A 57,671-nucleotide genomic window follows, 5' to 3' on the forward strand; every position below is an offset into this window, starting at 1 on the left:
TTTTGAGAATGTGGTTTTGTATCGGCAACTGATCCATAGCCTTTCCAGAGATCATCTAGAGCCCAAGGACGGCTATCTGTTCATTGCGCCCATGGTCGGGAAGTTGGGCATCCGCGACGCGGTGAAGAAGCTGCGAAATAACGTCAGTGATGAGGTGGTGAAGGACACGAACGTTGATCCAAGCCACGGCGCGGTTCAAGACAGTGGCCAGGTGCGTTGAGCCGCGCGTTCTGGATGCCATTCAGGGGCACGCGCCGCGCAAGGTCTCGGAGGGTTATGGCGACGTAACCATCAAGGCAAAGGCGAACGCCATGGCGAAGTGTCCCAGCATCACGGCAACATAGCAATAACCGTTGGCCGACAAAATTCTTACGGCCTGGGAGTTATGTAAGGGTCGAGACCAGATATTTGCATGAAAGGACCTGCGCTACACTTGATGGGAATCAATCGCTGCGGCCTTAAAATTCAGCTGAATCAGTGCATCCATCACCTTGCCGAAGAACGCGTCAAACGCGTTTAGCTCTTTGCCCATCAATTTCTCAATGTGAACATAGCCATCTCGCGGAGAGATTTCGACAGTGCGCTCAATTTCTTTGATCTTGCCGTCCGGGTACCGTGAGCAGCGCGTAACGGAACGCGGCAGAGCGAGCTCCTGCAGCAATCAGCTTCTTGAGCTTAGGGAGGAGAACGCGCCCGATCGTCCAAAGACGCAGACCAGGCTCACTCGCCGCGGCGTGCAGATAGGCCTCCAGCGCCGCATCTAGCTCGACGCGCCGCTCCGGGGGACACCAGCCGCCGCCGCTCAGCGACCGCGTACACGACATCGTGGACGGATGAAGAAGACCCCAAGACCGCGGATCGGCGGCGGCATCCGGAATTGGATCGCGATACCGCGGAAAAGAAGGAACCGCTCGACAGCGAGTTCGCGGCCGACCTCGCCGACGAGTTCGATGAAGATGCCTCGCGGATGAGGCGCATGAACGACGTGATGCAGGGTGTCGCGCGCCAAGCCTCGCTCGATCCTGGCGATGATCTCGGATTGTGAGGCAGGCATGAAACGGCGAAGAAAAAAGCCCAGATGTCGGTCTATCTCGATCCAGACGTCATGAAGGCGCTGTCGGCCTATGCCGCCCGCCGCGAGCAGTCGCCGTCGCTCATCGCCGAAGCCGCCATTGCGTCCTTCCTGTCGCCGGACGCCGATGAACGACGTGAAGCCGCCATCGCTAATCGCTTCGATCAGATTGATCGCCGGATCGCGCGGCTTGAGATGTCGGGATTGCGGTTGAGACGATTGCACTCTTCATCCGCTTCTGGCTCACGACGACACCGCCACTCCCCGAACCGGCCGCCAAGGCCGCGCGGGCCCAGGCCGGAGCGCGCTATGATAACTTCGTCGCAGCATTGGGCCGGCGACTAAGCCATGGGCCCAAGCTGAGGCAGGAAATCCTGGATGACGTAGATGGCATTCAATCTTCCGTCCGCCTAGACCAAGCGGGCCCCGAGGGCAATTAGTCGTCCATTCTTTACAGCTCTGAGCACCGCAGCTCGGGGGAGCGCACAGGACAATCACCGTTCGGCTGTCGCTGCCGCTAGCATCTCGGATGCCGCGGAAATCAAATCCGCAACGCCCGAAAGCATCTAGTTTGCAATGACAGCGGTCAATAGGGGAGCCGCAGTCCAGAACGAGAGTCGCTCGACGGGCGCCCGCGCGGAGTCGCAGTGAGCTCGCGAATGCCCGACCACGTATGCCAATTGCAGTCCGTACGCGAGTCCCTTGGTCGCGCTCATGACGTACGCACGACATCAGGCGCGATCTTGGCAATTGGTGGGCGGCGTCTGGATGCAAGCGTCCAAGGGCGTCATCCTCGATGATCGGCACTCCGTAACGGCGGGAACATCTCCAAGCGCCAGTCGACGGAACCAAAGCATTATTGGTGTTGTCGGACTCTGCACCGTGGGGCTGCAGTAAAGGGTACGCGCGTCCCCGCGAGCAAGCGCGAGGGCTTCGAACAGCCTCGGGACGTGATGATAGAGGACGGAGCGATTGTCGCGGCAGGCCTTGTGGCCGAGGGCACAGGCTAACCAACTATTGCCCAGGCCAGTGGCGCCGGTGACGAGCAAGTTCTCGTGGCGATCGATCCAGCGACCTTCAACGAGCTTGGCGAAAACGGCGAGATCGATGCCATGCGGGTACGCAGATCAACGTCTTCGACGCAAGCATTCTGGCGCAACGCGGCGAACTTGAGGCGCATGGTGTGCCGCCTGGTGTCGCGTTCGGCGGCTTCGCGGTCGACCAACAGGCCGATCCGATCTTCGAACGGCATGACTTCGAGATCGGGTAATCCGCGCTGCTCCTCGAAGACCTTGGCCATTCCGCTAAGGCCGAGCTCGATCAGCCGTTTCGTGGGTTGGGCATTCATGGTCTCCTTTGCATCAGTGGAAGTAAGGCAGCAGGCGGAGCGCGGGGGGCGCTCGCTGCTGGACTACGGCGCGCGCACCTCATCCTGCTTGAGCTCGATCAGGAATTCGCGCCAACATTGGTGCGAGTATGCGAGCATGTCCATTCGGCTCGCATAGGCGGACCGCTGATTGAGTAGTGGTTCGACCGGCTGAAGCCGGCGAATCTCGCGCGATTTCCGAGTGATCGGCATCCCGTGAGAATACGCACCTTGGGCCGATTTGACGAATCGCATTGACGATGCACAATAAGGTACCCTGTCCGTTTGCTATCCTCGGATATGGCCACGACGGTCCCAGCGTCGGCCTCCATGGCCCCCAGAAGGTGCTGGGACCTGTTCGTTCTTCACCCTCAATCGGGTGAACAGTTCGCTTCTCGCTTGCCGGAGTTTCAGGTAGGCCGCGCTCTCGTTTGTTCTTTGTCGCGCCGGCCGGGCTATCCCGTTCATTCGGGTTGGCAACCCGAGCCGAGCGTAGGCTCGAGGGGTAAGGCAGAACTACTGGTCGCGGGCTGAGATCCAGATGCACATATGCGGTGCAAGACTGTGCCCGGCGTCCGCCCGCATCGCCTAGACCTCCGAACCAGCTCCCACCGGTGGAACGCGATGCACCACTCAGACCCGCGCACCGATTGCGAAGGTCAGGCGGAATGAGACCTCGGAGATGGTCGCGTCAGACGTGGCGAATGCGGCCGCGGTTTTATCTCCGTTCTTCGAACTTCGTCAGCTTCTCGAAAGCCAGGTTTTCTAGCATCCGAACTTGGCCTCTCGATGACGAAGCCGCACATGTCTGAATTCGTGGTTAATTCCAGCACACTCTCCGGCAAGATTCTTCAAGAGGCCGTTGTTCCCATAACAGATAGGAGAGCTGAATGGATCCGAATCCGATCGATAATGCCCGCTCACCAGGATCACCGACGTCGCACGTCTGGACACAGGAAGATCATGACTTGTTCAGTCAGATCATGAATGAGGCCGGACCATCATCATCTGCCGCGCCTGAAGAAGCGGTAGATGTCTCATTCGCCGGTCCCCAAAGATTTTCCCATGGTTCGCAATTCGCTCCTGACTCAATGGTCGAGCGGCTGTTCCATCGTGGTCTCTTGCCGGATGCGGACCAGCCGACGATGACCTATGAAATCCAAGGTCACCGCTACACGGCCGGTTTGGATGATTCCGATCGCGTTCGTCTTGTTCATAACCCTGCGGAGGACCAAGTGGTTGGGGTAGGCCGGGCGGGGATATCGGACTTCGGAGCCTTCTTCACGGAGACGCGGCGCTTCGGAACGCCGCTACCAGTGCAATGGGCCACACCTGCCCTCATGGATAAGTTGCGCGAGGAGGATCTCATGCCGACCGCAAACACCCCCAAAACAATCCAGCTCAACGGAAGGGCCTACCAAGCCGAGTTGGCCGAAGGAGGGTTCGTTAAGCTTACGCGGGTCTGAGGCGCAACCCGACTGTGACCGATCGCGCCCGCCCGGAACCCCGCGATCGCTTCGGTTGCTACCGACCCAGGCAATTCATCGCTCAGTAGTGAATTGTTCGCGCCGCCAGTGGGTACGCATCGTCGGACCCACTGGCAGGCACCGGGAGTCTCGGTCGCTGCGCGGTTGCGGTAAGCTGCGTCGTTTCGCGAGGCCGGCGTCGAGCATCATCTCGACAAGCTTTCGAAATTGCCATCCGCCGACGGCATGGCAGCCGCTTCGACCGAAGCGACGTGCCAGTGACCAGCGCTATCGTGAAGCGAGCGGAGTGCAGCCGCCGCGAAAGGGCTGTCGCGTCCTAGAAAAAGACCGAAGGCGTCAACCGGACTGCATCGCTAAGCGCTGCTTCTTGGAAATTATTGAGTGTGTACTTCTCGAAGAGCATTTGGCGCGGTGATTGATGCACTCTATAGCTTCGTCCCTAAACAAGCGGCCGAGCCGGCGCGTGGCTATCGCGCTCGTGAGGGCAGGCAGCACATTTTCCGCTACATTGGAGATGGATTATGAGGCGCATTGACGAGCGCGGCAAGTCGCCCATTTCAGAATTTGGTGCCAACGAAAGTCGAAGCGCTGAAGGTTCTAGCGCTGGATCGGCTTATGCTCCGGCTGAAGAGGGCCGATCATTCAGTTCTGTTGTGGGGCGGATGCGTTCTGAGCCTCAGGATTCAGATGCATCATACTCTCGCATTGCGCCGCGCGCCAGCGGCGCGGGACGGCTTGCCGGTCCTCCCGCCGGCCCACATCGACTCCTCGGGGCTGCGCTGCAGGGCGCAATCGGCGGGAGGAAGCGACCTTCTGATCCTTACAGTGGCGGACCAAGTCGAGACGCCGGCCCCTTGCCTGCGCGTGGCGAAGAGTCCTGGCGCCCCGATCGAGAGGCTGAAAGCTCACACGCGGACAGACGCGCGCCAGATACGCAATCCGTGTCTGAGAGGAGTGGCAGACCAGGAAGGTGGAGCACCTCCAATGCGCCGACGCAGTCAATCCAGCGTGAAGGTTCGGAATGTACTTATGATGGCGCAGCAAATCGGGAAGCACGCCTGGCGCGTTCTGATTGCGGTCGGTGGCGTGCCCACCAGCCGGCTGAAAGCTCGCAAAGAGGCGAGCTTTCAGCGAATACGCAACCAGTGTCCGAGCGGGGTGGCAGGCCAGGAGGCTGGCGCATCGGCGGTGTTCCTGTGCAGCCAATCCAGTCTGAGAGCTCGGGGCGATCCCATCGAACTCACGGTGACGCAGCCAATCTGGAAATTGACCCGTCGCATTCGGATGGCGGCCGGCGGCGAGCCGATCGAGCGGTCGAACGTTCGCAAGCAGGCGGGCTGGTGCCGCATAGCCAATCCGTCTCTGACTTAAGTGGCGGACCAGGAAGGCCGCACGTCGACAATTCGGCCGTGCAGAAAGTCCAAGCTGGAATGCCGGAAAGGCCTTCTAGACGATCGGATGAACTAAATGCTGCGCTAAGAGAAATCGCCAGCGCTCGCGACATCGGCCCATTCTCACGTGCAGTGGTACGTTACAGCAAGCAGCTGCGGAAGCAGGATGATCTTTCAGAGTTTCTGCAAACCGCGGCTGCCCGTTTCGATGCTCGATTTGTTGCGCATTTGGAAGAAAATATCCGCTCCTCGTGGGGGTACGCCACGACATGCAACGCGGTGAGCCGGGAAGCTGGAGGTGAGGCCGGCATACAAGCTTGCCGGTCCTTAGCGGTCCGGGTGTCGCGTCTTGACAAGACGCTTATGAAGCAAATGAATCCCAGCGCCCTTTCTCTCTTCGCATCATCGTTCGGTCGGCACCCCACGGCGGCGGAATGCCGCGAGGCAGTCGTCAACATCGCCGAATTCTGTTGCGACGAGAGCTTTGCGTTTCAGGAACTGCAAAGTCAAAGTCTGGCATTGCTGGTCAACGGCTTCGCTAAATGGCCAGCCGAGGAGAGCTGTGGCCAAGCCACTGCGGCGATCGCCCGAGAGGTTTGTAGCGCTCGCCTGTCTGAATACACTCCGCAGAACCTGGGGAATCTGGCGAACGGCTTCAGCAAGTGGCCGGATCGGCCACACTGCGCCCAAGCCGCAGGCCTGCTTGCTGGCGAAATCTGCCGCCGCGCCGCTTGCAACAACGGTCTATGCGATTTCAATCAGCAGGGACTATCCAACCTGGTGAACGGATTCGGCAAGTGGCCGGACGATCGCTGCGGCCGGGCTATTGTCGCTATCGCCAGGGAGATCGTCGCACGCGCCGACCAACTCCCTGATTTTACTTCACAGGCACTGGCTAACCTGGTGAATGGTTTTAGAAAGTGGCCGGAAGAGGACGACTGCCGCCGAGCCACAGCCGCGATCGCCGACGAGGTGATTCGCCGCGCGCAAAACAACGAGCTCGGTGGTTTGGTTGCGCAGGACTTGGCGAACCTGGGGAACGGGTTCAGCAAGTGGCCAAACGAGGCGGCATGCCGCAAGGCTACGGTCGAAATCGGAATCGAACTCTGCCGCCGCGCCGCACTCGATGCTTCGCTCTCTGATTTTTGGCCGCAACACTTGTCGAACCTGGTAAACGGCTTCAGCAAGTGGCCGGAAGAGTCCATTCTCGCTCGAGCCGCAAGCGTCATCGGCGCCGTACTCTGTCGCCGCGCCAGCCGCGCCGACGGGCTTTCTGATTTTACTCCGCAGCACTTGGCGAACCTCGTGAACGGGTTCGTCAAATGGCCGGAAGAGACGCGTTGCAACGAAGCTATCCTTGCGATTGCCGACGAGGTTGTTCGCGCCGATGCAAGCCGGCTCTCGAGTCTTGCTCCACAGCTACTGGAGAACCTGGTAAGCGGTTTCAGTAGCAGGCCCGAAGAAACCTGTCGCCGAGCTACCGTCAAAATGGCGGATGAGATCCTGTCCCGCGCGGACCGTGAGGGCCAGTTCCCCGCTTTTGGTCTGCGAAGCCTAGCAAACTTGGTGAATGGTTTCGGCAAATGGCCGGAACAATGTCGCGACGTTGCGGTCGCGATCGCAAAAGAAGTCCTCGCGCGCAAAGAAGAGCTGCCTGCCTGTGATCCGCAGGCATTTGCGCTTCTGGTGAGCGGTTTCAGCAACTGGCCGAAAGAGACGATCTGTCGCGACGTCACTGTCGCGATTGCCAACGAGATCGCCGCGCGCGAAGAAGGGCTTTCTGATTTTGATTCGCAGGGCCTGGCAACTCTGGCCAACGGGTTGATCAAGTGGGCAGACGAGGTCGATTCTAGTTCGGCAAAAATCGCGATCGCCAGGGAGGTCATTGCACGCGCCTACCTACTCCCAACTTTTACTGCATCGGAAGTGACGAGCCTGCTCAATGCGTTCTGTGATTGGCCAGAGACGGAGGACTGCCTCAAAGCGGCAGACTTGATCGCAACCGAACTCTGCCGGCGCGTCAGCCGCGACGACAAACTGGTCGGTTTTGCTCCACGGCACCTGGCACTCCTGGCCAATGCTTTCGGCAAGCGGCCAATGGGAGAGCTGAATTCTCGCCAAGCCGTGGTCGCAATTGCCGAGGCGTTCTATAGCCGCGCGGACGACCTTTCGATACTTACTTACCGGCACGTGACGGCGGCGGTGAATGGTTTTAGCAAATGGCCCAAGGAGAATGCCTGTCTGCGAGCCACGGGTTTGATCGCTGCTGAACTGCGCCGCCGCGCCGTCAGCGATGGCGGACTCCCTGATCTTACCCCGCCGCAATTAGCCAGCCTGGTAAACGGTTTCAGCAAGTGGCCCGAAGATGAGGACACAAGCCAAGCCATATTTGCCGTCGCAAGCGAGCTCGTCCGTCGCGGCGCCGCAGGGCTCTCCCATTTCAATGACTGGCAGTTGGCAGTCCTGATCAATGGCTTGAGCAAATGGCCAACAGCAGAGGTCTGTCTGCAAGCTGCACGCCTGATCGCCAACGAACTCTGCCACCGCGCCGCTCGGCTCCCGAATTTTACGGAACAGTATCTGGGAATGCTGATGAACGGATTCAGCAAGTGGCCGGAAGAGGCGGCGTGCCACCGGGCGGTAGTGGACATCGCGCGTGGACTCGGCCGGGGAGGCCACTGGTTCGGTGCCTTCACGACGCCTCAGTTGCGCATGATCGCAAATGCCCTAGGGCGAAGTATCACGAGAGGGGAAGACGCGGGGGAGATCATCGAGACCGCTTTGCTGAAGGATCGCTTACATCAGCTGGCCCATCACCTGCACTATGCCAATGATCGGCTAGAGCACAGCGATGTGCTGACCATCGCCGCCATTTTCAAGGCCTTGGCGAAGGGCGGCCTGATCGAGGATCTTGGTTTACTCGCACCGATCGGGTTAGATCGGCTCAACCAATTGCTTCGTGCCCCTGAATTTGCCGCTGAGAATAACCTCGAAACCATGGGCAATCTCTGTGCCGCTCTGGTGCCGCTGGCGCGCAGCCCGCACCTGCGGTGGCACAGGAGACAGGCTCTCTACTTGCTGAACGACGTCCAACCCATCTTGGAGCAAAAGATCGAGGCACATTTCAACGCAAGCAAGGCCGAGCGAATCCGTGGGCCGCTCGCCAGTCGCGGTCCCGCCCTTTCGGTTTATCAGGTGCTCAAGGCTCGTGCGGTCTTGGCGACAATGTTCAAGCGACCCGATGTCGAGGGCAAGAGCTCCGATTTGCGGATGAGGCAGCAAGAGCTGCAGCGCGGGACCAGAAAGATCCTGGCCAGCACGCGTGACCTCATCCAAGGCGATCTTTCCAATATGAGCTGGAACATGATCGCGCAGATCGAGGCGGATAGTCCGATCGATGCGCTGGACACATTCGTCGAACAGAACGCGGCAACGATCCGAGACAAATATCCTGCGGCCATATTCGATGTCCACAAGGTCTTGCGAGCCATGGACCACGACCCCAGGCCCCCACAGGGCGAAGCGGGCCTGATGCGCTTGCCGGTGGTGGACATGCAGGGGCGGCCACTGCCCACGGAGCCCGAGACACGATATTCGATTTTTCATCGGCTGACGTCGGGAACGATAGAGGTGGTCGCAGTGCAGCTGCCAGCAAAGCCGAGCGCCTTCATGTTGGCGCGTACGTTCACGTACAAAGGTGTGCCATACCGTATGGACCTGTTCGGCGGCAGCAAGTTGAAGGCATCAAAACGGACCTTGTCGGAAATCGCCGCCCATGCTCCAGGCGCACCGGCAGCAGCGTCTTCGGGGGGGAAGTTGCTCGCCGTTCCCTATGCCGAAACCGCTCCGGGCACGTCATTCGAGAAGCTACTGCGTGCCTGGGCGCCGTTCAAAGAGGCCTATTGGTACACTCAGCGCAGGGGGTTTGCGGCGCCACCAGCGATCAAGGATCTAGGCCCTCATGACAACGTGCTGGAGGGCGCCTTCAGGCTGTTGCTGACGCCGGATCGCCCGACCAGCGAGGCGCATCCCTTCAAACTGACTGGACCGGAAGGCCCGATTGCTTTGCGGCCGCATGACGGCTGTGGCTTCATCAAGGCCTCGCTCGCCGAGCGTATGCTAGCTGTTCGCCGGGCCGGCCCCCAGGAGGGCCCCGATCGGATGCCGGCCTATGGTGAGGGAAGGAGATCGTCCGTGCCAGCCGCGGCGCTGCAACACTATCCACGCAGTGAGCGTGTGGCGGAAGAGGCGCGCGAGATGGCCAAGACCTGGCTTGAGAGCAGAGGAGGGGAAAGCCTGATAGGCGAGCAGCTGTTTCGCACGGTGACGGCAGGCCACATCGATGGTCCCGGTGCGGTTGCGGTCCCGTCCAGTGATAATGACCTCCATGTGCCGAAGCGCAAGAGCGAGACGTTGACGCAAACGGGGGGCGTGCTGATCGGGCGATCTCCCTATGACAAGCCCAACCTGCGCCCGCTCGCCGCCGAACGAGTCAAGTTGGCCGCTGATGGGGATCCGACTGCGGCGTTCCTCGATCGATGCGTGGCCATGCAATACAGTTTCAGTGTCGCCCAAAAGTCGCGGGAGGAGCTGGCGTCCGACGATCCGAGCTTCTTCGCCAAAGGTATTCTGATCGTGGTGCCGGATGAGATGTGGCCGGCCAACTACGCCGATCGAGGGCTCGTGATGTCGGCGGAGGACGTCAAGTGCCATTCGAGCTGGACCGAGCGCAAGGACCGCGCAAAGGTAGACACGGCGGTCGACTGCGTCGGTATCCTGCAGGCGACTGAGGTGTTCGCTCCGGGCTCGTTGGTCGCCGTGCCGACTGGCGAGCAGAAAAAGCTCGACGGCGACTTCGACGGGGATACCGTCGTTATCATCGGCGACCGACCGCAGCTGTATGAGCATGTTCGCCAGTTCGATGAGAAGGAGCAAGCTCGCGGAGTTCGCTCCCTCAAGCCGCCAAAGTCGTATACCCCCGCGATCGAGGGCAATAATTACCAATTCAGTCGTGCCAGCCAGATCCTCGCGGCGACGCGGGATGCCTTGGAAATTTATACCGGCCTGCAGCGGAGCTTTCTGGCGCAGTCCCATGAGGCACGACGCTGGTTTGCCGAGCGTGCCATCTTTGGAACTTACGAGGGCGTTCACCACGAGCTTCGGCGCGACATCCGTCAGCTACTGAACCAGGAACTGGTGACTGGCCAGGAAATAGAGGAAAAGCTCGACAGAGCGAGGCGCGAGATCAAGGCTGCATATCATCCGGTCGCCCACGAGCTTGCCGAGTTGCTCGCCACCGACCTCGAGGCGTGGGCAGAAAGCGCGGAGGAGCAGGTGCTGCCCGAAACAGCCGAAAGCGTGAGCGACACCAAAATGACGGTGAGCCCAGCAATTGCGGAGCTTTTCCCAAACCTGCCGGAGGCCTATCAGGCAGCCACTCACCCACGCGACCGTATCCGGGTTTTGCTCGACAACTATCCCGCGCGCATCGATCCGCGTCCGGATGGATACATTGCGGATGACTTCGTGCAAAGCGCAAGCAACCTCCTGAGCCTCGGTATCAAGGTCGGAACGGACGCCTTTAAATCCGACACGAGCGTCGAACTGTTTATAAAAAAAAGCCAAGGGCTCCAGCGGCTCCTACAACAGACGCCGGGCGTGAAGCCTGTGCCCTATGTTAAGAGCATGGCGGCCACTCTCAACCACGGAAGGTTCAATGTCGATACGACCTTGGAGGACCTGAAGGACAATCCCACATTGGCGGCTTCAATCATGGAGGCCTCGATCAATCTTGCTGCGGAGAAACGGATCCTGCCTGTCCCCTTTGGCCGACAGCCTGCCGCGGAATCCGCCATCACGTTGACGCTAACCCGTGAGCACGCTTCAGAGCGCGCCCAAATTGAGGCTGCCCGCGCCGCAGCCGAAGAAAAGGAGATCACTGCAGCGGCGCTGCTGATTGCTGGAAATCTCCGGCAAAGGGGCATCCAGGTGAATATGCCCTATCTCGACCATCGGTTGAGAACGGAGAACTCCCTCAGAGACCAGCTCATGGAGATGAATGATGCCTTCGTGGGTGACGGACAGCCGATCAGCAATGCCGTTCGCCATGTCTTCGAAGTGCCGGACAAAGATTTTGCACGTGCCTTCCGCCAAGCCATACTGGCGTTTGAAGAGCAAGGCTATGCCGAAATCAGCACAACCAATTGGTTCAAAATGAGCGCTCCGACGTTTGTTGGCATGAAGACTGTGCTCGCCACGCCGGATGGCTACCGCTTCGAGGCAGAGTTCCATACGCCGGGCAGCTACAAGGCCAAAATTACCAATCACGACACTTATAAGGAGCTCCAGGAGCTGCAGCGACTGCGCAGAGGCGATGCACCGGATTCCCGTAAGATGGAGCAGCTCGCGCAGCGCGCGCGAGAGGTTTGCAAAGAAGTTGCGATACCCGAAGGTGTCAAAAACATTTCCCATTGGTCAATCGAAGAGGCGCCTACCGATGGCCTTCGCGCGGCCTTCGGCTTGCGATCTGCCCAACAGTCAAGGACGCTTAAGCCTAGTGCAAAGGAGGTCGTCGCGGCTCTTAACGGACGGCCGATCGTCCTCGTCGGCATGCCCGGTTCCGGAAAATCCACCATCGGCTCCTATCTTGCGCGACGACTGGGGCTGCCCTTCATTGATTCCGACAAGAAAATCGAGACGGCCGCTCGCATGTCGATAACGGAGATCTTTGAGACCAAAGGAGAGCAGCATTTCAGGGAGCTCGAGGCGAGGTCGATTGCACGCGTTCTTGAGTCCGGACCGGTGGTGCTGGCAACCGGTGGTGGCGCGTTCATGCATGAGGAGACGCGGCGCCACGTTGCGGATAAGTCGGTCTCGATTTGGCTAAATACCGACATAGCCGAGATCAGGAAACGCCTTAGCCGTGACAAAGTGCGCCCGCTGTTGCAGACCGCGAGCCGCGAGGACAAGATCGCGCAGCTGATCTACGAGCGCGAGCCATTCTATCAACTTGCCGATCTCACGGTTGTCCCCGGCCAAAAACGTGACAACAAGAACGCAGATCAATGTGTGGCCGCGCTGCATGCCCACCTTTGCGGTGAGCGACTTGGACCGGAAACCGGCTAATGTCATGGAAGCGACACCGTGATGTCGTCGCTCACAAGGCTTCCATGATCGTCAATGTCGCGCTGGGGAGGACGAGGCATGAGATATCCCGCCTCCGAGAAGGCCGAGATCATCCATTTGGCCGAGCCATCGCACTTTCCGGCCAAGCGCACACTGGACAAGCTCGGGATCCCGCGCGCCAGATCCTATCGCTGGTATGATCGCCACCGCGAGGGAGGCGTTGAAGCGCTGGTCGATCATCGGTCTCGACCAGATCGGGTTTGGAATCGCATCCCCGACGATGTGCTGGGCCAGATCTTCGAAATGGCGCTGGAGATTCCTGCGCTGTCGCCACGCGAGCTGGCCGTGCGGTTCACCGACGAACGGAAGTACTTTGTATCCGAGCGTCGGTCTATCGGCTGCTGAAGGCGCATGACCTCATCACCAGCCCGGCCTATGTGGTGATCAAGGCCGCGAACGATTTCAAGAACAAGACGACCGCCGTCAGCCAGCTCTGGCAGACCGACTTCACCTGCCGTGCGCCTCGCCCCACATTTGGGGAAGCGCGTACGACTGGAATGCAAAACAGAAAGGAGGACCAAGAGAAAAAATGTCTTGTCCCCTGCTGTGAGGGGACATGAGCCCAAGCGGCGGCGACCTGTCGTCAACTGGCAGGATGACGCAGCCAGCAGGTAACGCGGCAACTCAGGCCGGTCTTGAGGAGATTGGTTACCCTGTTAGGTAGCTGTCATCCGGGCGAGAGACTGGAGCAACCATTACTCTATAGCGGCGATCGCCAGCCATGCTGAGCAAACCAGCTCGGCACGCCCGTGATGACGGCGACGATCAGCCCGCTCCAGAAGTAAGAGCGCCTGCTCGCAGCCCGTACAGACCGCAAATAGAGGAATGCCCCAAGAAGCGTTCCATAGTTTTGTTCGAATGCCCCGTTCAGCCTGGAGATCTCGATGAGGTCCGAGGGCGGTTCGCTTCGATGCGCCATCGAGCAATTTCCTTTCCTGCCAAAGCAAGCCAGGCACCCCATAAATCACTGATTTGCCCGACGGCACAAGAAGCGGAAGCAGAAGGTCTTTGGGAAGCGGTTACCCGGATCGCCAGCCCCTTGCAGGCATCGTCCTTGACCTCGAAGCGCTCAGTCCCTTGGGCCTTGAGCGAGGCGACGTAGCGGTCGGTGAAACGCGGCATCTGATTCCGGCTCCGGGGTTCGGCGCGCGGTTTCCCCCGGGGAAACGTTTGCACCAAGGCTTGTTCGTCCCTGTTCTGTTTGAGCTAAGCCTGGCGGCGGCAATTAAAGGGACAGTTAGATGAATGGGTTACATGGATCGCCTTTGACAAGCCCAGACAGTCTTAGAATCTAAATTTTTGGGATTTCGTGTCCTCCGCGAAGCGGCTGCTGCTCCTAGGGCCCGCTTGGCACCTACCCAACTTTACCCAGTCGCGCTCGTATCCGGACTTATGAGCCATTTTACTCCGATCTAGACCTCCAACTGTCCAGAAACGTCCAGGAGGAAGATCGTGTCTCACCATTGCGCGGACGACCAGAGGTCGGTCCGGGATGGTCACCCGTCCGATCTTGCCGGCAAGGTCGCGATCGTCGCAACCCTGGACACAAAGGGCCGCGAAACCGCTTATCTCGCACGAGTGATCGAACAGTGGGGCCGCAAGACTCTTACGATAGATGTAGGCACATCAAACAGGAGGGGCAGAAGCGAGCCGCACGGCAGCGATGCACGGGTGGCTGCACCCGCCGAGCTCTTACGGGAAATAGCTGCAAGCGCGCGTGAAGAGGTGAAGGAGCTCCTGCGATCAGGTGCGATCGACGCCATCATCGGCGTAGCGGGCGGCAAAGGCAGCGCAGTCTTCGGTGAAGTGGTTTCGGATTTGCCGTATGGCTTCCCGAAGCTGCTGGTGAGCAGCGCGAGGCCAGCCCTCCTGGCCGAACTGGCCCTCCACAACGACATCATCCTCTATCCGACCCTGGTCGATCTTTTCGGGATCAACGCGTTCACCGAACGCGTTCTCGACAATGCGGGGCGGGCCATTGCGGCGATGCGCCATGTGCCCGCTCAACACCGGCAGAAGAGGAAGACAGTTGCGATCACGGCCTTTGGAGTCACGACGCCGGCGGCAAATCGCTGTGTCGCGCGGCTGGCAGAGGCAGGCATCGACGCGATTGTCTTTCCGGCCAATGGCGCCGGTGGACGCAAGATGGAGCAACTCGTGTCCGCCGGTGAGTTCGATGCGGTGCTCGATCTGACCACAACTGAACTCGCTGACGAGCTTGTCGGCGGCACCGCCAGTGCAGGTCCGGATCGGCTCAAAGCAGCTTCTCACCGCATGATTCCGCAGCTCATAGCCCCGGGGGCCGTCGATATGGTGAATTTTGGCCTTCCCTCGAGCGTGCCTGCCGAATTCAAGGGGCGCCAATTCTATTCGCATACTCCCTTCACGACGCTCATGCGCACGACCGTCTCGGAGAACGAGCGCATAGGCAGGCTCACAGCCGAGCGCCTTTCGCAAGCAAAGGCGCCCGCCCTCGTTTTGTGGCCGGCCAAGGGGGTGTCTGACTATGACCGGGACGGCGGCATCTTTCGAAATCCTGAAGCCGATAGAGCCTGGTTCAACGCGGTCAGGCGACACCTGCCGCGCTCGATCATCGCCCGCGAGTTGGACTGTCACATCAATGATCCGGAATTTGCGGAGGCGGCCGCATCGTGGATCGTCGAACAATTGATACCAGGAGGGTCATCCGGTGCGGATGTTTGATCGGGCCGAAATACTCGCAAAGATCACAGCTCAAGTTGCGGCTGGGAGGGCAGTGCTTGCCGCGGCGAGCAGTTGCGGCCTCGTCGCAAAATGTGCAGCTCTCGGCGGCGCCGACATGCTTGTGGTCTACAGCACCGGGTTATCGCGGTTGATGGGGTTGCCGACGAGCCGGATCGGCGATTCCAATGCGCGCACGCTCGAACTCGCTGCGGAGATCCGCAACGTCGTCTCCTCCGTTCCTGTTATAGGCGGTGTCGAGGCTTGGGATCCACTCCGGCTCGACCTCGATGATCTCTTGGACAAGTTCTGGGCTGCCGGATTCTCCGGCGTGATCAATTACCCGACCATTTCAACGATGGGTGAGAAATGGCGCGATCGTCGAGGCCGCGTCGGGCTCGGCTTTGAGCGTGAGGTCGAGATGGTCGCGACGGCCCGCAAGAAGAACATCTTCTCGCTCGCCTATGTCGCAAGCGCGCCCGATGCCAAAGCGATGGCAACCGCGGGAGCCGACTGCATCGTCCCACATGTCGGCGCAACGCGCGGCGGACTTGTTGGTCATGAGGAGGGACAGTCGATCGAAGAGGCCATCAGGCGCATCAACGAGATCAATGCTGCGGCTCAAGCCGTCCGCCCGGACGTCATCCTTCTCTGCCATGGCGGAGCAATCGCCGAGCCTCAGGATACTTCGGAAGTCTACCGATCGACCGGATGTGTCGGTTTCGTTGGCGCCTCCTCCATCGAACGGATCCCGATCGAGCGGGCGGTGAAGGCTGCAGCCGAAGAATTCAAAGCCGTTCCGCTCCCGCGAAAGCGTCAGCATTCACTGCAGAATCTGCACCGAGGCACGAATGAATAGCCCAATCACCGAATTGAAACCCAATTCCGCTTCCTTCTCCAAAGCGAGCAAGCCAACGCACGATTGGGAGACGGACCTGCTCGTGATCGGCAGCGGCGCGGCTGGACTGTCCGCAGCGCTCTATGCGGCAAAGGCCGGACTTCGGGTGACGGTGTGCGAGAAGTCTGGCCGGCTCGGTGGTACGACCGCTCTGTCGAACGGCATGATCTGGATTCCATGCTCAATGCAGGCCCGAGCAGCGAAAATCGATGATTCGATTGCGAATGCGAAGATCTATCTGCAACACGAACTTGGCGACTACTATCGCCCCGAGTTCGTGGACGCCTATCTTGAAGACGGCCCAGCGGCACTCGCCAGCTTGGAGGATGGGAGTGAAGTCAAATTCACGCTGGCCTCCGCTCCGGATTATCATTCCAGCCAAATCGGCGGGATCGACAAGGGCCGGGCGCTGAGCCCCGCACCTTACGACGGACGGCTTCTAGGCAAGGATTTCGACCTGATAGGTGATCCGATTCGCGTCGTGCTCGGCGGCATGATGATTTCGTCCGGCGAGGTCAGAAGCTTCCTCAATCCCTTCCAGTCGGCTGCCTCGCTCAAGCACGTCCTGCGCCGGGTCAGCCGCTACGCAGGCGACCGGCTGCGCTACAGGAGGGGCACTGAACTCAGTGGCGGCAATGCTCTGATCGCGCGGTTATTGGTAAGCCTTCGCAGATATGGCATTGAAATCTGGCCAAGCTGCCCAGCGGTTGATCTGACGAGGGAGAGCGGGAGAGTCACTGGAGCAATCGTCAAGCGCGATGGCGCCGATCTCCGCATCCGCGCCTCTCACGGGGTGATCCTGGCAACTGGTGGGTTTGCGCGGAACGGTCAATTGCGAGCCCAGCTCAGCCGAGCCCACCAGCACAATGATACGTTGGCTCACAGCGATGTCACTGGAGACGGCATTACGCTCGCAGGCAAGCTCGGAGCTGCGATCGATAATGACGTTGCATCGAGCGGCTTCTGGACGCCCGTGTCGATCCTCAGGAACGGCCGCGCCTCGCAAGTGGTCCCGTACGGCTGGCTCGATCGTGGCCGTCCAGGTGTCATCGCGGTGGGGCCAAATGCCAAGCGCTTCGTCAACGAATCCAATTCTTACCATGACATCTGCCTTGCCATGTTCAACAACGGCTATCCGGCGGACAAGAGGTTCTATTTCATCTGCGATAAGGAATTCGTCCGCCTCAGAGGCATGGGACACCTGCTCCCCTGGCCCTGGACTTTGAGTATCAAGAAATATGCCCGCTTGGGCTACATCGAGATTGGCCGGACGATTGCGGAGCTTGCGGCGGAATTGGGACTCGACCCGCAAGAGCTCCAAAAGACCGTTGAAGAACATAACGCCCACGCAGCTGAAGGACGCGATCCGCTTTTCAAACGCGGCGAATCGGCTTTCAACCGAACCCTGGGAGATCCCGCGGTCGGAAAGAAAAACCCGAACCTTGGAGCTATCAAAAACGGGCCATTCATTGCGCTTCCGATTGTCCCGGCGACTCTTGGAACTGCGACCGGCCTGTCAACGGATCCTGGCGGAAGGGTCCTAAATGGAAACGGCGTGCCGATCGCAGGTCTTTATGCCTGCGGCAACGACATGACCTCACCGATGCGTGGGATCTACCCTGGGGCAGGCATTACGATCGGACCAGCCATCGTGTTCGCCTACCGCGCGGTGAACAGCATCGTACAATCCACCCATCGAGAACAGACGGCGGCGGCATCCGGAGCGTAAGCGAAGTGTCCTTACCTGGGCGCCCAGCAACGACGGACAACGGCGAGAGCGAAAGTGCGCAACGTCGGCCAGCTCGCTTTGAATGCCTTATGAGCGGCCCTATCCCGTTTGATACCGGGCTTATCTTCTGACCTGGAGGGGCACGATGCGCCGCTCACGCCACGCCAAGATCGTTGCAATCGTTGGGCCGGCAACCGCATCAACCTGAAAAGCCTTGTGCGCTCTATCTTTCGGGGGCTGATACTTTCAGGCTGAACTTCAGCCACGGGACCCATGACGATCACGCCGGTGTGCTCACCTCGATCCGTGCGCTGGAGCTGGAATTCAATCGACCGATCGGCGTGCTGCAGGATCTGCAAGGCCCGAAGATCCGCATTGGCCGGTTCGATGAAGGCAAGTTCGCGCTGGATGCCGGGAAGACGGTCTGCTTCGCGCTAAGCGAAAGGACAGGCGGAAGCAGTCAATCCTTCGCAGCCGCTTATCGCGGTCAGGCCCTGATCATCGACGATGGGCGCGTTCGTCTGGTCGTCGAAAAGCGCGGTTCCGAACAGATGATGGCGCGCGTTGTGATCGGCGGCGTCATCCGTGATCACAAGGGCGTCAACCTCCTAGGCGCGCTGCTCAATATCTCACCTCTAACGAAGAAGGATCGAGCCGATTTTGCGTTCGGCCTTAAGCTTGGCGTTGAATGGGTTGCATTGTCCTTTGTTTCAGAAACCATCTGACCTGATCGAGGCACGAGCATTGACCGGTGAGGCCGCCGGTGTCGTTGCCAAGATCGAGACCCCGATGGAGCTTGATCGTATTGGGGATATCATCCACTTGTCAGACGCTATCATGGTAGCGGCGAGGCGACCCCGGGGTTGAAATCCCCCTGAGGAGGTGCCGGGCCTGCAACAGGAGCTCGTCAGGGCTTGCCAGCTTGCTGCCAAGCCCGTCATCGTCGCAACCCAGATGCTGGACTCAATGGTCACTGCGCCGACACCGACCTTACCGTTGCCATCGATGCACGGCTGTACCGCTCGGCAACAGCAATGGCGGTGTAAGGGAGTGGCTCGGCTTGTGGATCGACGCGCATGACGATAACTCGCAAGGGAGCGGAAAGGCGCATCGAAGCTCACGGGGAGGCAATTGCGAGCCGCATGGGGATGCTGAACTGGTCGGTGAAGCAGTTGGCCGAGCGAAGCGGGTTAGCATGCGCCGTCATCAGGCGGCTCGAAGAGTACAATGACACGCCTCCCGCATCCGACGATCTGCTACAGACTCTGTGGACCACGTGTGCGGGTGCGGGAATTGAAGTCACATTTCCGCTGGTCGGCAAGCCAGGTGTATTCGGCCACAATGACTTGATGCCTTCTCGGTGCTGAACTCACTGCCTACGGCCATCGTGAAATGGTGCGTCAGCTCGTCTGGTTTCCTCCGATAGTTCGGCAAGCGCTAACGGCGCGCGCGTTTGCGAGCGCCTGCGGTGAGGGCATGCGGATAGCTCTCTATCGCTTTTGGCTGCATCGAAATTGGGCTGGCGAGAACGGCCGGCGACCCGCCGTAGGGCCTCTTTAACGCGTCCCGCAATGTCGGTCGCCTGGTCACCATTACCCAACATTACTCAAATCTTCCTACGTTGGTCTAGGCAATCTCGCGCCGCATGTCGTGAATGAACCGCCGACAGGCGGGCCGCCCAAGAAGCCCACCATCGCCTGCAACTCCCATTGCCGGGATGACCTTCCAGGAGCGCTCTCGTGTCAGCAGCCCTTCACATTCCAACGTGCAGCTCACGCCTTCGAGCGGTCGGCGTGAAGATGATTTGCTCGCAAGCCCAAGGAATGTGACGCAGCAGCATGGATACGCTACTTATCGCGACCTTCGAGATTTTGAGCTTCGGTGCCATTGTTGTGCTGGTCGTGCTCGGTCTCGGGATCATTGCCAGCATGATGGGCATCTTCAACTTCGCCCAAGGCGAGTTCGTCCTGCTCGGCGCTTACGTCACTTATCTCCTGCACAGCGTCGGTTTGCCGGTCCCGCTCGGCATGCTTGCCGCGCCCGTCGCGGTCGGCACGCTTGGTTTCATCCTGGAAAAGCTCGTGGTGCGCCGATTCTATGCCGCTCCAATCGTCGCCATGCTTGGCACCTATGCGCTGGGGCTGATCATTCGCGAAGCCGTGCGCGGCCTGACCGGGGGACTGTATCTCTCGGTGCCGGAGCCAATCAGTGGCTCTATCACGATCGGAAGTCTGCATTTCGCCGCCTGGCGCGGCGTCATCGTCATCATCACTTTGCTGGTCATGGCCGCGAGCCATGCACTGCTCGCCTACACCTCGTTCGGCCTGCGAGTCCGCGCCTCGCTGGAGAACCCACAGCTGGCGCGTGCCTCGGGCATCTCCACGGGCATGATCTACAGCATCACCTTTGCATTTGGTGCGGCACTCGCGGGTCTCGCCGGCGCGCTGATCGTGCCGGTCTTTTCACTATTTGCCGATCTCGGCATCCGCTTTCTTATCCAGGGTTTCGTTGCCGTGATGGTCGGTGGCGTCGGTTCCTTTGCCGGCCCGGTCGCTGGCGCCAGCGTCATCGGCACGTTCAGTGCCTGGCTGCCTTGGCTGATGTCACCGGTCATCGCCGACGTTCTGGTCTTCGTGCTCGCCATCATTTTCATCAAGTTCCGGCCGCAAGGCCTTGTTTCGGGAAGAGGGGTTAATCGATGATCAACGCCAGCCGTCAACTGAGCCGCCGCCGCTTTCTTGGCAATTTCGCCTTCGCCTCCGCCGCCATCGCGGCGGGTCCGGGCAGCTGGATAATTCGCCCGGATTGGGCAAATGCTGCGGAAGGCCCGATCAGGCTTGGCATTGCGACCGATCTTACCGGGTCACTCGGCTTTGCCGGCAACACCGACGCCAATGTCGCTCGCATGCTGGTCAAGGAGATCAACGACTCCGGCGGCCTGTTGGGGCGTCCGATCGAACTCCTGATTGAGGATACCGCCTCCGACGAATCCGTCGCTGTGGGCAATGTGCGCAAGCTGATTCAGCGAGATAAGGTCGACTTGGTGATTGGCGGTATCTCGAGCTCGATGCGCAATGCGATCAAGGACGTCATTATCTCTCGCGGCAAGACGCTCTATATCTATCCGGAAGGTTACGAAGGTAAAGAGTGCACGCCCTATCTGTTCTGCACCGGGCCGGTACCGGCACAGAATTGTGACCAGTTCATTCCCTGGTTGATCAAAAATGGTGGCAAACGCTTCGCGCTGCCTGGCTCCAATTATGTTTGGCCGCAAACAATCAACGCCTATGCCCGCAAGGTGATCGAGAGCAGCGGTGGCGAAGTCGTCTTTGAAGAATACTACCCGCTCGACCAGATCGATTTTTCGTCGACGGTTAGCCGCATCATATCCAACAAAGTCGACGTGGTGTTCAACGCCATTGTTCCGCCCGGCGTCAGCCCGTTCTTCAAACAGCTCTATCAAGCCGGCTTCTCCAAAAACGGCGGGCGGCTGGGGTGCGTCTATTACGACGAAAATTTCCTGGAAATGAACCAGGCCCAGGAGATTGAAGGGCTCGCGAGCAGCCTCGACTACTACAAGGTGCTCGCGGCGGAGGATCCGGTGAGCGCCAGGATTCAATCGGCTTACGACAAACAATTTCCTGCCAAGTTCCGGTTCTCGGCAGGCAGCGCCGCCACCGGCACCTATCGAGGATTGAAGCTGTGGGAGGCTGCAGTGAAGGAGGCCGGTACAATTGACCGCGACGCGGTAGCCGCCGCCCTCGACCACGCGAAGATTGCGGAAGGGCCGGGCGGGCCTGCCGAGATGGCGGCCGGCAAGCGCCACTGCAGGATGAACATGTACATTGGAGTGGCGAAGGGCGGCCAGTACGAGATTGTCGCGCGTAGCGCCGGCCTGGTCGATCCGAAGGAGTGCTGATGTCATCGACCGGCACTGGCATACAGCCCCCGCCACACGTGATTGAAGCTGCTCGTTCGCCCGTCATGGCATCTGCCTTCGCAGCGCGAACGAAGGTGCTTCCAATTCTCGAACTGGCATTGCTGATTGCCGCTTCGATCGCACCGCTCGTCCTGCGGGATTACATCACTGTCTATGCAACGCGAGTGCTCATCTTGTGCCTCTTCGCGTTGTCGTTCGACCTGGTGTGGGGCTATGCCGGGATATTGAGCTTGGGCCAGTCGTTATTTTTCGGCATGGCCGGCTACGCCGTGGCGCTGCTTTCACGCGACTTCGGAGTCGGATCGATTTTTGCCGTTCTTCCGGCCGGAACCCTGATAGGCTTTGTCGCGGCATTGTTGCTGGCAGGCTTCCTGCTGCTTGGCCGTCACCCCTCGAGTGTGGTCTTCGTTTCGCTTGGTACTATGACCGGAGCTTACGCAGCCGACCGGCTGGCTCGGGGTTCTCATTATCTTGGCGGCCAGAACGGTATCCCTTCGATCCAACCGATGACAATCGGCTCGCACGAAATGAGCGAGGGACCAGGATTTTACTACCTGGTTCTCGCCATTCTGGTTCTGATCTACTTTCTGTCGCGCTGTTTGCTGCGGTCGCAGTTCGGTCTGGCGCTGGCGGGATTGCGAGAGAACGAACAGCGCATCGCCTTCTTCGGGTACAAAGTGCAGCACTTGAAGGCGATCATATTCGCAATCAGCGGCGCGATCGCAGGTACTGCCGGCAGCCTTTATGCGTTTCATGAGGGCTTCGTTTGGACGAACATGCTGGGCGTGGTCATGTCGACCCAGGTCGTGCTCTATGTCTTGTTCGGCGGCTCCGGGACTTTGATCGGTGCGGTCATCGGCACCGCGATTGTTGAGGGCCTCAGCTTCTGGCTCTCCGACAATTATCGCGATATCTGGCCGATCATTCTCGGCGTTTTGCTGTTGCTCGTCATTATGTTCCGGCCCCTCGGCTTGATCAGCCTCGTGCTGGGCGAGCGGGAACGTGTAGGTCATTTCGGCCCGAGCCACAAGGAGAAGCGCAATGCCGCTCCTTGAAGCCGTGGGCATCTCCAAGGTCTTTGGCAAGCTCACCGCGCTGGACGGAGCGGCGCTCACGGTCGGCGAGAGAGAGTTTCATGGCCTGATCGGGCCGAACGGCTCGGGCAAGAGCACGCTGATGAAGTGTCTTGCAGGTGCGCTCGTGCCGACCCGAGGCAAGGTGACGTTCATCAATACTGACGTCACCTCGTTGACGCCGCCAGAGCGTGCGCGAGCGGGCATGAGCCTGAAATTCCAGATCACCGCGGTGCTACCGACCCTCACTCTTTACGACAACATCCTGCTCGCGCTGCAGGCCCGGTCCTCACTGCTGGACCTGGCGTTCTCGCGCAGTCGGGGACGACTGCACGAGGAGGTCATGACGATGCTCCTCCAATTCCGGCTCGCCGATCGCGCCTTTGATGCTGCGGCGACCCTGTCTCACGGGCAGCAGCAATGGCTGGAGATCGCGATGGCGCTCGCATGCCGGCCGCGCCTTCTGCTCTTGGACGAGCCGACCGGCGGCATGAGCCTGGAGGAGCGCCGCGTCACGGGCGAGTTGCTGCACCCCATCAAGCAGCATTGCTCGCTCGTCATTGTGGAGCACGACCTGGATTTCATCCGCGACATCTGCGACCGGCTAACCGTGCTCGATCAGGGCAAGGTTCTGGCGTCAGGGACGGTTGCCGAGATCCAGGCCAACAGAAGCGTCCAGGAGATCTATTTGCGCCGTGCCTGAATTCCTCAATATCAAGCATCTCGACGCCGGCTATGGACGCAGCCAGGTCCTGTTCGGCGTCAATATGGCCGTCCCGCCGCGCGGCGGTGTGGCCGTCCTCGGCCGCAACGGCGCCGGAAAGAGCACGCTCATGAAGGCGATCGTGGGCGAACTGCCGGCATGGAAGGGCGGTCTGCAATTCAACGGCCAAGACATCGATCGCCGCCGCACCGAAGAGCGGGTGCGGGCCGGCATTGGATATGTGCCGCAAGAGCATTCAGTGTTCGCACGCCTGTCCGTGCGCGACAATCTCGCCGTCGGATCGCTTTTGCACCGCGATGGATCGGCAGTGGACCGGGTGATGAGGATGTTTCCAAAACTCGGCCAGCGCCTGGATCAGCCGGCCGGAACGCTGTCCGGTGGCGAGCGCAAGATGCTCGCAATCGCCCGCGCGATGCTCGGAAACCCTAAACTCCTCCTGCTGGATGAGCCGACCGAGGGCGTCTGGATCGGCGTCATCGAGGAGATCACCGAGCGCTTGATCGAACTAGCCAGAGAGATCGCCATCATCATCGTCGAGCAACATCTCGATCTCGCAATGCGTGTCGCGGAGCAGGCCTATGTGCTCGATCGCGGCCGTGTCGCGCTGTCGGGCCCGTCGCAACAGCTGCGCGAGGACCCGCGGCTCTTGACGTATCTGGCGCCGTAGAGGCGTCCCGGCTGCCATCTCACGCCCGAAAGATGGCGCGTTGAAGTTCCTTGCGATGACTGAACAGAGAGGGACGATGTCCAAAACGATGAGCGATTTTGTGAATGCGTGCCAAGTCGTCGATGTCCATGAACATCACATGCCTGAGGTCGCACATAGCCGGGACGTGAATCTTTTGAAACTGTTCCAGCAGAGCTATGCGGCTTGGACAAGCCACGTCCTGCCATCCGAGCCCAAGGCGACGGGCGATATGTTATCTATCGCTACCGAGCCAACCACCTGGGAGGCCCTTGCTCCGTTCCTGGAGAGGAGCGGCTCAAATGCATTCGTTCGTAACCTCGCCGGCGGTGTCGCCGAGCTTTACGGCGTCGCCGAGACCGGAATCACGCGCGACAACTGGGAGGCAGTAGACGCTTCGGTGCGCTTGCGCCACAAGGAGGCGACATGGCCAAGTGAAGTCATTGGGCGCGCCGCCATCGGGAGGATCGTAACGGACCCTTTTCTCGATCCGTTGATGGATCCGCGCCCCGGTCTTGGGCAAAACTACGATGCGGTCCTGCGGATCAACGCATTCGCGCTCGGCTGGCACCCCGAATCTCGCGACCATAATGGAAATTGCGGCCATACGTTGCTGCGGCGCCTCGGCATGCAGGTGGAAACCTTCGACGATTATTGCGCCGCGATCCGCGAGCTCGTAGCCGGCTGCGCCCGGCGCAATCACGTTGCGCTCAAAAACGCGCTCGCCTATGACCGGGATCTAAGCTTTGACGAACCGAACGAGGAACTGGCTCGGCAGGCCTGGGGACAAAGATCTCCATCCCCTGCGGCGCGCAAGGCGTTCTGCGACTTTGTCGTCGACTTGTTTTGCCAACTCGCAGGCGAGGCCGACCTGCCAGTCCAAACTCACCTTGGAACGGCCATCATACGCGGCTCCCACCCGATACGTATGACCGGGTTGATTGAGCGTCATCCTAGGACCCGCTTTCTGCTGATGCATTTGGCCTATCCCTGGAGCCGGGATTTGTTGGGAATGGCCTTTGTCTATCGAAATGTCTGGCTTGATTTGTGCTGGTCTTTTCTGTTGAGCCCGTCACATTTCAAGCTGGCCCTGCACGAGGCTATTGAAGTCTTGCCGGATGAATCCCGAATGATGATCGGAGGAGATTGTCTTCACGTTGAGGAGACGTTTGCCGCGATACAGGGCGCACGCCGGCTCATCGGCGAGGTTCTGAACGAAAAAGTTGCGAGCGGTTACTTTCGCCCCCGAGACGCAGAGCGCCTGGCGGTCAGGATCCTTGGCGAGAACGCGAAGGAGTTTTTCAGACTGTCCTGATTGCTGCACTTCGTTACGCGATTTTACCCAAAGTTGAGCCGAAGAGCCCGGTTGAAACCGAGAAATGACGGATAGCTTTCCGGCTACGCGCCCCGCAGGAAAGAGCAGGGCGCGTGGATTAAGGCCATGAGCCAAGGGGAGGTCAGTTCGATGCTGAATGATCACCGGCAACTCAGCCGCCGCCGCTTTCTCGGCAATTTCGCCTTTGCGTCTGCGGCCATTGCGGCCGGCCCGGGCAGCTGGGTGATCCGTCCTGACTGGGCCAACGCCGCCGAAGGCCCGATCAGAATTGGCATTGCCACCGATCTGACCGGGGCACTCGGCTTTGCCGGGAATACCGACGCCAATGTCGCTCGCATGGTCGCGAGCGAGATCAACGAGAACGGTGGTCTCTTGGGGCGCCCGATCGAGCTTCTGATCGAGGACACTGCGTCCAACGAGTCCGTTGCTGTCGGCAATGTCCGCAAGCTGGTTCAACGAGACAAGGTCGACCTGGTGCTCGGCGGCATTGCGAGTTCGATGCGCAACGCCATCAAGGACATCATCATCTCTCGTGGCAAGACGCTCTACATCTATCCACAGGCCTACGAAGGCAGGGAGTGCACGCCCTATCTGTTTTGCACCGGCCCGGTACCGGCGCAGAATTGCGACCGGTTCATTCCGTGGTTGATCAAGAACGGTGGCCGACGCTTCGCGCTGCCTGGATCCAACTACGTCTGGCCGCAAACAATCAATGCCTATGCGCGCAAGGTGATCGAGAGCAGCGGCGGGGAGGTGGTGTTCGAGGAGTACTACCCGCTTGACCAGATCGATTTTTCGTCAACCGTGAGCCGCATCACGTCCAACAAAGTAGACGTGGTATTCAACAGCGTCATTCCCCCGGGCGTCGGCTCGTTCTTCAAACAGCTTTATGAAGCGGGGTTTTCCAGGAATGGGGGACAGCTGGGCTGCGTCTACTATGACGAGAACACGCTCGAAATGAACCAGGCTCACGAGATCGAAGGCCTCGCCAGCAGCCTCGACTATTACAAGGCGCTCGCGGTGGAAGATCCGGTGAGCGCCAAAATTCAGTCGGCCTACGAAAAGCAGTTTCCTGGCAAGTTCCGGTTCTCAGCAGGCAGCGCCGCGACCGGCACTTATCGAGGACTGAAGCTGTGGGAAGCCGCAGTGAGGGAAGCCGGTACAATTGACCGCGAGGCCGTCGCTGCCGCGCTTGACCACGCCAAGATTGCGCAAGGGCCTGGCGGGCCGGCGGAGATGGTGCCGGGCAAGCGCCACTGCAGGATGAACATGTACATTGGCGTGGCGAAGGCCGGCCAATACGAGATCGTCGCCCGTAGCACCGGCCCGGTCGAGCCGAAGGAGTGTTGAATGCCGCATGTTGCGCGGGCGAGCTTCGCTCAGCGCCGCGCGCGAGCCAATCGCGGCGGCTACTTCCCGCGATAGTTCGGCGGCCTCTTCTCAAAGAAGGCGTTCATTCCCTCCTTCTGGTCAGCTGTGCTGAACGCAAACCGAATCGCTTGGCGCTCAAACTCGAGCCCCGCATCCAGCGTGGTCTGAAACGCGGCGAGAACGGCAGCTTTGGCAAGTTCAGCCGAGCGGGGAGGCTTTTGCGCTATCAGATCGGCTATTTCGAGCGCTCGCGTCTGCGCCTTGCCGCTTTCGACAACTTCTGCCACAAGACCGGCCTGCATCGCCATGCGGGCCGTAATGGGCTGGCCGCTCAGGATCATCAGCATGGCCAGAGATTTCCCAGCCACGCGTGTCAGCCTTTGCGTTGCCCCGTCACCCGGCAATATGCCGATGTTGATCTCAGGCTGGCCAAATACCGCCCCTTCGCCTGCTATCACGATATCCGCGAGCAGCGCCAATTCGTGGCCGCCGCCGAAGCAAATGCCCTCGACCGCGGCAATGAGAGGCTTGGGGAAATTGGCGACATCCCGCCAGGCAGAACGTCGCGCGGAATTGTCGATTGCCTCAAAGCCGCGCTCCCGCATCTCCTTGATGTCGGCTCCGGCAGAGAAGAACGCATCGCTGCCACAAAGCACGACACAGCGGACATCCTCATCGATTGCGGCACGGCGCAAAGTGGCGCCAAGCTCCACGATCAGCTCGTTGCTCAGGGCGTTTCGTTTTGATGTCCTATTCAGCGTCAATAGGCGCACGTGGGGCGCGACGGATGTCGACAGGATGAGATCGGGCGTCTCAGACATGGAGCAGTTCTCCTGAAAGAATATGAGAACCACGCCTTAGACTGAAATCGATTTCTTAGCAACGAGCCTTCTTGGAGCCTGCTTTTGGCTGTTCGGCTCCCGCAGCCCTGACGAACCGCGCTCAACGCGGCGCTGACGGTGAGCGGCGAGGCAGGCCTAACTGCTGAAATCGGCTTGACTCCGCAGTTCCGAACGCGTATTGACACTGAAATCGATTTCAGAAATCGCATGTAGAAATACGCGATACTGCGGGAAACCGGAAGCATGCGGCCGGCGAGAGGGGGCACATCTGAAGGGTCTCATTGACGCTGCGACGGTCTTGTGACGCCGCGCTGTCCAACAAGAACATCAGCTTCTTCAGAAGCGCGCTTAGAGCAACAGGAGGAAGGCTAGCCATGGGAATGGCACGGAATCTCGCGCGCGCTTTATGCGAGCCGCCGCGCAAGTCGGAGGCAACGATGGAGGCGTCCTGCGCCATTAGCGTCGTGCAATGGCCGCTCGTGAGGCGAGGCCCGCAAATACGTGAAGCCACGCGGGCTTTCCGCCGGCATCCCGGGCACCTTTTGCGCCTGCGCTTCCGACGGTTCGGCCTGCTCAAGGCCGCCGCTCTCGTAGACCCCCGCGTCGCGGCGGGCGCAGGTGAGCCGACGAGCGGCTGCTCGTTCTCGCGCGACCCGCAACATCATTAACGTCATCATAGAGCCGAGGACCCATGAACATCATTGCTCAGCCCAGCGCTGTACCCATCCAGCTTGACAAGCAAACTGCCAACAAGCGGATGACCGCCGGCCTTGGAGGAGGGGTGGCGCTGGAGTGGTACGACTGGAATGTGTACGGCGTAATGGCAGCGTTTCTCTCGCCGCACTTCTTCCCTTCCGATGATCCCACCACCTCGCTGCTGGCGGGACTGGCCGTGTACGGGGCGGGCTTTTGCGCTCGACCGCTGGGCGCGGTTTTGCTGGGGCCGGTCGCAGATCGCATCAGCCACAAGCGCGTGATGCTGATCTCGGTCACGGCCATGGCGGTTTGCTCGCTTTTGATATCCTTGTTGCCCACCTACAAGGACCTCGGCGTCACGGCGGCCATAGCCCTGCTGATCATGCGGCTGATTCAGGGGCTTGCCACGGGCGCTGAGGCTGGTGTCGCAAACGCCATTGCAATTGAATTGGCGCCACCTGGAAAGGAGGGACACTACCTCGGTCTGATTGGCGGCACATTCATCCAGTTGGGAAACCTTGGATCCAGCCTGGTTGCCTTCCTGGTGAGCGCCTCGGTCGCACCTGAAGCCATGCGCGAGTGGGCCTGGCGTATACCCTTTGCGGTCGGTGGCGTGCTGGGCCTTTTGATCATCTATCTGCGCACGACGGTGCCGGAAACCTTGATCAATCGAGCCATGCATCGGCAAGACGAGTCTTCGCGCATTCAGGAAACCACTGGCGGTGTGTGGAAAACGCTATGGAGCGTCCGCCTTTCGCTGCTCGCCGTCATCCTGGTGATCGGCTCGGTGCAGATCGCCAACTATGCCTGGAACACCGGTCTTCCCAACATGGCCAACACGGTCTTCAAGGAGAACAGCACGTATGTGTACGGGATCATGACGCTGATGGTCCTGATCTGGATGTCAACGGCGCCTCTTGTCGGCGCTTTCGCGGACAAGGTGCGACCCTCGCGCGCGTTCACGCTGCTGCGCCTGTTGCTCATCCCATGCTTCTTCCTGACACTGCTCTATTCGGAAAAAGGCATCGTCACGTTCTTCTTTGTCACCGTGTTCGGCGGCGCGATCGTGGGCTTCAACATGGCCCTCTATAACTTCATCGCGACCACGCTGATGCCGCGCGCGGTGCGGACCACCGGAGTGGCTCTCGGCTATGCGCTCGGCGTCTCTCTGTTTGGCGGGACGTCACCCTATCTGCTGGTCTGGTTGCAACGCGAGCACATCGCCTGGATGTTTCCCGTCTACGGATCATTGATCGCGCTCCTGAGCGTGCTGGTCTACCAGATCGCCAAGAAGCGCGGTCGCCTCTACATCGGTGAATGAACACGCTCTGCCCCAGCGCTTCGCCGTGCCCGCGACGGGGGCAAAGCGTCCACGTCAGGTGCAAAACATAAGGGCTCGCGCGTATCTCTTCATGCTGGGCATGAGCATGGGGTCGGCGCAAGCGTCCTTGCGCGAGCAGTCATTCACAACAAACAAAGAATGCTTGCGAGGCACTGAGTTGCCGAAACGGGAGTCCGAAGCATGAAAACACCGTCATCGCCGCACTTCACGCCTGTCGACTTGAAGCGATATTTCAACGCCAAGCGTGCAAATGCCGGTGAAGGGTTTGCCGCCCGCCCGGGTGACACCGGCTGGATCGATTCGCTTCGCGGGCTCCAGACCCATCGCGGCATGCCCTTTCTCTTTGGCAGCGAAACAGGGCCGGATGTGCTGGAGCTGCGCCCCGGGGCCCCTCCTGCCGTAATCGCGTTGCCGCCGACGATGGCGAGCTATGTGCTGTTCGCGCAAGTGGCAGCAGACCGCCCCAGTGCAAGCCCCGAGGGTTTCGGAGAGATCGGCCCGGCTACGCTGCCTGTCGAAGGCAATCCACTCGGCGATCGGGTGGCGACATACGGGCTCCGCTATGCCGACGGCAGCGAGACCGACGTGCCGGTGCTGCGCCGCTTCGCGATCCAGCAGAACCACATCTCCTGGAGTGCGAGTGCGTTCGCCGCGCTGCCGCTGCGCGGCCCCATCGTGCATGCAAGCACCGGCGAGGATTTTGTACTCGGCAGAGCGCCCGGGGCGAGCTTCTTCCAGGGCGAGGCCCGCACCCAATCGGGACGCATCGATCGACAGGGTGAGAACGTGTGGCTTTATGCGCTCCCGAATCCTTATCCGGACAAGGAGCTTTCAGCGTTGAGCTTGCGCGCGGAACAGGAAATCTCGCTTGTGTTTGCGGTGACCACGACAGCGCTCACCCAGCACCCGCTGCGTCTCCAGGGCCGTCGCAAGCTGAAGGTGAGGCTGCCGCCGGGGGTCCATCTGAACAAGCTTGGCGAGCTCGATGTCGACGATCGAGGCGAGCAGATTGGCATGGACCTCGGCACGGTCATCTCGGCCCGCGCAGTCCTCGAGTACTCCAGGGCGGATTGGCTGGGCGCCAAAGTTGATGTGCAGCCCGTGCGCTCCGGGAGCGAAGTCATCGTCGAGTACTCCGCGCATCCGGACGCAAGGCTCTATTTGCGCTCGGACGATGGCCGCTTGCACATGTTCGATCTTCGATCGTTGGAAGGTGGCGGTAACGCAGGCGGCGCCTCGCTCAATGTGGCGACAGTCGAACCGGCCACAAGGCCGGTCAAGATTCGCATCATGGAGAAGGGCAGTGGCGTGCGTGTTGCCGCGCGGCTGCATGTCCATGGTGCGCACGGGGAGTATCTGCCACCCAAGGGACATCACCGCAAGGTCAATACCGGCAGGTTCGAGGACTTCTCGGGCGAATTTGCCAATGGGCTGAACCAGTACGCCTACGTGGACGGCAGTTGCGAGGCGGACCTGCCGCTCGGGTCCGTGTTCGTCGAGATCTGCAGGGGTTTTGAGGTGCGCCCGCTGCGCACCATCATCGAAATCACTGCAACCACGGACAATCTCACCTTTGAGCTCGATCGTGTGCTGCGCTGGCGCGAACAGGGATGGGTTAGCTCTGATACGCACGTCCATTTCCTGAGCCCGCAGACAGCGCTGCTTGAGGGCAAGGCGGAGGGTGTCAACGTCGTCAACTTGCTCGCCGCACAGTGGGGCGAGCTATTCACCAACGTCGCCGATTTCGACGGACGCACGACGATCGGGGCAAAGGATTTTGGCGGGGACGGAGAATTCCTGGTTCGGGTCGGCACGGAGAACCGGATGCAGGTTCTGGGGCACATATCGCTGCTCGGCTACGAAGGTGACATGATCAATCCGCTCTCTTGCGGCGGGTCCAACGAAGCTGCGATCGGCCATGTTCTGGAAGCGACCATGGCAGACTGGGCGGAGCGCTGCCGTCAGCAAGGGGGGCTGGTCGTAATGCCGCACGCGCCGAACCCGCAGGCGGAGCGGGCGGCCGACATTGTGCTCGGCCTTGTCGACGCCATCGAAATGATGTCGTTCAACCCGCGGACCGCGCAGATCAGCGCATTTGGTCTCGCCGATTGGTATCGCTACCTCAACATCGGGTACCACCTGCCGCTGGTAGCCGGCTCCGACAAGATGGACGCGGCCGCGCTCCTTGGGGGCTCACGGACCTATGTGCGGCTGGGCGAACGCGACTTCACGTATCGCAACTGGATGGATGCCGTACGCAGCGGGGACACGTTCATCACTGTCGGGCCTCTGGTTGAGATGACCGTTGAACGACGTCGCCCTGGAGGCACCGTGGTCCTTCCCCGTTCAGGCGGCAGCCTCACGATCGACTGGCGGATCGAATCGGTCAGCGTTCCGCCGGCGCGGGTGGAGCTCATATGTAACGGCACGGTCCTCGAGGATGTTCGATGCGGGGGCTTGTCGTGCAAGGGGCAGATCTCCCTGCCCATCAGCTACTCATGTTGGATCGCGCTGCGCGTTCGGGGCAGTGTCGCCGGACGCGAGGCCGACATTGCGGCGCACACCAGTGCGGTATATGTCAAAGTAGGCGGAACGCCCATCTTTGCCACCGCGGATGCAGTGTCGGTCCTTGCTCAAATCGAGGGATCGATCGCCTATATGGACACGCTCGCTCCCAAGTCCGACGAAGCGCGACACGCGCGGCTGCGAGCTGCCCTGGAACTTGCGCATCATCGCCTGCATCATAGATTGCACGAACTGGGCGCCAGCCACCACCATGCGCCCGTTCACTCCGTTCACGTTGAACGCGAGCATTGAGAAGCCTGTTGTGCCATTGACGATCGCGCAGGCTCAGCCACCTCTACTTACGGACGATTAGTGAAATGGGGCGAGCTGCTTGCGTCACTGGATTCTGGGACGCGAAGGCCAGCCTACGGTTCTGAAATAGTTTCAGCAGCCGTGGCCCGATCAATGATCCCGACTGCGCCCGCGACGGGCAGAACGGACGCTGGAGCGCGGCGGGGCGCTCGATGAGCGCATGACGAGCCGGTACGGCAACACGACACTTCTTGGGACAGGACTTCCGGCAATGGCATTGATGAGATAGTCGGCGGCTCCCCGGCCGATTTCTGCTGCCGGAACACTGACTGTTGTGAGCGGCGGGTCCATTTGCGCCGCCAGCTCCACATCGTCAAATCCTGTAATGGAAAGCGTGGCCGGTACGGCCAGCCCCATCTTGCGAGCTTCTGCCATTGCACCGATGGCAAGCGTGTCGGTGGTGCAGATGACTGCTGTCGTGTCCGGATGATCGGTGAGGAGTTGACGAAGGGCACTACGGCCCTGGGCAAGCGAATAATCGGCCTTGACGATCTGGTTTGGCTTGAGCGGGAGACCGGCGTCCGAGAGCGCGCGCTGAATTCCCTCGAGCCTGGCGCGGGATCTGTCATTGGACGCGGCGACAACGTTGGCAATCGCGCCGAAACGGACGTGTCCGAGCCTTAGCAGATACTCCGTCATCTCACGGGTGGCGCTTTCGTTGTCGATTCCGATCGCGGGGATGCCGCCGCCGGCCTTGGCAACATAGGTGGTGATGACGGGTACACCTGCCTGTTCGATTAGGCTCCTCAGCTCCCGTCCGTGGGAAGCTCCGACCAGCACGATTCCATCGATGCCGCGTTCAATGAGACTTTGCAGTTCCTGAAGTTCACGGCGCTGGTCATATTGCGAATTTGCAATGAACAGCGTGTAGCCGCTTTCGCTCAGGCGGTTCTGGAGCGCTTCCACGCCTTCTGCAAAGATACCGAGCGCCAGTGTCGGAACGATGACGCCGACGGTCCGCATGCGTCCCGACTTCAATGCTCTGGCTGCGCTATCGCGCGTGTAGGCGAGGTCATTGATATGCCGCATGACCCTGTCGCGAAGCTCCGGCCGTACGATATCGGGGTGATTGAGAACCCGCGACACCGTCGCCGGCGACACATTCGCCTTCCGGGCAACGTCCTCGATCTTCACCCGCGGCTGCTGGCGGCCTTTTGGCGCGATTACAGATTTCTTGTCCATTTGCGTTGGTCAACCAGGAGAAGGAGAGGGTCTCCCCTCAAAAGGGTTAAACCATCACGAGCGCCACCTTCTCAAGCCCTGTATGCGGGCCATCGGCGCTATTTTCTGACCCTCTCATGCGCAGATGGAGCGGCATGAAGCGAATCTCATTCGAAGGTTGGTTGATTCGCTTGACTCCGGTTCTTGCGGGGCCTAATTCTGAAATCGATTTCAGAAATCGAGAGCCAACAGCTCGATCTCAGGTAAAACCGAAAGCAAGGATGGAATGGTCGATCTCTTGAAGGGCATCCGTGTCCTCAGCTTCAATCACTTTCTGATGGGTCCGGTCGGCGTGCAGTTTCTCGCCGACCTCGGTGCGGACGTGATCGCCGTGGAACCGCCCGGGGGGGCCTTTCAGAGGAAATGGGGCGGGGCGGACAAGCGGGTTGACGGCCAATCGATGTTGCTTCTGACGGGAAATCGCAACAAACGCAGCCTCACGCTCGATCTTAAAAAACCCGAAGCCGTGGTCATCGCCAGGCAACTGATCGCTAAATCAGATGTAATCGCAGAGAACTTCCGTCCGGGTGTGCTCGACAAGCTTGGTCTCGGCTACGAGGATGCAAAGAAGATCAATCCGCAGATCATCTATGCCGCTGCCTCCGGCTACGGTCCTGACGGGCCCTATGTCGATCGTCCAGGCCAGGATCTCTTGATCCAGGCGCTATCAGGACTTGCGATGATCACCGGAAGTCGCGAGCAGGGGCCGCGGGCTGTCGGCGTTTCCGCCATCGATCATCACGGCGCTGCCTTGTTTGCGGCGGGGATCCTGGCTGCCCTGGTGAGGAAAGCGCGGACGGGGCAGGGCTGCCGCGTCGATGTTAGCCTGCTGTCGGCTGCGCTCGACCTGCAGATGGAATCTTTTACCTGCTACCTGAACGGCCAAAGGCCTGACGACGTCCGTCAGCCGGGCCCGGTGGCCGGCTGGTACTACGGCGCGCCTTACGGCATCTATGCGACACGCGATGGGCACATTGCGATCTCTTTGGGATCGCTGGAGGCGCTCTTCTGCGCGCTTGGCCTTCCGGCCGACCAGCGAATTCCCGACGAGGAGGCCTATCGCCGGCGGGACGAGGCCTCAGCCATGATTGCGGCCAGCGTCGCCAAACGCACAACCAGCGAATGCATCGTCTTGTTCGAGGCGCGTGGAATTTGGCACGCTGCGGTGAACGATTATGCGGACGTCGTTGCGGATCCGCAGATTGCGCACAACAGAAATTTTCAGGTCGTGACCGGCGCGACCGGAGCTCCCATCACCCTTGTCAGCCATCCCGTGCGCTACGACGGCGAGCAGCCGGACGTGCGTTTGCCGCCGCAAAAGCTCGGTGCGCAAACGGAAGAGATTCTGAAAGAGCTGGGCTATGACGCCAGGAACTTGAAGCATCTTTACGACACGGGCGCCATCGGTGCTGCGGACTCGCATCACTGAGCGAATAAAGAGGATTCTCGAAAGCGGCACGCTTGCGTCAGGAGGGGTATGGTGATCCGCATAAACTTCCACGCGGCTTTCCTTCCGGTGCTGCTGACGAGGCTTGCTCCTCGGCAGCGATGCAACCAAGCACGCTTGGAAGTCTCATGAACACTAACCGTTCACGCCAGTCCAGGATCTGTTGGTAAAGAGCTTTAAGTTGCCGCCAGGCCAAAGCCGCGCGGCGAGTTTTATGTTGGACCAGAAGCCATGTCGGAAAGCCAATATCTGCCCGCGCGCGAGCGTATGCTGAAGCGCATTGCCGAGACTCGGGACACTGCACGCTCGGGCTTGCCACACTGGGCGAGTGCCGCCGACGGAAAATGGACGTTTACGCCCGATGGTGATTGGACCGGCGGGGCATTTGTCGGTGAGCTTTGGCTCGCGCATCTCGCTGATCCCAGGCGGTTCCCAATCGAAGACGCGCGAGCTGCGCTAAGCCGAATGTTGCCGCGTGCCGAGCGGCTTACGGCCTTCAAGGGCTTCGGCTTCTATCATGCCGGCGCCCTCGGCAGCATCCTGTTCAAGGAAGAAAACGCGCGCGCGGTGGCTCTGACAGCAGCAAGGTCGCTTCGTGATATGTTCGATCCACACCTCGGACTGATACCGTTGGGCAGGGATGCCGAGGAGGCGAGCGCAGTCGGAGCCTCCGAGAGCAGCATCGACTCGCTCCAGGCGATAGGCCTGCTCTATTGGGCCGCGGACGAGCTTTCCGATGCCCGGATGGAGGAGGTCGCCAATGCACATATGCGGCGCGTCCTGGAGATCCATGTGCGGCAGGACAATTCAGTTATCCAGTCTTCCACGCTTGATCCACACACCGGCAAGGTGCTCAGAACGCACACGCACAAAGGATATAGCGATATCAGCACCTGGGGCCGCGCGCAGGGATGGGCGATGCTCTACACCGCTCACGCCGCCATGGTCCGCCCGGACGAACCGCTATGGCGCGACTACGCCGTGCGCCTTCTTGACTGGTGGATCGACCATGTCCCCGCGGATCTCATTGCCTTCTGGGATTTCGACGATCCGGCGATCCCCAACACCAGCAGGGATACTGCGGCTACTGCTATCGCTGCCGCCGCGGCGCTGCGCCTCGCATCCGCACTTGGTCCTGAGGGGGGCGCGAAATATCGATCATTTGCGGAGCGCACAGTTACTCAGCTGAGCTCGAAATACCTGACACCGACTGCTCCCGATGACCCGCGCCCGCCTGGAATGCTCACCGGCGGCTGCTTCACCCGAAAGGCGATCGTGCGCGATATCGATGCGGCCCAGAACGTTGAGCTGATCTTCGGAAGCTACTTCCTGTTTGAATGTCTTGCCATCCTGACGGATCTGGTGCCGCCTGGCTGGATCTAGAGGCGCGAAAGGCTTCCAAGGCGAGCAAAGCCTTAAAACCAATCTTGTTTATGACGCCACGCCAGTCAATCTGTCCAAAAAGTGCGACGGCATTGGCTCCGCTCCTTGTTTGCGATGGGCTGATCGAGTTCGACAGCAACTGACCGCCCCTGTCTGGAATCCCCTACATGAGAAATGCGAAAACTCCCGTCTATCGCGGCTTGTTCCCGGTCGCTCCGACGCCGTTTACGGACACTGGAGATCTCGATCTCGAAGGGCAGCGGCGCGTTCTCGATTGCATGATTGATCAAGGCGTGGACGGGATCTGCATTCTGGCCAACTATTCCGAGCAGTTCCTGCTATCTGATCAGGAACGTGACATTCTGGTCGAGCTCTGTCTTTCGCATGTCGCGGGCCGCAAGCCAGTCATGGTGACCTGCAGCCATTTCAGCACGCAGATTGCGGTGCAACGCGCCCGTTATGCGGCCGAACGTGGCGCAAGCCTCCTCATGCTGATGCCTCCTTATCATGGTGCAAGCCTCAAGGCGGATGAAGGCGCCATGATCGGGCATTTCGGCCGGGTCGCGGACGCAGCCGGGATTCCAATTATGGTCCAGGACGCGCCGCTCTCCGGCGTTACATTGACGGTCCCGTTTCTCGTCCGGCTCGCTTGCGAGGTGCCGCTCGCCAGATATTTCAAGATCGAGGTGCCGTTTGCGGCTGCCAAGCTCCGCAGTCTGATCGAGCTCGGCGGTGAGGTCATCATTGGTCCTTTCGACGGGGAGGAAGCCATCACCATGATGGCAGACCTCGATGCCGGTGCGATCGGGACAATGTCGAGCGCGCTGTTGCCCGATCTGCTCCGCCCCATGCTCGATCATCACAAAGCGGGCGGCAGGCAGGAAGCCGCTCTTGCATATGCAAGGGTGCTGCCGCTCATCAATTTCGAAAACCGCCAGTGTGGCCTGCGCGCCGCCAAGAGCGTAATGGCTGAAGGTGGCGTGATCAAATGCGAAGCCGTGCGGCATCCGCTCGAGCAGATCCATCCGGCGACGAGAGCTGGATTGATCGAGCTTGCGCGTGAGCTCAACCCGCTGGCTCTTCGCTGGGGACATTGAGGTGCGGGCATGATGCGGCGGGAACAAGCCACGCAGGCAGAACCTGTGTACCCCAAGATTAGGATGTTCATTGCCGGCGAATGGACGGAAGGGGGTTCGGATCGCTCGGAAGAGATCATCAACCCTGCGACCGGCCAGCCGATTGGCGAAACTCCTTATGCGTCCCGCGGCGATCTCGATCGCGCGATCCTGGCCGCTAAGGAGGGCTTTGAGATTTGGCGAAAGGTTTCGGCCTTTGACCGATACAGGACGATGCGCAAGGCCGCCGATCTCATACGCTCGCGCGCAGCCCGCATCGCATCGATCATGACGCTCGAACAGGGTAAGCCGCTCACGGAGTCGAGTGCTGAAGCGCTCCTTGCTGCCGATATCATCGACTGGCTCTCCGAGGAAGGGCGGCGCGCATATGGGCGGATCGTCCCGGCGCGCTTTGGCAATATCGCCCAGCTCGTGACCAAGGAGCCGGTCGGGCCCGTTGCGGCATTTACGCCCTGGAATTTTCCGATCAACCAGGCCGTGCGGAAGATCTCCGCCAGCCTTGCAGCCGGCTGCTCCATCATCGTCAAGGGACCTGAAGAGACGCCAGCGAGCTGCATGGAGCTGGTGCGTAGTTTCGCGGATGCGGGCTTGCCGGCGGGCGTGATCAATCTCGTCTTCGGGGTGCCATCCGAAGTTTCAGATTATCTCATACGCCATCCTATCATCCGGAAAGTCTCCTTCACCGGTTCGACCGTGGTCGGAAAGCATCTCGCAGCCCTTGCCGGCGCCCATATGAAGCGCGCCACCATGGAGCTCGGCGGGCACGCGCCTGCCATCGTTTTCCCGGATGCCGACGTCGAGAAAGCCGCAAGAATCTTGTCGGCGAACAAGTTCCGCAATGCGGGCCAAGTCTGCGTCTCGCCGACGCGGTTTCTCGTGCATGAGAGTATCTATGAAGATTTCGTTAAGAGGTTCGTTGCTGAGGCCAGCGCGATCAAGGTTGGCAATGGCCTTGAAAGAGATAGCCGGATGGGGCCGCTCGCCAATTCGCGGCGGGTCGATGCAATGGGGAGCCTTGTCGCGGACGCTCTCGATTGCGGCGCCCAGTTGCGCACCGGCGGCAAGCGTATCGGCAATACGGGGTACTTCTTCGAGCCGACTGTCCTGACCGATGTTCCACCTCAAGCGCGCATCATGAATGAAGAGCCGTTCGGCCCTGTCGCGCCGATTGCGCGGTTTAAAACCTATGACGAGGTTGTGGCGGAGGCCAATCGACTGCCTTACGGGCTCGCCGCCTACGCCTACACGCGATCCGCCGCAACGATGGCCGCGATCGGGGCCGATCTCCAATGCGGGATGGTATCGATCAATCATCATGGCCTTGGGCTTCCCGAAGTGCCCTTCGGAGGAACGAAGGAGTCCGGCTTCGGTTCGGAAGGTGGCCTCGAGGCAATCGAGGGCTATCTCGACACCAAATTCGTGAGCCAGGCGAGCTAGAACCGGAATACCAGATACCAAGCCGGAGCAGAACGACTTCGTTAGTGCCGCCGGATCGCCTCAAGCGCTCCGCCCTTCTCCGCTGGCAGACCGGTACGTCTGCCTTCTCCCCAGACTTGAGCCGCTGTCGGAGAAATCCGGCAGCGGTCCTTTTCTTTGCTGGACCGACACCTTCTTGTTCTTTCAGGCGGGAGCAGAAATGAGTAACTTGTCCGGCAGATCAGCGCGGACGGATAACAGCTGCGTGTGCCAAAGCCGTCAAGTATCGGCGCCAATGATAGACCGCGAGAACCACGAATATTGGTGCCGCCCAGCATGACGGCGATGACCATCTCACGCGCAGAAGCGCGCGGATGCGGAGCAGGAAGACAGTAGACCCGGTTCGACCGCATCACCAAAGGCGAAATCGATAACGATTCGGGCCTTGGCAGTATCGACCAATGCGTCGGCGGTGATGCGCAGGCCGCCATACTCTGTTTCCTCGCGAATGCGATTGACCTTGACGCTGGTTCGATCGAACTCCACCCCCATCGTTATAAGAAACGCCGCTGACTTCTTTGAAGATGCGGACCATCTCGTCGTAATCATCGCTCTCGATGCCGAGGAAGTCGAGGGAGCACCACGGACTCGTGGAAAAATGGCCCGCTGGAGCCATACCAAGCGTTTACGATCGGGCCAAATGCGGGAGGGTCAGTTCACCTTTGCCTGCGACAACTGAGAGGTTGAGTTCCTGCGCGGCAGCATCCAGAACCGGCACGGAAACGGCACTCTCGCGCGCTAGGCGCACAGCACACTCGATGTCCTTTGCAGCATTTGCAATCGATATTGCCAGTACATCTGGTTTCTCTCCCAACAAAAAGGCGGCAAAGGCTTGGAATATTCCACTGTTCGTAGAGCCCCGACTGACCAAAGAGCGCAGTGTTACAAGATCTATCTGAAGACTATCCGCGAATTGGCAGACCTCAGCGGCGACCGCAGCTATGCCCATAGTCATGCTGTTGTAAACAAGCTTGAGCTTGTGGCCGTCTCCGACATCTCCAACATGCATAACGGTCTCGCAAAACGCAGCAAGAATGCGTTCAGCGACCGGAAAGAGTGTTGCATCCGATCCAACCATCGCATTGAGAAGGCCGAGCTCTGCTTGCTCGGGGCTTCGTGTTACTGGAGCATCAACAAAGCTTAGACCTCGTCTGTGCGCCGTTTTCGCCAATGCAATGGTCGATGCGGGATACGAGGTCGTACAATCAATTATCAAACCTCCTCGGCACATGTGAACAAACAGTCCATCGCGATCGAGGCACACCGCCTCAACTTCGCGGCTGGACGGTAAGGACAACACCACCACGCTTACATGCCGCGCCAACTCAGCGATCGACGCATGCTCGCGGGCCCCTGCATCTGTCAGGCGATCAGCACCGAACCGGTTCTCGTTGACTTTGATGTGGAGTTCGTTTTGCTGACGCAGCAGGCTGATGCCGATACCTGTTCCCATGCGCCCCGCTCCGATAAGCCCTATGCTCTGCTTAATCGTTTTGGGAGCCGCGTTCGCTGATGATCCCTTGCTCATGATTTAGCATTCCGAAAGAAGCCATGGCTTTGTAGGATGGGCAACAGCTCGTGATGGTTGTTGATGGTGTAATCTGGACGCGCGGCTTGCAGGCGCGACGCCGAAACAAATCCTCCGGTAATGGATATGCTTGTCAGCCCGAGATTGCGTGCAATATCAGTCTCGACGGGCATATCGCCGATGATGAAGGTTGACGACGGCTTCAGGTTGTACCTGTGCATATAAAGGTGAAGCCGCTCTCCTTTGCTCATCGATTTGTATTGCGTTGCGCGGCTTTCAAAGGCGAGCACGTCGGTGACGTAGTCATCCACTCCAAGTCTTCTCAGCTGGAACTGAAGAGGCGCGACTATGTGGTTGCTGAGGATGATGAGGAGAGCAGATTCTCGTCGCGCTAACTCGAGCGCTCTGCGCGCTCCCTCACGTAAATCGGCTTTATCCGCAAGAGGCTCGTATGTGTCGTGAAACAGTGCGCCCTCGTCACGCTCCACTGCCTCAATCTCCTCCTGCGACATTCCGAGGCTACGATAAAGACGAGAGAGGGGGACATCACAATGCTCGCGAAAGGTGTTTATATTGATGCTCGGACGACCAAACCGGTCCAAAATTACATTGGTCGTTTCGAGCAGCGCGTATGTGTCATCGAGCAGTGTTCCGTTCCAGTCAAATACGAGAGCTGGTTTCATGATGCTGACCTCAGACGAGGATTGGCAGGAAGAGCGGCCAGCAAAGCTTTCAAGTTTCTGTCCGCGCGCTGCCGTCCAGCGGGGGTCGGCATCTCCAACGTGAAGGGTGACAAATCGATGCCCTCTAGCCTGTTGGCCAATATGGATACAAGGGCACGGAAGGGCAGATAAGTGATTGTTGCTGCTTGGATCGCCGTCGCAATGTTGCTTTCAATGATTTTGAGGGCTGGCGGGTCCATCCTGTGGAAGCGAAGACACTGGGCCCGTAGTTCGGGCGGCAGTCGCTTCAACGCCTGCCAGAATGCGAGCTCATCTAGCGTATCAATACCCATGCCGTAGTAGTGTGGAGCAACTATAGGCGGCGAACCAATTGCCCAATGTACGGCTTTGGCTCCAGCGGCAAGGAGCATCTTTGTGATGGCTTGGCTGGTATCACCTCGAATGAGGGCCTCGTCGACAACTATTATGGTCCGTTTAGCGACGGCAGATTCCGACACGCGATACTTCTGGGCAATGCGAGATAATCGGGCCCTGGGTTTGCCCAGGAGCGTTCGCTCAAGAAATTGCGTTGCCACTACGTCACTACGCTCGGCCAGCACGCCCTGTTCGACGAGAGAGTCAAACAGACCATCGGCGTACGGCCCCCCCGTATTTGGCATGGAGGACACGATTGGCAGAATCAAGTGTGGGTCTGCCTGGACTCGCTCCGCAACGATTCTCCCCAAGGCGAGCCCGATGTTGTGACGGGTCCGGCGATGTGAATGACCCTCAACCGACGTGTTCGGACTTCCCAAATAGAGAGTTTCGTAGGCGCAGAGTTTGGCCTTACATCCTCGGCTGTTCAGGGTATGGTCAACTCTGCCGCCCGTCTTGGCGTCCACACGCTGTATGCTTCCAGGCAAGAGCTGCTGGGTCTCACCTTCCAAGCCGGCGAAGGCACAATTTTCAGAAGCAAAGAGCAACAATCCATTACTTGCCCGCATAGTCTCCAATGGTCGCAAACCGCTTCGATTGCGATATGCAACAAGATCACCGTTCTTATCTAGCAAAAGCGCGGAAATGGCACCATCGATACGATCATCAAGCTCGCGAAAGATGGCTTCGTAGTCCGCGGGCAAGCCGTGACGCCAATATTCTCGTTCGCAAGATCGTTCGATCCACCTCAGCAAGAGCTCGGCGTCTGTGTTGGTATCTATCAGTGGTCCCTGAGCGAGCAATTCGCTCCTCAGTTCATGAGCGTTCACCAAGGCACCGTCCAGAGAAATTGCAAAATGGCGGCTAGGAATTGACTGCACATCACCGTCATCCCCACCTCCGGTACGGATCTGCGCGATTGCAACATGAGGCCGAAAGCGCGGCTCCTGTTCGATGCCGTCAATGCGCACTGAATTATCGTTCGATTGAAACGCCCTTCCATATCGGATCCCACGCTCTTGCATGAAAGCAGAGACCACGACACCTGCTTGCCCACGGAGTGCAAGTGTCGGAATCATTTTCTTCAGCTGATCAACAACGCGCGACGATGGTTCGCTTGAAGCACAGAGAAACGCACCGGCGACACCGGACATATAGTCACCCACTTGTTAAGGAGCCGATCTGGCGGGGCGCCTCGCATGGCTAGTGTGCCTATGAAGGCGGAAGTTCGCTTCACCCTTAAGCAAGCGTCGTACCACTCCTTTGAAAATACTGGCTGGCACTTCTAGAGCGAGGAGAATTGGAAGACGAGCCACTCTAGCCACCCAGTTGAGTGTTGTGCCTCGTTCAGGTCCTCACACAGTGTTCAAGATGCTACGACTATGTGCGAAAAGCGCCACACCGGAGCGAGAAGGTGCGAGTGCTTGAAGTCGGTGAAAGCCTTCTGATCTTCCACTCATTTCCTTCCATTCTGCGGGCAAGCCACCAAAGCGGGTCCTTACGGACGACCAGAATTAGAAAAGGGCTCCAAGCAGGCCTGGTAGCGGCGCGTTGGTATTTTCGTGTTTTGCGAGTAAGAGTCGGCAGATGATGCAGAGCGAGTCCATCGCGCGGTTGCCGATACCGAGAGCCGGGTCCTGGACAGGCGAAGTGCGCCCGTCCGTCTGCGAGACAGAGTAACGAATGGACTTACAGGCACTTGGCCCCCCGTTCTTTGGCCAACTCACATTTGGTGGCCGCTGTGCGCACACTGCTACGAACAGGGCATGAACGGAATAGAGTCGCAGCCTGGCTTACTAGGGACTCTTGGGCGTAGCGAGCGCATGACGGATCTGGCGGCCCGATGTCTTTCCTGCCTTGCCCTAATCAATCTCAGGGGGCGGGTGTCGAATAGGGCGGCTTTGTCGATCTCAACCTCCACAGAGTGAAACCATCCCGCTCACGCCATTTTAATCTTCGCTGCCATTTGGCTTACATATGGACCCTCTATCATCAGCTTACATGGTGCATGATTGTCTGGAACGGTCGCAACATCTTAACGCGCGTCTCAACGCTTATCGGATCAACTACTAACACTGGTGATTGATCAGGCACCATAATTCCTGGCCATGACACACCGTGCCGCCTGCGCGGATCAGGCGAATGACGATGCATCTTCAACGAGTTTGCAAGAGCAACTGCAATATGTCACCGTCAACGGCTCTGTCGCGGCGCCCGTGGCCTAGTTCTCACGTTTGCGAAATCCTTACGAGGTCATTCAACTATCCATGTGCCGGCGGCAATAGCTTCGCAAGTAGGACGATGGCAGGGGCCCGCATTTTGCTAGCAGTCCAGGATGGCGTTCTATGCAGCGATAGTCGAGCCAAAGAGCCGTCCGTTTGATGTTGAGCCACAATTGTCGCACCAATCACTCAGCATGGAGCGACGGCAATTAGGCTGTCGGCGTTGTGTAGTGGAGCTGTGTCGGTCTAGGTGAGATCGTCAGCCTCGCCGAATATGGTTCTATGGCTAGACCGCGAGAGCACATTGGTCGCGAGCTTTGGCTCGCTGCTTGAGTTCGACGACCGTAGGAGGTCTCACTTTGCTGTCAGGCTCGACATTGTTCTGTTTTACAGAGCGTGTGCCCCAGGAGGTGACGTCGGGTTCTGCTTTTAGCGGGCATCAGTTTATCGATCTCGCAAATGACGAGATCTTCGAGCCACTCTCATTAGCGCACGAGAGGGCGATGGTTACCGTCGATTCTGGGGCGAGCGGCGTCGTGGATCCCATTGGCCTCATGCCGCTCCGCAAAGCTATTGCGGAAAGGCTCGCGGCGCAGACAGGCGTTGATTGGAGTACGGAAGAGATCGCAATCACTGCCGGCTCAAAGCAAGCGCTGCTTTATGCGGCCTTGGCTGTCCTAGAGCCGGGCGACGAAGTCATCATTATCCGCCCCTGGCAGCCGTTGGTCCCAGCACTGGTTCACGCCGCTGGCGCAGTACCAGTGTTCGTCGATGCCCAGCGCCCACGATATACTCCTGATGTCAACTCAATCCGAGCTGCCATTACATCGCGGACTAAAGCGATGATTATCAATTCACCCAACAATCCGACGGGCGCAGTCTACAGTCGAACAACATTGCAGGAGGTCGGCGAGCTTGCTATCGAATTCCGAATATGGATCATTTCGGACGAGCGCTACTCAAGATTAGTATTCACTGGTTTGCACCGCCATGAGTCGATCGTCGTGGCGCACCCCGCCGTGCGATCGCGAACGATCATAGTCAATCCATGTTCACAGGCGCTGGCGATATCTGGCTCTCGCTTGGGTTATTTCGCGGCTCCCAGGACCATCGTTTCCGCCGCAAGAAAGCTTCAGGGCTATGCAGCGATAACACCGAGTCGAGAGGCGCAGCAGGCTACGCTGAGCCACTTTCAGGTCGCCGGCGGCCGCATTGAGCGGGAGACATACCAACGGCTTTTCGATGCTCGCGACATGGGTCTTAACATCCTTTCCAATCTACGTGATGTAACCCCACCGTGCCGACGGGGCTTTCTTCTTCTATCTTGATCTGAACAGGCTTGCATCTGCTTTGCAGGACGAAGGTCGCGTTGGAGTGACGGACGATGTTGCAGGCTGGCTCCTGAAGCAAACTAATGTGGCTTGCGTTGCGGGAGACGCGTTTGGCGACGTCAACGGTCTGCGACTCTCATTCGGCGCCCCACCGGGAGCTTCGGCGATCGGACTGAAGCGCATCGTCCAGGCGCTAAATAGCCTTAGGATCAAATAACCGCCGGTCCAGTCCCAGATGAAAGGCATCGATATGAATATCTGCGCTTCAGCGGATGACTGGCACTCCGCAATGTAAGCAGCTCCTATGTCCGTTAACGGCGAGCATCGGTTGAATCGTGACATCAAAGACCGCGGTTCGTCGTGGCCTCTGGAGGTCACGTCTCCTGATCTGGTCTGGAAAGGATCGGTTAACGATCTCACTATCCGGTAAAGAGGTCCGCTGCACTCGTTCGCTCGACGTCGGAGAAGGCACAAAGGGCCGCACGTCGCATGCACGCAAATTGTCGCCGTAGGCGGGAGTGCTTGGTCCGAAACCGAACGCGTCCGGTGTCACGAATCGGTCAAGTCGCTTCTAACTCCGACTTTGATCAGACAATCGCCAGCGATTCCTCTGATTGGAATTGGCCCGAAGCGTGCATCGTGACAGATGGGAGCTCATCTGAGTCTCGCGACATGAGCAACAGTTGCGGCTCCTTCAAATCGAGTGGATTACCGACATTAGGTTCGGAGACAGTATGCGCATCTGCGGTATCAAGCTGACCCATGACGGAGCAGTGGCCCTTGTCGAGGACGGACGGCTTGTCTTTTGTGTCGAGCAGGAGAAGCTGGGCAACAATCCGCGATATAAAAAAATCAACAATCTCGATGCGGTTGTTGTCGCCTTGGCAGAGCACGGCTTATATCCGCGGGACGTTGATCGGTTCGTCATCGACGGATGGTGGGGCGAGGCTGAGTCACAATTTGAGGTTTTCAGTGGGACTGCACCCATTACCCTTAAAGGGGCGCCGTATGTTGAGGGCGATGCCGAAGGCCTCCTCATACCGCACGACGGCTCTGGGCTGATGCTCAACGGGAGCGCCTTCCCCTATCAAAGCTATCCGCATGTCACAGCCCATGTGGCTTCCGCTTTTTGTACTAGCCCTTTCGCCAAGGCCGGGCAGCCTGCGTTCTGTCTGGTGTGGGACGGCGCTTCCTTTCCACGTCTCTACCATGTAGAGCGCCGCGCCGCCAGGTTCCTCGAGTGCCTCTTCCCGCTGATCGGGCATGCTTATGCTGCCGCGGGCTATCACTTCGGACCATACAAGCAGACGAACCGGACCAAGTGGGACCTCGGTGTTGCGGGCAAGTTGATGGCCTACATCGCGCTCGGTTCAGTCGATGAAAGCATTGTCGAGGTGTTTCAGGAGCTCTACGAAAAGCACTTTAGCACGTTTACGGAGCCAGTCGGTCGTTGCAGCGAGGACGCCGCGCTTGAGCCTGTCCATGAGTTCTTCGATGCCAGCGCGCTACGGTTAAAAGCCAAAGCCCCCGAAGATGTGCTTGCATCCTTTCATTGGTTCCAAGAGCGTCTGCTCGTTACCAAACTCGCGAGTGCTATACAGAGACATTCGAGGCTTCCCGCGCGCAATCTGTGCATCGCCGGCGGTTGCGGTCTCAACATAAAATGGAATAGCGCACTACGAGCTGCCGGCTTGTTCGATGCTATCTGGGTGCCACCCTTTCCGAATGACAGTGGCTCGGCAATAGGTGCCGCTTGCTCCGCATTGGCGGCGGACCAAGGCTTTGTACCATTGGAATGGTCCGTCTATAGTGGTCCAGCCGTGGAACGAGGCGACGTGCCGCCCGGATGGGGTGGCTCACCATGTAGCATGCGTGAACTTGCAACGATTCTCGCCAGCAACAAGCCCGTCATTTTCCTTGCCGGCCGCGCGGAGCTTGGACCTCGGGCTTTGGGTAGCAGAAGCATATTGGCCGCGGCGACATCGCCGCGAATGAAGGACCGTCTCAACGACATCAAACTTCGCGAGCACTTCCGGCCGGTAGCGCCAATATGCCTGGAGGATCGTGCGCCGGATATTTTTAGTCCTGGAACGCCAGACCCTTACATGCTCTTCGAGCACCTAACACGAGCAGAATGGCGGGACAAGATCCCCGCTGTCGTGCATCTGGACGGATCTGCGCGATTGCAGACTATTTGCAGGACCTCTCAGCACAAAATCGCCGAACTTCTCGTCGAATACGAGGCCCTCACGGGCATTCCGCTACTATGCAACACAAGCGCCAATCACAATGGACGCGGGTTTTTCCCGAATGCGGCATCTGCCTGCCAGTGGGACCGCGTTGACCACGTGTGGTGCGATGGCGTGCTGTGGACGAAACGCGCGGGCGGAGACCACGCGCTGGCCAACGGCATCTTTCTCTCTCAGCGCGCGGAGGCGGGACCGTACGCCGAAGAGCGGATACTTCCCGCCAGAGGCCGCCTGGTTTGACGAACGCGATTGCTGCAGGTCTAGGGTAATCCTAGGAGAAGCGCCATGACGATTTCGAGCGCGGAGGTGATCACATCGCTAGAGCGGCGGCGCGGTGGTCGCTCGATGAGAGGGAGCGGCTTGTTGCAGCAGGGTGGTCGGGATCCCCTTTCGCCCTCCTCGCGGAAGGATTCGGCGAAGGATTCGGGCGGCGAAGGTAGGATTAGTTATCCAGCGAGTATCGCCGCTCTCTCTTTTGAAATGCTGCTGCGCCGCCCTCAAGTATCCGACACACCTGCTGCCGAGTACTTTGTGTATCTGCGCAATCCTCCAAAGCGCCGGCTGCGTAAGAGAAGGACGGTAAACCGCCGTTCTCTTTTACGCATTGAGCGACAATGACTTGCTCGGCGTCCGTGTTGACGACTAGATTCGGGTTGTGTGTGATGAGAAGGATTTGCCGCCGGAGCTTGGCTTTTCGAAAATAGCTCGCCAAGAGGCTATAGATGGATTCGTTGTCAAGGTTCTCTTCTGGCTGATCGATCAGGAGGGGTCGGGTATCCTTCTGGTCCATAGCAAGGTAGAGGATAAGCAGGACGATACCCTTCGTTCCCGGCGAGAGATTCTCTAACGGAGTGCCATTATAGCTAAGTCCATAGGTGAGGCTGATGTGATCCGTGGAGTAGAGCCAATCGAAAAATTCCACGACGGTTTGGCTCGGTTTAAGGTAGTCACCCACCGTGGCACCGGCTTCACCATAAGGCGCGAGAAATTTGTCCAATCCAGCCTCCAGATCAGAATGGCTGCCCGATCTCCAAGCCGGCTCTAAATGCTCGGAAGCAGCTGCGATCATGTCGTCTAGGGTGGGGTACGGCAATCTCTTTCTTTGATTGAAGAGCCGAACTCCCTTCTCGATCCAGCCATCGAGATCGACACTTAGCCGTATCGCGAAATCCAGATGTCTCTCCTGCTGCTCTCCCAAGCTCAGGTGCTGCTGGAGCGGCTCGTATAGCTGAGCAAGGACTGTCCGCTCTTTTTCCAAGGTATCGAAATAAGAGTAATAGGTTGACCGTCGTTGCGCTCGAAGCGAGGCTAATTGCTCGCTCTCTGACCCTTCAATCATATCGATTTCATTTCGCACGCGACGTAGGTCGATATCTAGAGCTGCTATTCGGTTCTGTAGCTCGACAATGCGCTTACGTTTCGCCTCATCAGCGGTTGTGAGATCACTAAGTTGCTTCACCCGGGCTTGGTGGAAACGAAGCGTTCCGACGGTCGGATTAGTCGGGTCACCCTCTAGCCGGTCAATCTCTGCTTGCAATTCGGCATTTCGCCGGTTGATGGGCCCGGTGGGGTCATTCGCAAAACGAGGCTTGAAATCACTCCAGCAATCTTCGGGTATGCCGAGAGCCTTAAGTTCTGGAGTTATCCCATTCCAGAACCGGTCCATGTCGCCCTGGAATGCTGTGATCTTTCCTTGTAGCTGATCGAGCCTCAGCACTTTCTCTCGCTCAGTCCCTACCAGGTCGATGAGCGTGGCCGAGGCATCCCGTTCGGTCTGGAGCTCAATAGCAATTTTCGCCTCTTCGTCACCTGACTGCCTCGCCAAGTTTACGATGCAGCTTTACTGTAGTTTCCGTACGCGGGTCGAACTCTGGTACCGTCGGAGTCCGGCTTTTCCACTAGAACTGGGTTGGTTGCCCGAGTGCGGGCTTCGTCGGATTGCGCAGCGAGCATCGTTGTCGTCGGGGACGCGCCTTTGATATCCGCATGGGCCAATTCGTAAGTCGATCAGAAAGGCAACCATTAGAACATAACAAGAACACAGGAGTCTAGTCTTGAGAGAACGCATTGAGGATCGCCGAAAAGACCGGCAAAACAATCGGTATGAGGATCGGCAAATCGAGAGGTGATCTCGGTTGTAATATTTTGAATTTTTATTTATATAGAAGATGTTACAGGAAAAGTTCCCTGGCTTTGAGATCGGCAAAATGACCGGTACAGGACATATGGAGCCGATGCTCCCGGAAATGGACTCTGGTTTGACCGACCAGGTTCTGGACCTCGTCGCCGGCGCCGGCTCGTTTGCAGGCGGCCTCAACGCTCCGCTTAAGACGAGTATCGGCGACCTCGTTCGCGCGATGAACTGCTACTACTCAAACCTGATCGAAGGGCATGACACCCATCTGGCTGACATTGAACGGGCCCTGAAGAGCGACTATTCAGCCGAGCCCAAGAAACGCGACCTGCAGTTGGAGGCAAAGGCCCACATCGAAGTCCAAGGCATGATAGATCGGGATCAGATGCCGCATCCGGCTATTTCCATCGACGGCATCCGTTGGATCCACCGCGAATTCTGTAGCCGCCTGCCGGAAGCCCTTCTCGCAATCGAAGATCCGGGCACCAAGAAGACCATACAGATGGTGCCAGGCGAGTTTCGCAAGGTCCGCGTCGAGGTCGGACGACACGAGCCGCCCAAACCGGAAGCCATCGAGGCGCTCATGTCGCGCTTCGTCCAAGCCTATTCCTCCCCGATGTTGAGCAGGACGCAGCGCATCGTATCGGCCGCGGCGGGGCATCACAGGCTTGCGTGGATCCATCCCTTCATGGACGGAAACGGGCGCGTCACCCGCTTGATGTCACACGCCTTGCTGCGAGAACTCGGAATTGGGTCTGAGCTCTGGTCGGTCTCGCGCGGGTTGGCGCGCAATGTGGATCGCTACAAGACGTTACTCCAGGCGGCTGACGAGCCACGCCGTGGCGACCTGGATGGCCGCGGGACCCTGACCGAAGCCGGACTTGCTGAGTTCTGCCGCTTCTTCCTCGAAGTGTGCACGGACCAAGTGCGGTTCATGCAAACCCTTCTCAACCCCGCCGAACTCATGAACAGGATCGAAATCTGGACGGAAGAGGAAATGAGAGCAAAACGGTTGCAGAAGGGCTCTTGGCGGCTGCTTCGCGAAGCGATCCTGGTTGGCGAATTCCCCCGTTCGCGCGCGACTGAACTCACAGGCTATCAGGACAGGCAAGCGCGCGCTGTGTTGTCGGATCTCGTGAACCGGAAGCTATTGGTATCCGACACTCCAAAGGGGAACGTTCGCCTTGGATTTCCGTCTGAGGTGGTTGAGCGCTGGTTTCCGAATCTGTACCAACCCAGATCCGCCGCCAGGGAGATAACTGAAGCTGCTGCAGCACCTGTCGTGACTGAAGAGCGTGAACAACTGGCTCGAGAGTTAAGCTCGCGCGTTGCCCGTAGAGGCTGGACCGCGCCCGACAATTTCGGCGAAGCGATCGCTATTTATGCGGATGACAGTGCACTGGCGGCCATGCTGCAGGACGTCTGGCGGGTCGACACCCTCGAAGATCTACTCGCCTTGCATTCCGTGCAATTGCCCGGAATGACGCCCGGTTAGTCCACGGCTGCCTCGCCCTGGTAAAAAGGCACCATGATGAGGCCCGCCGAGCTGCTGTCCGCTGGCAAAATCGCGCTGAGCGGCATCATCGGCGCCGCCCCGACCAGCAGCATTACGTCGCCGCGGCCGAACCTACTGGCGCGCTAGGTACCCGCCGCCACTGCCGCCTCGAAGCGCTCGCGGGTCGAAGCTGCCAGACGCCCTAAGCCGAAATGCTCCTGCATTCCTCGGATGATGTCTTCATCCTCCTCCAAGCCTGTCGAGCGCAACGTGGCAGCGAGACTTGCCAGCTCGGGAAGCGGGATGTCGATGTGGTCGCGTCCCCCGCCGCCCCTGTAGGGAGTGCTTTTACTCGCCGTCGCATCGTGCGGCCAGACAATCTCCCGTTCGCCGTCTTTGGTGGTCGGAAACCGATTGCGCCCGAGCGATGAGGCAACGATCTTTTGGACAGTCTCGCCCGAGCGCATAAAGCCGTGCGCGCGCGCAATTCGATCGACGAGGACGTCAAAATAGAGGGGACCCTCAATCTCGATGACATGATCGACCATACTGCGCAGCGTTCCGCGGTAGCCGACCTCGTAGAAGCGATCCCGGTCGGGTGTTGCCGCACTGGCGGGGTCTGCCTTGACATAGGTTGCGGCGGCGGTCTTTTCTGCGTTCGGTTCTTCGTTCGATGGTCCGCGCGCGTAGACTTTCGTTGGCTCGATCGGCTGGCATTCGTCATTTGCAGGTTCCGGCGAGACTTTTGCTTGGTCTGCTTCGGACTCCGCTCCCGTGGCAGCGGTTTCGACACGAGCCGGCTTTTCGGACTCATCCAGGGACGGTATTTCATCCGGCAGAAGCGTGGGTTCTTCTTTAACCTCGACAATCGGCCGCGAGGCGCGGTCGCATTCGAGATCGGCGACCAACCCTGCGTGGATCTTTTCCGTCGCGGTGGCAGAATCCATCCACCATTCGGTGCTCCAGATCCGCCGAATTCGCCAACCGAGATCCGTGAGCACCATCTCGCGCAGACGGTCGCGATCGCGCGCCGTGGCTGACCGGTGATAGGCGGCGCCGTCGCATTCAACGCCGGCAAGGTATCGCCCGGGGAAATCCGGATGAACGACGCCGAGGTCAATCCTGAAGAAGGATACGCCCACCTGAGGATGAACTTCCCAACCCTTTTCCTGGAGAGCCCGCATCACGGCATCCTCAAAGGGCGATTCAGTGTCGCGGCCGGTTGGCGAGAAGGCCTCGGCGATAGCTCGCGCGCCGTTCTCGGCGAACTCAAGGAAGTGCTTGAAGTCGACTACGCCCTTGGCACCTGTACGCCCCAGGTCGATTTGCTCAGGCCGCAATGTCGCGAACACCAACAGCTCGCGCCGTGCACGGGTGACTGCGACATTGAGGCGGCGGTGACCACCCTCATTGTTCAGTGAGGAGATCTGAGCCGTGACACGTCCCGTCTTGTCTGGCCCGACCGCGACCGAAAAGATGATCACGTCTCGTTCGTCGCCCTGAACATTCTCGATATTCTTGACGAGGATCGGCTCCCTGGTCTGGTTGCGATCGAAATGCGGCTCCAGTGACGGGTCGGCGCGACGGGCCTGATCAAGCAAGTTCTCGATCAACCGTTGTTGCTCACCATTGAATGTGACGACGCCGATCGAATGGGTCGAAGTCCTCATGCGGCGGACTACCTCGGCTACGACAGCTTCGGCCTCCTTGCGGTTCACCTTGGCACCGCCGCGCTCGTAGATGCCGCCTTCCACATGGATGTAACGGACCGCGGTATCGCGCGTCACAGGGGAGGGGAAGGTCGTCAGCTCGCCGCGATAGTATTTGACGTTGGAGAAAGCGATGAGGCTCTCGTGGCGACTGCGATAATGCCACGACAAGCGCATGCTCGGGATGTTTGAAGCCAGACACTCATCGAGTATGCTCTGCTGGCTCTGGACGATCGATCCGTCGTCGTCCTCTTCATCGACGCCACGCTGACCAACATTCGTGGGGGGCAGCTGTTCTGGGTCACCAACAATGACGACTTGGCTGCCGCGCGCAATTGCTCCGATCGCATCCCATACCGGGATCTGAGAGGCCTCGTCAAAGATAACCACATCGAAGGGTTTGGCATCCGCGGGCAAGTACTGTGCGATTGAGAGCGGGCTCATCATCACGCATGGCGCCAGTTGGGTCAGTACCGTCGGAAGGCGGCCAAACAGCTGCCGAAGCGGCATGTGCCGGGCTCTCTTGTTGATCTCACGCGCTAGCGTGCCCCATTCCGGATCCTTCCCGAAATTGGTTTGAGTTGGCACCGCCGCCCCAATGCGCGCTTTCACGATGTCTCGGGCTAGCTCGCCGATCTTCTTGTCTGCGGCGACAAATGCTTCAATTGTCGCTTCGTGCTTCTCCGCGAGAAAACTACTGAGAACCTCGTCCTGATTTACAATAGCTTCGGCAATCCAGCGCGCGTACCCATAGTCGAACACACTCGTGATCGCCGCCCCATCTACAAGGCCGTTCTCGACTGCGTCGACAAGAGGGGACAGTCCTGCTACGCGCGCCGACTGAGCAGCCCAACGCCAGGTGGCCCATTGTGGAGCCTTGATAACATTTGACCTCCAGTTTGTTGTTCGTTGGAGGAGGGCGTCAATCCAGCCCCTTTCGATCTTGACGATGTCCTCGGGGTCATCAAGGCCGATACATGCACCTAGCTCTTTGGCCGTCCGGTGCATGGTAGGAAATGCCTTGTACATTGCCTCGAAAGCGTGGCGAACCTGACCGCTCGGTCGGAAGCGAGAGTTATCCCGAAGCAGCAGGTCCTGGACATGCAAGAGCAGCTGATCGGGTGCCATGCCGTCAACACGATAGGCATCGACCGCATCGCGCAGGTTTGTGGCCCAATCAATCAGTTCTTGGAAACGAGACGTCTCGCTTTGCGGCCCGCGCCAAAGGCGTTCCATGCCCCGGAAGCGAGGTTTAATATTCTCAATTTCGCGCAGCAAGACTGCGAGTTCCTGCAGTACGACAAGGTCTCGACCGATGTCCTCAGGTACTTCACCAGAACAATACGGCTTCAGCGCTAATCTGACTTTCTTTTTTCGGCTGCTTCGCACGAGTATATTCGACGCGCACGCCTCCATCCAATCGCGCTCGAGCGATGGGAGATCAAGTAGCGCCGCTCTGAGCTCGTATTGGATCGAAAGCTGCGAGGTTTTTGCGTTTAGCCGGCCTACGACATCGGCAAGGTCACACAGGGCACTTTCGCGTTCTGGTGCCTCGGCCGAGAGCAGAAGCGCCCCGTCGGAGGCATCAGCGTGCAACATCAACGAGACGAGCTTGATCAGTTGTGGCAGCAAGGCATCGTCGCCAGCAGCGCCGTCGAGCCCGATAGACAAGACCAGCTCGTCGGCGGCCTTCCTAACGTCCTGTAGAGCCAAATGGAGGCGATCGACCAACTGCTGGAGCGACTGCACCCAGGCAGGGCTCCATTTGGTCTGCTCGATGCCTTTGAGTGGGTGGTTGATGGGGTCACCCACAGCCTCGAGCGCGGTGCGGAGATCCGCGCAAATCTCGCGCATCCGAACGAGGTCTTCGGGGGAGTGTACCGTACCAGCAGGCCATGTCAGTCCGACGTCGGGAAGCCGTTCGCGATCGGCGATGACCCGCCCAAAGGCCTCGTACGCCGTCATCCCATTGACGCGGCGCCGGTGTAGGGCGGAAACAAGCTTATTTAGTTGGTCACGCCGCCGTTTCAGCTCGCTGGCCGCAGCCGACCAATGTTCCTCGGTTACCAGGTTGCGTTCGCGCCAGGCCGTAGCAAGCTGCTCGAGCACGCTAGACTTCTGAGCCTTGGTCGAATGAACCTCGAGACAGTAGTTGCCAAGGCCGATCGCTTGCATGCGCTGTCTTACGACTTCAAGCGCAGCTGTCTTTTGCGATACGAAAAGCACCGTCTTTTGATGAGCGAGGCAGTTCGTAATCATATTCGCGATCGTTTGGCTCTTTCCCGTACCTGGCGGGCCGAAGAGCACGAAATCGCCCCCACGCTGCGCCGCGAGAATGGCGGCGACCTGGGAGGAATCGGCCGAGAGCGGCGTAAAAAGCTCGGCCGGATCCACGACTTGGTCGATAGTGCTCTCTGCGACAAAAGCGGCCCCCGAACCTCCATAGGTATGGGTGGGTGTATCTATGAGATGCCGCACGACCGGATTTCGCTTCAAAATATCGGATCGTTCGACGAGATCCTTCCACATCAGGTACTTCGTGAAGGACAGCGTCGCGAGCACGACTTGCTCAGTGACTTCCCAGCCTTTGATACTCTTGATGTGACGCCTAATTGTCTTCCAGATACCTGCAACGTCGACACCCGTCGCGTCTTCGGGCAATTCTCCTTCCAACTCGGGAATCGAAAGGTCAAAATCCTGCTTCAGCATCTGCAACAAGGTCGGATTAAACCGAGCCTCATCCTCGTGAAGCGCTAGGCGAAAGCCAGAACGTACGCTCTTGCGCTCCAGCTGGACGGGAACGAGGATCAACGGTGCGCGGTAAGGCCCGGCGCCATCCTGGGGCGTCCACTTTAAAAAGCCAAGGCAGAGGTACAGAATGTTGGCGCCGCCTTCTTCAAAAGCGAGCCGAGTGGCCCGGTAAAGGTCCGTTAGCCGACCTTCAAGCTCGGTCTCTGAAACGGCGGTGTGGAGCTCGCCGCGGACCAGCGCATCACTAATGAAATCCTTCCGAGCGTCGTCCTGCAGGCGCTGTGCGAGCAGCGCAGTATCCCGTCCATCACTTCCGTTGAGCACGTTGGCCCGTCCGAGCAGTTTAAAGCGATTTCCCCCCGAGAGCTTGTCTTCAAGAATCGCCGCATCAGGGCATTCGATCGCGATGGTGGATTTCGCATCCTTGAAGTTCAGTAGGCGGTTTCTCAGCGTGAGATCCAAGAGGTTACGCTTCCAAACCTCAAGCCGATCTAGATTCTGTTCGAAAACGGGTTCACGGGGCTTGTCGAGATCCTCTTCAAATTTTGGTATCTCGCCGACTTCATGCGAGACGGACGGTGCGCCAGAAGGAGTTATTGTCGGCTCGCCGGACCCCGATAGATCAAGTGGCCGGATCTTGGCGCTTCGCGCGCGTTTGACGTCAATAGCGAGCTCGAACGGGGAGGTCGCGTCCTCGGCGATCAGCTTTGCTCCGGCATCGACGGCTTGTTTGAACCGCCCGGTGTTTGACCCGGTGAGGATCGTTGTCTCTACCAGGACCATCTCCTCGAGCTGCACGCGTTTGCGCAGCATCTGCGGATCGTCGATCACAAGCCTCGAAAAGTCTTCATCCACAAGCCACACGCCAACGAAGGCATGGCCTTCGGTTAGGACGAGCACCGGGTTCAGACCTGCCTGTTCGAGACAGGACGCGTAGAGGAGAGTGAGGTCCAAGCAGGTGCCGACCTTGCGAGACAGGATTTCGCTCGGTCCCCGAATCTGTTGGCCCGAGCGCTCGAAACTCTTCGGAGGAAGGACGTAGGCGATCGAGTGTGAAACTAGAGCGGCCCATACAGCATCGGCGATTTCCCAGGCCCTGGTCTTGGTCTTCTTGCGATAGCCGTCCATCGCGTCGTCCCGGCCGGCCGCGGCGAGCTTACCCGAGGCTTCCCGCAGGATAACGTCGACGCTGGGATCGGTCGGCCTGACGAAGGCCGCCAGCAGCTCAGGCGCTGCGTTAACGCCGCCCCAGTACGAGGGCGGGAGCAGATCGAGCTCGACAATCTTTTCGACGAGCTTTTCGCCGGCGGCATGCACATGTATGCGCAATTGGGCTCGCCTCGACGCATTGATGCCAGCCAGGAATGCCGCATCCAACTTCAGATCCAAGCTGCGGATGTGATGGATAGCTTGGTTGGCGACGTGTTGGATTCGCCACACACCCGGCGTGATAAATGGCGGATCTGCTGTGAGGTGCACCGAAAGATCGGACAGATCACGACCAATCGTATTTTCGATCGCAAGTTCGCGAATGATCGGAACTGCGTTCTGGTAAAACGCGATGTTGACGTTGTCAGCAGCGGTGCAATTTACTTTCAGTTCGCCAGCTGCTTCACCGACCTCGATCTGGTCCGCCATACTCTGCCCCCGAAAATTTCGACCCCGCAATCATCTCAACCAAAGAGACATCCCATGTAATGCTCGATCTGGCTCGCCATCATTGCGTCCGCCTGGAAATCTGCCATGATGGCCAAGAGCGTCTTGTACGCGTTTTGCGG

The 57,671-nt window shown here is 59.2% G+C and carries 34 protein-coding genes and 4 pseudogenes (1 of these 38 cut by a window edge); 27 read left to right on the forward strand and 11 right to left on the reverse strand.

Annotated elements, in window-relative coordinates:
* Positions 1-220, forward strand: the 3' portion of a protein-coding gene (locus tag XH85_RS10950) for a hypothetical protein (RefSeq protein ID WP_128931896.1). It extends 50 nt beyond the left edge of the window; 220 of the gene's 270 nt are visible here — the last part of the coding sequence; the start codon falls outside the window, past its left edge; the stop codon is at positions 218-220.
* A gap of 207 nt (positions 221-427) precedes the next feature.
* Here the strand turns inward: XH85_RS10950 and XH85_RS10955 are convergent, their stop codons facing one another.
* The gene (locus tag XH85_RS10955) at positions 428-661 is read right to left on the reverse strand and encodes a hypothetical protein (protein WP_128931897.1); all 234 of its coding nucleotides are present in this window, start codon (positions 659-661) and stop codon (positions 428-430) included.
* A gap of 216 nt (positions 662-877) precedes the next feature.
* Here XH85_RS10955 and XH85_RS10960 point away from each other — a divergent pair, with 216 nt between their 5' ends.
* Both XH85_RS10960 and XH85_RS10965 read left to right on the forward strand, forming a co-directional pair.
* Entirely contained in the window at positions 878-1,045 is a 168-nt protein-coding gene (locus XH85_RS10960) for a hypothetical protein (RefSeq protein ID WP_245473969.1), read from the forward strand.
* 33 nt (positions 1,046-1,078) lie between these two features.
* Positions 1,079-1,512 (forward strand): annotated as a pseudogene (locus XH85_RS10965) (CopG family transcriptional regulator).
* A gap of 462 nt (positions 1,513-1,974) precedes the next feature.
* Here XH85_RS10965 and XH85_RS10970 read toward each other — a convergent pair.
* Positions 1,975-2,420 (reverse strand): annotated as a pseudogene (locus tag XH85_RS10970) (ATP-binding protein); the annotation flags it as partial.
* Positions 2,421-3,328: 908 nt separating this feature from the next.
* Here XH85_RS10970 and XH85_RS10975 point away from each other — a divergent pair.
* The 4 genes and pseudogenes from XH85_RS10975 to XH85_RS10985 all read left to right on the forward strand — a co-directional run.
* A complete protein-coding gene (locus XH85_RS10975) occupies positions 3,329-3,904 on the forward strand; it encodes a hypothetical protein (RefSeq protein WP_128931898.1) in 576 nt (191 codons plus the stop codon).
* Positions 3,905-4,954: 1,050 nt separating this feature from the next.
* On the forward strand, positions 4,955-5,296 hold the full coding sequence (locus XH85_RS45730) for a hypothetical protein (protein WP_167562836.1): 342 nt from the start codon (positions 4,955-4,957) through the stop codon (positions 5,294-5,296).
* Positions 5,297-5,334: 38 nt separating this feature from the next.
* Complete coding sequence (locus XH85_RS10980) at positions 5,335-12,441, forward strand: shikimate kinase (RefSeq protein WP_245473972.1); 7,107 nt, start codon at positions 5,335-5,337, stop codon at positions 12,439-12,441.
* Positions 12,442-12,504: 63 nt separating this feature from the next.
* Positions 12,505-12,953, forward strand: a pseudogene (locus XH85_RS10985) (helix-turn-helix domain-containing protein); the annotation flags it as partial.
* 415 nt (positions 12,954-13,368) lie between these two features.
* On the opposite strand, the gene XH85_RS44900 reads toward XH85_RS10985, so the two are convergent.
* The gene (locus XH85_RS44900) at positions 13,369-13,623 is read right to left on the reverse strand and encodes a hypothetical protein (protein WP_164935178.1); all 255 of its coding nucleotides are present in this window, start codon (positions 13,621-13,623) and stop codon (positions 13,369-13,371) included.
* 330 nt (positions 13,624-13,953) lie between these two features.
* Here XH85_RS44900 and XH85_RS10995 point away from each other — a divergent pair, with 330 nt between their 5' ends.
* The 11 genes and pseudogenes from XH85_RS10995 to XH85_RS11045 all read left to right on the forward strand — a co-directional run bounded on the left by XH85_RS10995 (position 13,954) and on the right by XH85_RS11045 (position 26,936).
* A complete protein-coding gene (locus XH85_RS10995) occupies positions 13,954-15,204 on the forward strand; it encodes a Tm-1-like ATP-binding domain-containing protein (protein WP_245473973.1) in 1,251 nt (416 codons plus the stop codon).
* A complete protein-coding gene (locus XH85_RS11000) occupies positions 15,197-16,060 on the forward strand; it encodes a phosphoenolpyruvate hydrolase family protein (protein WP_128937208.1) in 864 nt (287 codons plus the stop codon). Before XH85_RS10995 ends, XH85_RS11000 begins: the two co-directional genes overlap by 8 nt.
* On the forward strand, positions 16,053-17,828 hold the full coding sequence (locus tag XH85_RS11005; protein WP_128931901.1) for an FAD-dependent oxidoreductase: 1,776 nt from the start codon (positions 16,053-16,055) through the stop codon (positions 17,826-17,828). Before XH85_RS11000 ends, XH85_RS11005 begins: the two co-directional genes overlap by 8 nt.
* 145 nt (positions 17,829-17,973) lie before the next feature.
* Positions 17,974-18,818: pseudogene (locus XH85_RS11010) on the forward strand (pyruvate kinase); the annotation flags it as partial.
* 848 nt (positions 18,819-19,666) lie between these two features.
* On the forward strand, positions 19,667-20,530 hold the full coding sequence (locus XH85_RS11015) for a branched-chain amino acid ABC transporter permease (RefSeq protein WP_128931902.1): 864 nt from the start codon (positions 19,667-19,669) through the stop codon (positions 20,528-20,530).
* Positions 20,527-21,747 carry a substrate-binding protein gene (locus tag XH85_RS11020; protein ID WP_128931903.1) on the forward strand — a complete coding sequence of 407 codons (1,221 nt, stop codon included), beginning with the start codon at positions 20,527-20,529 and terminating at the stop codon, positions 21,745-21,747. Before XH85_RS11015 ends, XH85_RS11020 begins: the two co-directional genes overlap by 4 nt.
* A gap of 65 nt (positions 21,748-21,812) precedes the next feature.
* On the forward strand, positions 21,813-22,823 hold the full coding sequence (locus tag XH85_RS11025) for a branched-chain amino acid ABC transporter permease (protein ID WP_128937209.1): 1,011 nt from the start codon (positions 21,813-21,815) through the stop codon (positions 22,821-22,823).
* On the forward strand, positions 22,810-23,544 hold the full coding sequence (locus XH85_RS11030; RefSeq protein WP_128931904.1) for an ABC transporter ATP-binding protein: 735 nt from the start codon (positions 22,810-22,812) through the stop codon (positions 23,542-23,544). Before XH85_RS11025 ends, XH85_RS11030 begins: the two co-directional genes overlap by 14 nt.
* Complete coding sequence (locus tag XH85_RS11035) at positions 23,537-24,232, forward strand: ABC transporter ATP-binding protein (RefSeq protein ID WP_128931905.1); 696 nt, start codon at positions 23,537-23,539, stop codon at positions 24,230-24,232. Before XH85_RS11030 ends, XH85_RS11035 begins: the two co-directional genes overlap by 8 nt.
* Before the next feature lie 76 nt (positions 24,233-24,308).
* Positions 24,309-25,565, forward strand: a complete 1,257-nt coding sequence (locus tag XH85_RS11040; protein WP_164940733.1) for an amidohydrolase family protein — start codon at positions 24,309-24,311, stop codon at positions 25,563-25,565.
* Positions 25,566-25,715: 150 nt separating this feature from the next.
* Positions 25,716-26,936, forward strand: coding sequence for a substrate-binding protein (locus tag XH85_RS11045; protein WP_164940734.1), 1,221 nt, complete (start codon positions 25,716-25,718; stop codon positions 26,934-26,936).
* Between the two features lie 59 nt (positions 26,937-26,995).
* On the opposite strand, the gene XH85_RS11050 is transcribed toward XH85_RS11045, so the two are convergent.
* Positions 26,996-27,778 carry an enoyl-CoA hydratase-related protein gene (locus XH85_RS11050; RefSeq protein WP_128931907.1) on the reverse strand — a complete coding sequence of 261 codons (783 nt, stop codon included), beginning with the start codon at positions 27,776-27,778 and terminating at the stop codon, positions 26,996-26,998.
* A gap of 712 nt (positions 27,779-28,490) precedes the next feature.
* Here XH85_RS11050 and XH85_RS11055 point away from each other — a divergent pair.
* Both XH85_RS11055 and XH85_RS11060 read left to right on the forward strand, forming a co-directional pair.
* Positions 28,491-29,816 (forward strand): MFS transporter, encoded by a 1,326-nt coding sequence (locus tag XH85_RS11055; protein WP_128931908.1) that lies wholly within the window; start codon positions 28,491-28,493, stop codon positions 29,814-29,816.
* Positions 29,817-30,017: 201 nt separating this feature from the next.
* Complete coding sequence (locus tag XH85_RS11060; RefSeq protein WP_128931909.1) at positions 30,018-32,654, forward strand: CehA/McbA family metallohydrolase; 2,637 nt, start codon at positions 30,018-30,020, stop codon at positions 32,652-32,654.
* A 150-nt stretch (positions 32,655-32,804) separates the two neighbouring features.
* Here the strand turns inward: XH85_RS11060 and XH85_RS11065 are convergent, their stop codons facing one another.
* Positions 32,805-33,896 carry a LacI family DNA-binding transcriptional regulator gene (locus XH85_RS11065; RefSeq protein ID WP_128931910.1) on the reverse strand — a complete coding sequence of 364 codons (1,092 nt, stop codon included), beginning with the start codon at positions 33,894-33,896 and terminating at the stop codon, positions 32,805-32,807.
* A gap of 265 nt (positions 33,897-34,161) precedes the next feature.
* On the opposite strand from XH85_RS11065, the gene XH85_RS11070 reads away from it, so the two are divergent.
* From XH85_RS11070 to XH85_RS11085, 4 genes are all read left to right on the forward strand, one after another.
* The gene (locus tag XH85_RS11070) at positions 34,162-35,364 is read left to right on the forward strand and encodes a CaiB/BaiF CoA transferase family protein (protein ID WP_128931911.1); all 1,203 of its coding nucleotides are present in this window, start codon (positions 34,162-34,164) and stop codon (positions 35,362-35,364) included.
* Between the two features lie 249 nt (positions 35,365-35,613).
* Complete coding sequence (locus XH85_RS11075; RefSeq protein WP_128931912.1) at positions 35,614-36,765, forward strand: glycoside hydrolase family 88 protein; 1,152 nt, start codon at positions 35,614-35,616, stop codon at positions 36,763-36,765.
* 167 nt (positions 36,766-36,932) lie between these two features.
* Positions 36,933-37,862 carry a dihydrodipicolinate synthase family protein gene (locus XH85_RS11080; RefSeq protein WP_128931913.1) on the forward strand — a complete coding sequence of 310 codons (930 nt, stop codon included), beginning with the start codon at positions 36,933-36,935 and terminating at the stop codon, positions 37,860-37,862.
* A gap of 63 nt (positions 37,863-37,925) precedes the next feature.
* Positions 37,926-39,338: an NAD-dependent succinate-semialdehyde dehydrogenase gene (locus XH85_RS11085; RefSeq protein WP_245473974.1), complete on the forward strand. Its 1,413-nt coding sequence runs from the start codon at positions 37,926-37,928 to the stop codon at positions 39,336-39,338.
* Positions 39,339-39,671: 333 nt separating this feature from the next.
* Here the strand turns inward: XH85_RS11085 and XH85_RS11090 are convergent, their stop codons facing one another.
* From XH85_RS11090 to XH85_RS11105, 4 genes are all read right to left on the reverse strand, one after another.
* The gene (locus tag XH85_RS11090; RefSeq protein WP_128931914.1) at positions 39,672-39,926 is read right to left on the reverse strand and encodes a nucleotidyl transferase AbiEii/AbiGii toxin family protein; all 255 of its coding nucleotides are present in this window, start codon (positions 39,924-39,926) and stop codon (positions 39,672-39,674) included.
* Between the two features lie 76 nt (positions 39,927-40,002).
* Positions 40,003-40,905 carry an NAD(P)-dependent oxidoreductase gene (locus XH85_RS11095; RefSeq protein ID WP_128931915.1) on the reverse strand — a complete coding sequence of 301 codons (903 nt, stop codon included), beginning with the start codon at positions 40,903-40,905 and terminating at the stop codon, positions 40,003-40,005.
* Complete coding sequence (locus tag XH85_RS11100; protein WP_128931916.1) at positions 40,902-41,588, reverse strand: HAD family hydrolase; 687 nt, start codon at positions 41,586-41,588, stop codon at positions 40,902-40,904. The genes XH85_RS11095 and XH85_RS11100 overlap by 4 nt, the downstream gene beginning before the upstream one ends.
* Entirely contained in the window at positions 41,585-43,156 is a 1,572-nt protein-coding gene (locus XH85_RS11105; protein ID WP_245473976.1) for an amidophosphoribosyltransferase, read from the reverse strand. Before XH85_RS11105 ends, XH85_RS11100 begins: the two co-directional genes overlap by 4 nt.
* Before the next feature lie 1,427 nt (positions 43,157-44,583).
* On the opposite strand from XH85_RS11105, the gene XH85_RS11110 reads away from it, so the two are divergent.
* Both XH85_RS11110 and nodU read left to right on the forward strand, forming a co-directional pair.
* Positions 44,584-45,552: a pyridoxal phosphate-dependent aminotransferase gene (locus XH85_RS11110; protein WP_128931917.1), complete on the forward strand. Its 969-nt coding sequence runs from the start codon at positions 44,584-44,586 to the stop codon at positions 45,550-45,552.
* A gap of 737 nt (positions 45,553-46,289) precedes the next feature.
* Positions 46,290-48,044, forward strand: coding sequence for a nodulation protein NodU (gene nodU / locus XH85_RS11115; RefSeq protein ID WP_128931918.1), 1,755 nt, complete (start codon positions 46,290-46,292; stop codon positions 48,042-48,044).
* 202 nt (positions 48,045-48,246) lie between these two features.
* Here the strand turns inward: nodU and XH85_RS46290 are convergent, their stop codons facing one another.
* Positions 48,247-49,629 (reverse strand): AAA family ATPase, encoded by a 1,383-nt coding sequence (locus XH85_RS46290; protein ID WP_128931919.1) that lies wholly within the window; start codon positions 49,627-49,629, stop codon positions 48,247-48,249.
* 343 nt (positions 49,630-49,972) lie between these two features.
* Here XH85_RS46290 and XH85_RS11125 point away from each other — a divergent pair, with 343 nt between their 5' ends.
* Complete coding sequence (locus tag XH85_RS11125; RefSeq protein WP_245473978.1) at positions 49,973-51,433, forward strand: Fic family protein; 1,461 nt, start codon at positions 49,973-49,975, stop codon at positions 51,431-51,433.
* Positions 51,434-51,576: 143 nt separating this feature from the next.
* On the opposite strand, the gene XH85_RS11130 is transcribed toward XH85_RS11125, so the two are convergent.
* On the reverse strand, positions 51,577-57,531 hold the full coding sequence (locus XH85_RS11130; RefSeq protein ID WP_128931920.1) for a DUF3320 domain-containing protein: 5,955 nt from the start codon (positions 57,529-57,531) through the stop codon (positions 51,577-51,579).
* Between the last annotated feature and the right edge of the window lie 140 nt (positions 57,532-57,671).

Origin of the sequence: Bradyrhizobium zhanjiangense (genome assembly GCF_004114935.1) — a bacterium.
GTDB classification, from domain to species: Bacteria; Pseudomonadota; Alphaproteobacteria; order Rhizobiales; family Xanthobacteraceae; genus Bradyrhizobium; species Bradyrhizobium zhanjiangense.

Excerpts from the sequence above, each read along its gene's own strand:
- XH85_RS11085 (WP_245473974.1), top strand. The coding sequence starts at position 37,926 with ATGTTCATTGCCGGCGAATGGACGGAAGGGGGTTCGGATCGCTCGGAA.
- XH85_RS11100 (WP_128931916.1), bottom strand. The coding sequence starts at position 41,588 with ATGAAACCAGCTCTCGTATTTGACTGGAACGGAACACTGCTCGATGAC.
- XH85_RS11020 (WP_128931903.1), top strand. The coding sequence starts at position 20,527 with ATGATCAACGCCAGCCGTCAACTGAGCCGCCGCCGCTTTCTTGGCAAT.
- XH85_RS11015 (WP_128931902.1), top strand. The coding sequence starts at position 19,667 with ATGGATACGCTACTTATCGCGACCTTCGAGATTTTGAGCTTCGGTGCC.
- XH85_RS11090 (WP_128931914.1), bottom strand. The coding sequence starts at position 39,926 with ATGATTACGACGAGATGGTCCGCATCTTCAAAGAAGTCAGCGGCGTTT.
- XH85_RS11005 (WP_128931901.1), top strand. The coding sequence starts at position 16,053 with ATGAATAGCCCAATCACCGAATTGAAACCCAATTCCGCTTCCTTCTCC.
- XH85_RS11030 (WP_128931904.1), top strand. The coding sequence starts at position 22,810 with ATGCCGCTCCTTGAAGCCGTGGGCATCTCCAAGGTCTTTGGCAAGCTC.
- XH85_RS11060 (WP_128931909.1), top strand. The coding sequence starts at position 30,018 with ATGAAAACACCGTCATCGCCGCACTTCACGCCTGTCGACTTGAAGCGA.
- XH85_RS11025 (WP_128937209.1), top strand. The coding sequence starts at position 21,813 with ATGGCATCTGCCTTCGCAGCGCGAACGAAGGTGCTTCCAATTCTCGAA.
- XH85_RS11065 (WP_128931910.1), bottom strand. The coding sequence starts at position 33,896 with ATGGACAAGAAATCTGTAATCGCGCCAAAAGGCCGCCAGCAGCCGCGG.
- XH85_RS11070 (WP_128931911.1), top strand. The coding sequence starts at position 34,162 with ATGGTCGATCTCTTGAAGGGCATCCGTGTCCTCAGCTTCAATCACTTT.
- nodU (WP_128931918.1), top strand. The coding sequence starts at position 46,290 with ATGCGCATCTGCGGTATCAAGCTGACCCATGACGGAGCAGTGGCCCTT.
- XH85_RS11105 (WP_245473976.1), bottom strand. The coding sequence starts at position 43,156 with ATGTCCGGTGTCGCCGGTGCGTTTCTCTGTGCTTCAAGCGAACCATCG.
- XH85_RS44900 (WP_164935178.1), bottom strand. The coding sequence starts at position 13,623 with ATGCCGCGTTTCACCGACCGCTACGTCGCCTCGCTCAAGGCCCAAGGG.
- XH85_RS11075 (WP_128931912.1), top strand. The coding sequence starts at position 35,614 with ATGTCGGAAAGCCAATATCTGCCCGCGCGCGAGCGTATGCTGAAGCGC.
- XH85_RS11040 (WP_164940733.1), top strand. The coding sequence starts at position 24,309 with ATGTCCAAAACGATGAGCGATTTTGTGAATGCGTGCCAAGTCGTCGAT.
- XH85_RS11130 (WP_128931920.1), bottom strand. The coding sequence starts at position 57,531 with ATGGCGGACCAGATCGAGGTCGGTGAAGCAGCTGGCGAACTGAAAGTA.
- XH85_RS10975 (WP_128931898.1), top strand. The coding sequence starts at position 3,329 with ATGGATCCGAATCCGATCGATAATGCCCGCTCACCAGGATCACCGACG.
- XH85_RS11080 (WP_128931913.1), top strand. The coding sequence starts at position 36,933 with ATGAGAAATGCGAAAACTCCCGTCTATCGCGGCTTGTTCCCGGTCGCT.
- XH85_RS11125 (WP_245473978.1), top strand. The coding sequence starts at position 49,973 with ATGTTACAGGAAAAGTTCCCTGGCTTTGAGATCGGCAAAATGACCGGT.
- XH85_RS45730 (WP_167562836.1), top strand. The coding sequence starts at position 4,955 with ATGATGGCGCAGCAAATCGGGAAGCACGCCTGGCGCGTTCTGATTGCG.
- XH85_RS11000 (WP_128937208.1), top strand. The coding sequence starts at position 15,197 with ATGTTTGATCGGGCCGAAATACTCGCAAAGATCACAGCTCAAGTTGCG.
- XH85_RS11055 (WP_128931908.1), top strand. The coding sequence starts at position 28,491 with ATGAACATCATTGCTCAGCCCAGCGCTGTACCCATCCAGCTTGACAAG.
- XH85_RS11095 (WP_128931915.1), bottom strand. The coding sequence starts at position 40,905 with ATGAGCAAGGGATCATCAGCGAACGCGGCTCCCAAAACGATTAAGCAG.
- XH85_RS11045 (WP_164940734.1), top strand. The coding sequence starts at position 25,716 with ATGCTGAATGATCACCGGCAACTCAGCCGCCGCCGCTTTCTCGGCAAT.
- XH85_RS11050 (WP_128931907.1), bottom strand. The coding sequence starts at position 27,778 with ATGTCTGAGACGCCCGATCTCATCCTGTCGACATCCGTCGCGCCCCAC.